52 protein-coding genes and 2 pseudogenes (1 of these 54 running past the window's edge) are annotated in these 57,671 nt (G+C 56.9%); 24 read left to right on the plus strand and 30 right to left on the minus strand.

Translation table 11 applies throughout. The features are described 5' to 3' along the window. From ACFO5Q_RS15765 to ACFO5Q_RS15775, 3 genes and pseudogenes are all read left to right on the plus strand, one after another. Positions 1–489 (plus strand): annotated as a pseudogene (locus ACFO5Q_RS15765) (hypothetical protein); the annotation flags it as partial. Beyond that, entirely contained in the window at positions 479–1,648 is a 1,170-nt protein-coding gene (locus ACFO5Q_RS15770) for a UvrD-helicase domain-containing protein (RefSeq protein WP_197420993.1), read from the plus strand. The pseudogene ACFO5Q_RS15765 and the gene ACFO5Q_RS15770, both read left to right, overlap by 11 nt. Before the next feature lie 38 nt (positions 1,649–1,686). Continuing rightward, positions 1,687–1,896: a hypothetical protein gene (locus ACFO5Q_RS15775; protein WP_197420995.1), complete on the plus strand. Its 210-nt coding sequence runs from the start codon at positions 1,687–1,689 to the stop codon at positions 1,894–1,896. A 185-nt stretch (positions 1,897–2,081) separates the two neighbouring features. Here the strand turns inward: ACFO5Q_RS15775 and ACFO5Q_RS15780 are convergent, their stop codons facing one another. The 4 genes and pseudogenes from ACFO5Q_RS15780 to ACFO5Q_RS15795 form a co-directional block, all read right to left on the minus strand. Then, positions 2,082–2,372: a DUF2312 domain-containing protein gene (locus ACFO5Q_RS15780; protein ID WP_068146155.1), complete on the minus strand. Its 291-nt coding sequence runs from the start codon at positions 2,370–2,372 to the stop codon at positions 2,082–2,084. A 181-nt stretch (positions 2,373–2,553) separates the two neighbouring features. Beyond that, positions 2,554–2,688: pseudogene (locus ACFO5Q_RS15785) on the minus strand (GapR family DNA-binding domain-containing protein); the annotation flags it as partial. A gap of 113 nt (positions 2,689–2,801) precedes the next feature. Then, entirely contained in the window at positions 2,802–3,119 is a 318-nt protein-coding gene (locus tag ACFO5Q_RS15790) for a DUF1244 domain-containing protein (protein WP_068146159.1), read from the minus strand. Positions 3,120–3,130: 11 nt separating this feature from the next. After that, a complete protein-coding gene (locus ACFO5Q_RS15795) occupies positions 3,131–3,901 on the minus strand; it encodes an N-formylglutamate amidohydrolase (RefSeq protein WP_197420996.1) in 771 nt (256 codons plus the stop codon). 184 nt (positions 3,902–4,085) lie between these two features. Here ACFO5Q_RS15795 and pyk point away from each other — a divergent pair, with 184 nt between their 5' ends. Next, the gene (pyk, locus tag ACFO5Q_RS15800; protein ID WP_068146162.1) at positions 4,086–5,537 is read left to right on the plus strand and encodes a pyruvate kinase; all 1,452 of its coding nucleotides are present in this window, start codon (positions 4,086–4,088) and stop codon (positions 5,535–5,537) included. A gap of 136 nt (positions 5,538–5,673) precedes the next feature. Here the strand turns inward: pyk and ACFO5Q_RS15805 are convergent, their stop codons facing one another. Both ACFO5Q_RS15805 and ykgO read right to left on the minus strand, forming a co-directional pair. Continuing rightward, positions 5,674–6,279, minus strand: coding sequence for an HAD family hydrolase (locus ACFO5Q_RS15805; protein WP_068146165.1), 606 nt, complete (start codon positions 6,277–6,279; stop codon positions 5,674–5,676). A gap of 96 nt (positions 6,280–6,375) precedes the next feature. Further along, the gene (gene ykgO, locus ACFO5Q_RS15810; RefSeq protein ID WP_020401326.1) at positions 6,376–6,501 is read right to left on the minus strand and encodes a type B 50S ribosomal protein L36; all 126 of its coding nucleotides are present in this window, start codon (positions 6,499–6,501) and stop codon (positions 6,376–6,378) included. A gap of 450 nt (positions 6,502–6,951) precedes the next feature. On the opposite strand from ykgO, the gene ACFO5Q_RS15815 reads away from it, so the two are divergent. Both ACFO5Q_RS15815 and ACFO5Q_RS15820 read left to right on the plus strand, forming a co-directional pair. Continuing rightward, positions 6,952–8,076, plus strand: coding sequence for a M14 family metallopeptidase (locus tag ACFO5Q_RS15815; RefSeq protein ID WP_068146170.1), 1,125 nt, complete (start codon positions 6,952–6,954; stop codon positions 8,074–8,076). 71 nt (positions 8,077–8,147) lie between these two features. Then, a complete protein-coding gene (locus ACFO5Q_RS15820; protein ID WP_068146173.1) occupies positions 8,148–8,642 on the plus strand; it encodes a cupin domain-containing protein in 495 nt (164 codons plus the stop codon). A gap of 63 nt (positions 8,643–8,705) precedes the next feature. On the opposite strand, the gene ACFO5Q_RS15825 is transcribed toward ACFO5Q_RS15820, so the two are convergent. The 4 genes from ACFO5Q_RS15825 to ACFO5Q_RS15840 form a co-directional block, all read right to left on the minus strand. Further along, entirely contained in the window at positions 8,706–10,301 is a 1,596-nt protein-coding gene (locus ACFO5Q_RS15825) for an Ig-like domain-containing protein (protein WP_068146176.1), read from the minus strand. Positions 10,302–10,572: 271 nt separating this feature from the next. After that, complete coding sequence (locus tag ACFO5Q_RS15830; protein WP_068146178.1) at positions 10,573–11,103, minus strand: adenine phosphoribosyltransferase; 531 nt, start codon at positions 11,101–11,103, stop codon at positions 10,573–10,575. 22 nt (positions 11,104–11,125) lie between these two features. Beyond that, positions 11,126–11,791 (minus strand): aquaporin, encoded by a 666-nt coding sequence (locus tag ACFO5Q_RS15835; protein ID WP_068146181.1) that lies wholly within the window; start codon positions 11,789–11,791, stop codon positions 11,126–11,128. 12 nt (positions 11,792–11,803) lie between these two features. Next, positions 11,804–12,292 (minus strand): arsenate reductase ArsC, encoded by a 489-nt coding sequence (locus ACFO5Q_RS15840; protein ID WP_068146183.1) that lies wholly within the window; start codon positions 12,290–12,292, stop codon positions 11,804–11,806. Between the two features lie 194 nt (positions 12,293–12,486). On the opposite strand from ACFO5Q_RS15840, the gene ACFO5Q_RS15845 reads away from it, so the two are divergent. Genes ACFO5Q_RS15845 through ACFO5Q_RS15855 form a run of 3 tightly spaced genes read left to right on the plus strand, consistent with a single transcriptional unit; the run spans position 12,487 to position 14,693 of the window. Continuing rightward, positions 12,487–13,110, plus strand: a complete 624-nt coding sequence (locus ACFO5Q_RS15845; protein WP_068146184.1) for a DedA family protein — start codon at positions 12,487–12,489, stop codon at positions 13,108–13,110. After that, positions 13,100–14,230, plus strand: a complete 1,131-nt coding sequence (locus ACFO5Q_RS15850) for an ATP-grasp domain-containing protein (RefSeq protein ID WP_068146187.1) — start codon at positions 13,100–13,102, stop codon at positions 14,228–14,230. Before ACFO5Q_RS15845 ends, ACFO5Q_RS15850 begins: the two co-directional genes overlap by 11 nt. 19 nt (positions 14,231–14,249) lie before the next feature. Further along, entirely contained in the window at positions 14,250–14,693 is a 444-nt protein-coding gene (locus tag ACFO5Q_RS15855) for a DoxX family protein (protein ID WP_068146189.1), read from the plus strand. A 79-nt stretch (positions 14,694–14,772) separates the two neighbouring features. Here the strand turns inward: ACFO5Q_RS15855 and ACFO5Q_RS15860 are convergent, their stop codons facing one another. From ACFO5Q_RS15860 to ACFO5Q_RS15895, 8 genes are all read right to left on the minus strand, one after another. Continuing rightward, the gene (locus ACFO5Q_RS15860) at positions 14,773–15,759 is read right to left on the minus strand and encodes a DUF2336 domain-containing protein (RefSeq protein WP_068146192.1); all 987 of its coding nucleotides are present in this window, start codon (positions 15,757–15,759) and stop codon (positions 14,773–14,775) included. A gap of 186 nt (positions 15,760–15,945) precedes the next feature. Further along, positions 15,946–16,962 carry a DUF2336 domain-containing protein gene (locus ACFO5Q_RS15865; RefSeq protein ID WP_068146194.1) on the minus strand — a complete coding sequence of 339 codons (1,017 nt, stop codon included), beginning with the start codon at positions 16,960–16,962 and terminating at the stop codon, positions 15,946–15,948. Between the two features lie 687 nt (positions 16,963–17,649). Next, positions 17,650–20,160, minus strand: coding sequence for an ABC transporter permease (locus tag ACFO5Q_RS15870; RefSeq protein WP_068146197.1), 2,511 nt, complete (start codon positions 20,158–20,160; stop codon positions 17,650–17,652). A gap of 57 nt (positions 20,161–20,217) precedes the next feature. Next, the gene (locus ACFO5Q_RS15875) at positions 20,218–22,650 is read right to left on the minus strand and encodes an ABC transporter permease (RefSeq protein WP_068146199.1); all 2,433 of its coding nucleotides are present in this window, start codon (positions 22,648–22,650) and stop codon (positions 20,218–20,220) included. A gap of 56 nt (positions 22,651–22,706) precedes the next feature. Further along, positions 22,707–25,130, minus strand: coding sequence for an FtsX-like permease family protein (locus tag ACFO5Q_RS15880; protein WP_068146202.1), 2,424 nt, complete (start codon positions 25,128–25,130; stop codon positions 22,707–22,709). Positions 25,131–25,236: 106 nt separating this feature from the next. After that, entirely contained in the window at positions 25,237–27,726 is a 2,490-nt protein-coding gene (locus tag ACFO5Q_RS15885) for an ABC transporter permease (protein ID WP_068146205.1), read from the minus strand. Positions 27,727–27,773: 47 nt separating this feature from the next. Continuing rightward, a complete protein-coding gene (locus ACFO5Q_RS15890) occupies positions 27,774–28,457 on the minus strand; it encodes an ABC transporter ATP-binding protein (RefSeq protein ID WP_068146209.1) in 684 nt (227 codons plus the stop codon). A gap of 116 nt (positions 28,458–28,573) precedes the next feature. Continuing rightward, positions 28,574–29,965: an efflux RND transporter periplasmic adaptor subunit gene (locus ACFO5Q_RS15895; protein ID WP_082719797.1), complete on the minus strand. Its 1,392-nt coding sequence runs from the start codon at positions 29,963–29,965 to the stop codon at positions 28,574–28,576. Between the two features lie 216 nt (positions 29,966–30,181). Between ACFO5Q_RS15895 and ACFO5Q_RS15900 the strand changes: the two genes are divergently transcribed. Together ACFO5Q_RS15900 and ACFO5Q_RS15905 are read left to right on the plus strand one after the other, a co-directional pair. After that, positions 30,182–31,603 carry a sigma-54-dependent transcriptional regulator gene (locus ACFO5Q_RS15900; protein ID WP_197420998.1) on the plus strand — a complete coding sequence of 474 codons (1,422 nt, stop codon included), beginning with the start codon at positions 30,182–30,184 and terminating at the stop codon, positions 31,601–31,603. Then, positions 31,593–32,945 carry a sensor histidine kinase gene (locus ACFO5Q_RS15905; protein WP_068146218.1) on the plus strand — a complete coding sequence of 451 codons (1,353 nt, stop codon included), beginning with the start codon at positions 31,593–31,595 and terminating at the stop codon, positions 32,943–32,945. Before ACFO5Q_RS15900 ends, ACFO5Q_RS15905 begins: the two co-directional genes overlap by 11 nt. Before the next feature lie 19 nt (positions 32,946–32,964). Here the strand turns inward: ACFO5Q_RS15905 and ACFO5Q_RS15910 are convergent, their stop codons facing one another. Together ACFO5Q_RS15910 and ACFO5Q_RS15915 are read right to left on the minus strand one after the other, a co-directional pair. Next, positions 32,965–33,888 carry an MBL fold metallo-hydrolase gene (locus tag ACFO5Q_RS15910; protein ID WP_068146221.1) on the minus strand — a complete coding sequence of 308 codons (924 nt, stop codon included), beginning with the start codon at positions 33,886–33,888 and terminating at the stop codon, positions 32,965–32,967. Positions 33,889–34,001: 113 nt separating this feature from the next. Further along, entirely contained in the window at positions 34,002–34,427 is a 426-nt protein-coding gene (locus ACFO5Q_RS15915) for an Lrp/AsnC family transcriptional regulator (protein ID WP_068146225.1), read from the minus strand. 187 nt (positions 34,428–34,614) lie between these two features. Here ACFO5Q_RS15915 and ACFO5Q_RS15920 point away from each other — a divergent pair, with 187 nt between their 5' ends. The 6 genes from ACFO5Q_RS15920 (at position 34,615) to ACFO5Q_RS15945 (ending at position 41,925) form a co-directional block, all read left to right on the plus strand. Continuing rightward, a complete protein-coding gene (locus ACFO5Q_RS15920; RefSeq protein ID WP_068146229.1) occupies positions 34,615–35,688 on the plus strand; it encodes a saccharopine dehydrogenase in 1,074 nt (357 codons plus the stop codon). 1 nt (position 35,689) lies between these two features. Continuing rightward, positions 35,690–36,856 (plus strand): saccharopine dehydrogenase family protein, encoded by a 1,167-nt coding sequence (locus ACFO5Q_RS15925; protein ID WP_082719798.1) that lies wholly within the window; start codon positions 35,690–35,692, stop codon positions 36,854–36,856. Positions 36,857–36,867: 11 nt separating this feature from the next. Continuing rightward, positions 36,868–38,529 carry a thiamine pyrophosphate-binding protein gene (locus tag ACFO5Q_RS15930; protein ID WP_380084414.1) on the plus strand — a complete coding sequence of 554 codons (1,662 nt, stop codon included), beginning with the start codon at positions 36,868–36,870 and terminating at the stop codon, positions 38,527–38,529. Between the two features lie 23 nt (positions 38,530–38,552). Beyond that, positions 38,553–40,064, plus strand: a complete 1,512-nt coding sequence (gene amaB / locus ACFO5Q_RS15935) for an L-piperidine-6-carboxylate dehydrogenase (protein WP_068146234.1) — start codon at positions 38,553–38,555, stop codon at positions 40,062–40,064. Between the two features lie 222 nt (positions 40,065–40,286). Beyond that, positions 40,287–40,571, plus strand: a complete 285-nt coding sequence (locus ACFO5Q_RS15940; protein ID WP_068146238.1) for a hypothetical protein — start codon at positions 40,287–40,289, stop codon at positions 40,569–40,571. Between the two features lie 88 nt (positions 40,572–40,659). Beyond that, the gene (locus tag ACFO5Q_RS15945; protein WP_082719799.1) at positions 40,660–41,925 is read left to right on the plus strand and encodes a cation:proton antiporter; all 1,266 of its coding nucleotides are present in this window, start codon (positions 40,660–40,662) and stop codon (positions 41,923–41,925) included. A gap of 51 nt (positions 41,926–41,976) precedes the next feature. On the opposite strand, the gene rpsU is transcribed toward ACFO5Q_RS15945, so the two are convergent. Continuing rightward, positions 41,977–42,195, minus strand: a complete 219-nt coding sequence (gene rpsU / locus ACFO5Q_RS15950) for a 30S ribosomal protein S21 (RefSeq protein ID WP_068146241.1) — start codon at positions 42,193–42,195, stop codon at positions 41,977–41,979. A 283-nt stretch (positions 42,196–42,478) separates the two neighbouring features. Between rpsU and ACFO5Q_RS15955 the strand changes: the two genes are divergently transcribed. The 6 genes from ACFO5Q_RS15955 to ACFO5Q_RS15980 all read left to right on the plus strand — a co-directional run bounded on the left by ACFO5Q_RS15955 (position 42,479) and on the right by ACFO5Q_RS15980 (position 46,109). Beyond that, positions 42,479–43,144 (plus strand): COQ9 family protein, encoded by a 666-nt coding sequence (locus tag ACFO5Q_RS15955; protein ID WP_068146245.1) that lies wholly within the window; start codon positions 42,479–42,481, stop codon positions 43,142–43,144. After that, on the plus strand, positions 43,144–44,088 hold the full coding sequence (locus ACFO5Q_RS15960; RefSeq protein ID WP_068146247.1) for a tyrosine recombinase XerC: 945 nt from the start codon (positions 43,144–43,146) through the stop codon (positions 44,086–44,088). The genes ACFO5Q_RS15955 and ACFO5Q_RS15960 overlap by 1 nt, the downstream gene beginning before the upstream one ends. Before the next feature lie 36 nt (positions 44,089–44,124). Next, complete coding sequence (locus ACFO5Q_RS15965) at positions 44,125–44,430, plus strand: hypothetical protein (protein ID WP_068146252.1); 306 nt, start codon at positions 44,125–44,127, stop codon at positions 44,428–44,430. Between the two features lie 65 nt (positions 44,431–44,495). After that, positions 44,496–45,077: a bifunctional transcriptional activator/DNA repair enzyme AdaA gene (locus ACFO5Q_RS15970; RefSeq protein WP_068146255.1), complete on the plus strand. Its 582-nt coding sequence runs from the start codon at positions 44,496–44,498 to the stop codon at positions 45,075–45,077. Continuing rightward, entirely contained in the window at positions 45,052–45,549 is a 498-nt protein-coding gene (locus tag ACFO5Q_RS15975) for a methylated-DNA--[protein]-cysteine S-methyltransferase (protein WP_068146260.1), read from the plus strand. Before ACFO5Q_RS15970 ends, ACFO5Q_RS15975 begins: the two co-directional genes overlap by 26 nt. 86 nt (positions 45,550–45,635) lie before the next feature. Further along, a complete protein-coding gene (locus ACFO5Q_RS15980; RefSeq protein WP_068146262.1) occupies positions 45,636–46,109 on the plus strand; it encodes a DUF1203 domain-containing protein in 474 nt (157 codons plus the stop codon). Here the strand turns inward: ACFO5Q_RS15980 and ACFO5Q_RS15985 are convergent. The 8 genes from ACFO5Q_RS15985 to mdh all read right to left on the minus strand — a co-directional run bounded on the left by ACFO5Q_RS15985 (position 46,106) and on the right by mdh (position 56,383). Beyond that, positions 46,106–46,663: a response regulator gene (locus tag ACFO5Q_RS15985; protein ID WP_068146265.1), complete on the minus strand. Its 558-nt coding sequence runs from the start codon at positions 46,661–46,663 to the stop codon at positions 46,106–46,108. The genes ACFO5Q_RS15980 and ACFO5Q_RS15985 overlap by 4 nt on opposite strands. Positions 46,664–46,890: 227 nt before the next feature. Then, positions 46,891–47,403 carry a response regulator gene (locus ACFO5Q_RS15990; protein WP_068146268.1) on the minus strand — a complete coding sequence of 171 codons (513 nt, stop codon included), beginning with the start codon at positions 47,401–47,403 and terminating at the stop codon, positions 46,891–46,893. A 212-nt stretch (positions 47,404–47,615) separates the two neighbouring features. Beyond that, positions 47,616–49,022 carry a dihydrolipoyl dehydrogenase gene (gene lpdA / locus ACFO5Q_RS15995; RefSeq protein ID WP_068146272.1) on the minus strand — a complete coding sequence of 469 codons (1,407 nt, stop codon included), beginning with the start codon at positions 49,020–49,022 and terminating at the stop codon, positions 47,616–47,618. A 74-nt stretch (positions 49,023–49,096) separates the two neighbouring features. Further along, positions 49,097–50,359 (minus strand): 2-oxoglutarate dehydrogenase complex dihydrolipoyllysine-residue succinyltransferase, encoded by a 1,263-nt coding sequence (gene odhB / locus ACFO5Q_RS16000; RefSeq protein ID WP_068146275.1) that lies wholly within the window; start codon positions 50,357–50,359, stop codon positions 49,097–49,099. Positions 50,360–50,380: 21 nt separating this feature from the next. Beyond that, positions 50,381–53,275, minus strand: a complete 2,895-nt coding sequence (locus tag ACFO5Q_RS16005; RefSeq protein ID WP_380084417.1) for a 2-oxoglutarate dehydrogenase E1 component — start codon at positions 53,273–53,275, stop codon at positions 50,381–50,383. A gap of 59 nt (positions 53,276–53,334) precedes the next feature. Continuing rightward, the gene (sucD, locus tag ACFO5Q_RS16010; protein WP_068146282.1) at positions 53,335–54,210 is read right to left on the minus strand and encodes a succinate--CoA ligase subunit alpha; all 876 of its coding nucleotides are present in this window, start codon (positions 54,208–54,210) and stop codon (positions 53,335–53,337) included. After that, the gene (gene sucC, locus ACFO5Q_RS16015; protein ID WP_068146286.1) at positions 54,210–55,379 is read right to left on the minus strand and encodes an ADP-forming succinate--CoA ligase subunit beta; all 1,170 of its coding nucleotides are present in this window, start codon (positions 55,377–55,379) and stop codon (positions 54,210–54,212) included. The genes sucD and sucC overlap by 1 nt, the downstream gene beginning before the upstream one ends. Positions 55,380–55,417: 38 nt before the next feature. Continuing rightward, on the minus strand, positions 55,418–56,383 hold the full coding sequence (gene mdh, locus ACFO5Q_RS16020; protein WP_068146288.1) for a malate dehydrogenase: 966 nt from the start codon (positions 56,381–56,383) through the stop codon (positions 55,418–55,420). A gap of 370 nt (positions 56,384–56,753) precedes the next feature. Here mdh and ACFO5Q_RS16025 point away from each other — a divergent pair, with 370 nt between their 5' ends. After that, on the plus strand, positions 56,754–57,467 hold the full coding sequence (locus tag ACFO5Q_RS16025) for a 2OG-Fe(II) oxygenase (RefSeq protein ID WP_068146291.1): 714 nt from the start codon (positions 56,754–56,756) through the stop codon (positions 57,465–57,467). A gap of 18 nt (positions 57,468–57,485) precedes the next feature. Here the strand turns inward: ACFO5Q_RS16025 and zapE are convergent, their stop codons facing one another. Beyond that, on the minus strand, positions 57,486–57,671 hold the 3' portion of the coding sequence (zapE, locus tag ACFO5Q_RS16030; RefSeq protein ID WP_197421000.1) for a cell division protein ZapE. It continues 1,011 nt past the right edge of the window; the window shows 186 of its 1,197 coding nt (coding positions 1,012–1,197); its start codon lies off the right edge, out of view — the gene reads right to left on this strand; it ends in the stop codon at positions 57,486–57,488.

Below are 57,671 nucleotides of genomic sequence, written 5' to 3' on the forward strand. Positions count from 1 at the left end.
GAAATTACTACGCCATGCTGGACGAACGCCCCATGGCCGCTTAACTTAAACCAACCTGCCTCCGACAATCCCGGGGCGGTTCACAACATTGCAAAGATCATTGGAACCCAAACGATCGTAATTAGAGACAATGATGGCGACTATCAAGCGAACGTAATAAACTGGTTCTCTGCCTATGAAGATGCAGCTCATCTGCAAGTTTCATCAGCTCAAGACGACACTTGGAATTCGCTTGAACCAGCTTTGATAGAAACAAATGGAGAGACCATACAAACTCTCGAACGTTTCGCTCAGGTGGCACTATCCGCACAAAAAAAAGCTGAATACGACGACCTAGATGATTTGGAGGGCAAAAAAGTCTTCCTGAAGGACCTTTTCAAGGACGACGGCGGCAAGAAAGTAGACTCTGCGATTAGGGTCTTCGATAGCGACCAAAACAGTATTACTTATCCCGACTATATTCGAAAGGCTCTCGAACTTGCCGAGTAGATTTGTTATAGCGAGCGCTGGCGCGGGCAAAACTACCACTCTGGTAGGGGATGCTTTGGAGGCTGCTGAAGCGAATAGAACTGTTTTGATCCTGACATACACTCGCAACAACCAAGTTGAAGTAATCAAGAAAATACGTGAAGTCAAAGGCCACATCCCCGATAAAATCCGAGTGAAAGGCTGGTTCTCTTTCCTTCTAGAGGAAATCATTCGTCCCTATCAGCGCTGCTTTTTTGATCAGCGAATTTCAAATGTGCAGTTTGATGTAAGCGATCCCCACAAACGAGATCGCTATTCCATACCAGGGCGAGCTGAGATCATCGGAGGGCGTGTTAATTCGCGCCACTATTTAGTTAATGGAAAAGCCCACACAACATACATATCCAAACTTGCTGTTAAAATCTGCCAGAAACGCAAACAAGGGCGAGGAAGAGCTGCTACATATGATCCAATCCAGAGATTATCAGCAATCTATGACCTAATTATTATTGATGAGGTCCAAGACTTGGTCGGGTGGGACTTCAGCCTAATTGAACTTATCTTATCCTCGTGTCCTGTAGAATTGCTCTGCGTGGGAGACTTCAGGCAAACCATCTACCAAACCTCGCATGCAACAAAAAACCCACGGGCCAGCTTGCAGAAAAAGCAGTGGTTCCTTGACAAAAACTTCGAGTGTATTGATGAAAATCACAGCTATCGCTGTATCCAAATGATATGCAATTTGGCCGATTTAGTTCATGCAAATGAAGCCTATAAGCCAACGGTATCTAGAGCAGCGCCCGTGCCGGACGGACTAGATGATCATGTTGGCGCTTTCTCTGTAAGAGAAGAAGATTTTCCGGCATACATGGATCGTTACAACCCAATTATTTTACGTTGGGACGTAAGGGCCCGGCCAGACTTATGCTCTGGTCACGTGTGCCAAAATTTTGGAGAATCAAAAGGCTCGACGTACGATCGTGTACTCATTTTGCCTACAACTTCCATTCGACAATTTCTACTCGGTAACTTTGGTCCAATCAGGAGTTCCGAAAAAGCACTCAATAAGCTCTATGTTGCAATTACTAGAGCTCGATATAGTGTTGCTTTTCTTACAAACGACGCCTCTAGGCTAGATAACCTCCCAATCTGGCATCCTGCTGAAAATGGAGATTTATGATGCAAGCGAGAATCGTCCTGGTAAACAGGCAGCGCGGTATGTATGCAGCAGAAATGACCGGCACTGAATACGTCATCTTTGAACTGATGGACAGTGAAGCACCGGAACTTGGCGATATAGTATCTCACCCTGATTTCTACTCCATGGGGAGTGAGACCTTTCACAACATCAGCCAAGGCTATCGCTTTGATGTGTACGTGCAAAATGTTTGCGGAGCGTCCCAAGTGAAACAGCAGTGCTTTTTATAGCTTGTCGGAATGTCCGCTTTGGGTCGAAAACAGAATTTCTTGTAGAAATCTCAATCCGACCCTATCTCGCCAAAACCTAACAGAGAAAAGCCCAGCCGTCATAAGCCAAAAAATAAGGACCGCCAACCGCGGCCCCGTTGAAAACTCACTACATGTCGTAACACATTTCCGCACGCTTTCTAGTTTCAAGCGTCTTCTTCAGCCATAACCTCTGCTGTAGACCTGACCTGCTCGCCACCTTCAATCGCATGGAGATAGACATCAAGTAGGGCTTCTTGTTCCTGCCGGTCCGCCTGATCCATCTTTCGAACTCGGATCACCTGCCTAAGAATCTTTACATCGAAGCCAACGGATTTTGCTGACGCATAAATTTCTTTGATATCTTCAGCAATGCCCTTCTTCTCTTCCTCCAACCGCTCAATACGCTCGACAAAAGAACGAAGCTGCTCACCTGCTACACCACCTGCTTGAACCATTATTACACACCTTCATATCGATTATTTTGTTGAACAGCATCAGCTGCTTTTACCTCCTCAACTTCACTCATTAAAATAAGTGAAGTTTCGCAGGCCACATTTTTTGACACAATGACTGACACAGTTGTGTCACCTTAAGTAATTGAAAAACCTCAAATGATACAATTTTAACTGTATATTAGAACCCAACGGCCTTTGCGCCCGCGTAGACTTCCTTGATGTCTTCCGCGATGCCTTTTTTCTCTTCTTCAAGGCGCTCAATACGCTCAATGAATGACCGCAGCTGTTCGCCTGCTACTCCGCCAGCCTGTACCATGTGGCTCAACTCCCTGATCTTTAATTTCGGCCCCCATGCGGACCTTGGATTCGGCGCGCACTTTAGCCTTGAGCGCTCTGCCGTTCAATCGTGATTCTGCCTGCGCGCGTGAATTATTCCTTGGCTTGCGCCAGCTTGTTCTTGGCGACGCTGATATCCATGCGGCGCATTTGCTCGTCTGTCGCCGGGGTCTGGAACTGTTCTTTATAGTCCGCGTACGGCATGCCGTAGATGCGCTCCTGCGCGTCTTCCATGGAAACCTCGACGCCCAGCTCGCCAGCTTCTTCCACGTACCATTTGTAAAAACAATTGCGGCAGAAGCCGCCATAGCCCATCAGGTCGATATTCTGCACATCCGTGCGGGCCTGAAGGTGCTTCAAGAGGCGGCGAAATACGGCTGCTTCAATCTCGGTTGTCTTCTCATCTGTCATGTCTTTTCTCCTTACGGATAATATTTTCGTTGTGTCAGGTCTTCACGGTCCATGCATTCATCGAGCAAATCCGCCATCAAGGCCGCCCATTCGTCCACCATCGACGCTTTGCCCAACAGGTCCTGCCGGATCTCAATGGTGGTCTGCGGCAGGCCGTGATCAGCGCCGTGGCGCTGCATGGTATAGTAAAGGTGGCGGCCCGTGTAGGGCTGGTTGTCGCCCACCACCAGGTCGGTCTCGCGCTCCATCAGGCCGATCAGGGCCTGCGCCAGCCGTGGGTCCTTGTTCCACAGGAAGCCCGCGTGCCAGGGGCGCTTTTCCCCGCCCATCTCCGGCGTAAAGCTGTGCATGCCCACCACCAGGGGCACGATGCCCTCATCAAGATGCGCTTCCACAAGATCAGAACAGGCCTCATGAAACGGCGTGTAATAATCCCGCTTGCGGGCTTCAATCGCGCTTGCTGGCAGGTCCTGGTTCGCGGGCACCATGATGCCGTCGCTCACGCGCGGCACCAGGGTGTCGCTGTCCGGCTCGCGGTTGCAGTCGATCAGAAGACGCGACACTGGCGCCAGAACGGCGGCCCCACCCATCAGCTCACACATCTTGCGCGTCACGGCTTCGGCCCCCAGATCATAGGCCACATGCTGGGTAAAGATATCATCCGAAAGACCAAGGTTATCAAAGCCTTCGGGCACAAAATTGCTGGCGTGATCGCACAGGATAATCAGCCCCGTCCGGGCCTCCGGGTTCAGGATTTCTGGCTGGACAGGGGAAGTCGTCATGAGATACACCAACTTTCGCATATGAATTTTCGGGGACAGCCCGACAAAAGGCTGGACCTTGACCTTGCGATCAAGCAGCATGTGCGCCGAAAAGTAACGATCTGAACATACAAGTCAACAAACACCGAGCATGGGCAAGCACCGCCCCAAGCTTCACGCCCGATGCTCACGCCCGGGAGGCAAAATGAGTTCCGAACAGATTTCCATCCGCCGACGACGCAAAACCCGCATTGTCGCCACCTTGGGGCCCGCCAGCAGCAGCCATGAACGCATCAAGCAATTGTTCCTGGCAGGCGTTGACGTATTCCGCCTGAACATGAGCCACGGCGAACACAAAGACAAGGAAGCGCTGGTACACACCATTCGCGCCGTTGAGCGTGAACTGAACCACCCCATCGCTATCCTCGCTGACCTGCAAGGCCCAAAGCTGCGCATCGGTATGTTCGAAGACGGCAAGATCACACTGAAGGAAGGCCAGCCCTTCAAGTTGGACCTGTTGGATCAGCCCGGCACCAGCGAGCGGGTTTACCTGCCGCACAAAGAAATTTTCGCAGCCCTCAAGGTTGGCACCAATATCCTGCTGGACGACGGCAAGATCCGCCTTGAAGTGGAAGCCGTGGAAGAAAACCGCGCCCGCACCCGCGTGATCGTGGGTGGCGTGCTGTCTGACCGCAAGGGTGTGAACGTGCCAAACGCTGTGCTGCCGCTGGCGGCACTGACGGAAAAAGACCGCCGCGACCTCACCTTCGCACTGCAGTGCGGCGTGGACTGGGTCGCGCTTTCCTTCGTGCAGCGCGCCGCAGATGTGGCCGAAGCCAAAAAGCTTGTAGGCCGGAAAGCGGCCGTGATGGCCAAGATCGAAAAACCCGCCGCCGTTGAAGCACTGGATGAGATTATCGAGCTGGCGGACGGCGTGATGGTGGCACGCGGCGATCTGGGCGTTGAGGAACCGGTGGAAAATGTGCCGGGCATCCAGAAGCAGATCGTGCGTAAAGCGCGCCAGGCGGGCAAGCCCGTTGTGGTGGCAACACAGATGCTGGAAAGCATGATCAAGTCACCCGTGCCGACGCGCGCGGAAGTGTCCGACGTGGCGACCGCTGTACTGGACGGCGCAGACGCCGTGATGCTGTCCGCCGAATCCGCCGTGGGCGATTTCCCCATTGAAGCTGTGCAGGTGATGGACCGCGTGGCGTCGCGGGTGGAGCACGAACCAGCCTACAGCATGCACGGCGCGGATGAGCGCTCCGGCGCGAACGCCACCACGGAAGACGCCATCACGGCGGCCGCCCGGCAGGTAGCGCGCACGGTAAACGCTAAAGCCATCGTGACCTTCACATCATCAGGCGCCACGGCGCTTCGGGCCGCACGGGAACGCCCGGACGCACCGATCCTGACCCTCACGCCAAAGCTGGCGGTTGCCCGCCGCCTCGCCATCGTGTGGGGCCTGCATACGGTAAAAACCAAGGATGTGGGCGCGTTCGAGGAAATGGTCGGCAAGGCCAAGCGCATGGCTTTGCGCGCAGGGCTTGTGACACCGGGCGACCGCATCGTGGTGACCGCAGGCGTGCCCTTTGGCACACCGGGGGCCACCAACGTGCTGCATATCGCCTGGATCAGCGGCAACGAGCTGGGCTAAGTAAAAATCGTCACTCGCCGACTGGATCGGCGAGTCTAGCCTTCACTTCATGATTGGATTCGCCGTTCAAGCCGGCGAATGACGACCAATGAGCACAAAAGACAAGAAGCCGGGGCATGTTCCCGGCTTTTTTTATTTAGAGGTAGCCTCTCGCCTTCAGGTCGGCCTCAAGCACATCCGGCGCGGTGAAATGGTGGCCCAGCATGCCCAAGTCTTCGGCGGCGCGGACATTGTCTATCCGGTCATCGATATAGACCGTGGCATCGGGCTTTAGGCCATAGCGGCTGATCGCCACCTCAAAAATGCGCGGGTCAGGCTTCACCAGGTTCTCTTCTCCTGACACCACCACCCCCTTGAACAGCTTCGTGAAGTCATTCTGCGCACAGAATGGCGGCCATTTCTCGTGCGAGAAGTTCGTCAGGCCATAGCAAGCTATGCCAGCAGCCGCCAGCCGCTCCAGGATATCAACAGTGCCATGGATCAGGTCACCGATCGTCTCATCCCAGCGCTCGTCGAACGCGCGGATCAGGTCTGCATGCTCGGGGTGTTTTTCGCTAAGGATTCGCACACCTTCCGCGAATGGACGGCCGCGATCATGCTCTGTGTGCCACTCCAGCGTCACCACATCCCGCAAAAACGCATCAAGCGCATCCGATTCGGGGATCAGCTTCTGGTACAAGAGACGCGGGTCCCAGTGGACAAACACATTGCCAATATCAAACAGAACGGCTTTAGAAGACACGGATATAACCCCCAAATGAGAAAGCCGCGCGACTCAGGGAGCGCACGGCTAAATCAATCGAACTGGATCAAACCAGACCGGGCTTAAGCGAGACGCTTAGCCCTGGCGTGCTTTAAAGCGACGCTGGGTCTTGTTGATCACGTAGATACGGCCTTTGCGGCGAATCACGCGGCAATCGCGGTGACGGCTTTTCAAAGACTTCAAGCTATTACGAATTTTCATCGTTCGTCTCACTACAAACCGGCTAAAACCCTTTTCCCTGCCCGGCCAGCCGGCGCTTGGCACACAGGGCGGGAACGACGAATCCGTCATTCCGCTGATCCATTGGCGGCGGAACATAATGATGAGCCCCCCACCTGTCAATAGCTTAGACTCGGGAAATGCAGGCTTTTTGCGCATTCCGCCAGATAAACCGGCACAAAAAATAGAGGCGCCCCCCATGCCCGGTGGGACGCCTCCAAATTTTCCCTAATAGATATCAGGGATAGTCCGCTCACGCCTGTGCGTCAGTAAAGGGATAATACCAAAACGGGATCATCTTGTCATTGAAATTAAAAGGCAGCAGCCCTGCCCTTCCTGCCACACCGCAGGAATCGCCATTGACCGCCCCCCATTCACCCTGTAGGCAATCCACTGAAGGGCATTCCAAAGAAGAATAAGGGAGCATCCCCCATGTTGATTTCCAGCCAGTTTGATAGCGGCAATATCGAGGTCGTCAAAGCCGATGATGCCTCGGACATCCGCCTCAACATCCGCAAGGACAACCAGTCTGATTTTTACCAGTGGTTCCACTTCCGCGTATCCGGCGTGGAAGATACACCCTGCAAATTCACCATCGAGAACGCTGGCGGCGCGGCTTATGTCGATGGCTGGAAGGACTATAAAGTCTGTGCATCCTATGACCGCGAAAGCTGGTTCCGCATCGATACCATGTTTGATGGCGAAACGCTGACGTGGGCCTTCACGCCAGACCAGGACTTCGTCTATTTCGCCTATTTCGCGCCCTACTCCATGGAGCGCCACGCAGACCTGATCTCGGAAGCCGCCCAGTCACCGCTGGTGCGCACCAGCGTGCTCGGCCACACGCTTGACGGCCAGGACATGGACCTGATCGAGCTTGGCTACGGCCCAGAAGGCCGCAAGAAGATTTGGCTGCAGGCCCGCCAGCACCCGGGCGAAAGCATGGCCGAATGGTGGATGGAAGGTGCGCTTGATTATTTGCTGGATATGGACAACCCGGTTGCCCGGAAGCTGCTGGACAAGGCGCATTTCTATATCGTGCCGAACATGAACCCGGATGGGTCTGTACGTGGGCACCTGCGCACCAATGCCGCCGGCGCCAACCTGAACCGCGAATGGAACATCGCCACAATGGACAGGAGCCCCGAAGTTTACCTGGTGCGCGAGAAGATGGCTGAGGTCGGCTGTGACTTCCATATGGACGTGCACGGTGACGAAGGCCTGCCTTACAATTTCATCGCCGGATTTGAAGGCATTCCAAGCCTGAAGAAAAAGCAAACGGAACTGATTGAGAAATATCAGAATATCCTTGAGAAGCTGTCGCCGGACTTCCAGCAGGAACACGGCTATGACGAGGATGAGCCAGGCAAGGCCGACCTGTCCATGTGCACCAACTATGTGGCGGAAACCCATGGCTGCCTGGCCATGACGCTTGAGATGCCGTTCAAGGACAATGCAGATATGCCAGACCCTGACTATGGCTGGTCGCCGGAGCGCTGCCGCCACCTGGCGCGCGCCTGCATGGACACGCTGCACCGCATGATCGACGATTTGTAATCGCAGCTCAGTTACCTACATTATGAAGGGCGGGGATCATCCCGCCCTTTTTCTTTCCGGGGGACGAGATCATGACCAAGAAAATTGATGTAGCCAAGCTGCCGGAACTGATTGGTACGCTCTATCCGCCGCCATATGACGGACCTGTGCGGGCACGGGCAAAGAAGAAGCTGGGCGACGCCGCAGGTCTGACGCAATTTGGCGTGAACTTGATGCGACTTGCGCCTGGCGTCTGGTCAGCCCAGCGCCACTGGCACAGCCGCGAAGATGAGTTCATCTATGTACTTGAAGGCGAAGTGACGCTGATTACAGATGCGGGTGAGGAGCTTTTATGCGCTGGCGACGCCGCTGGTTTCAAGGCGGGTGACCGCGACGGCCACCATCTGGTGAACAAGTCAGATAGCGATGCGCTGGTCCTTGAAGTGGGCACACGCACGAACGATGATATCTGCCACTATCCAGAAGCGGACCTTGTGGCCATCAGCAAGGGCGAAAGCTTCAGCTACACCCGCAAGGACGGCACGGAATATACGAACATCCGTCGCCGCACACCTGAGGACGATTAAACCACATACCGATAAAAAAAGGCCCCACCGTGCGGCAGGGCCTTTCCCGGGAAAGCCGACTGTTTATTCGAACAGGTCGGTTGAATATTGGTAAGTCTCGTCCGCCTTGGCACCCAGGATCGCCAGTGTCAGGCCGTCCGGTACGTCGCCGCCCTGGGCGTAGTCGATATCCTCATCGCCATCGAGCAGGAACAGCTGGCCCTCGCCCGGCCCGAGGTCGCGGTTATGGTTGTTACCGGCCTTGATGGACACGGCCAGAAGCTCATAGTCGTCATAGCCGTAGTTTTCCATGAAGCTTCCAAGGTCGACATTGTCGAGATCGGTTTCACCCGACCAGCCGTCGATCTTCACTTTGAGGACGTCGCCGGTGCCATCATCCAGATAGAGCACCACGTTGGAGATATCATGGTCAGCCGTGCCTTTCTTGTTAGAGAAGGTTCCGAAGTGATCAGCGTCATCTTCCGGGCCTGTGTCACCACCACCGATGCCTTCGATGGTCAGCGTAACGGTTGCCGTATCAAACCCGCCATGGCCGTCAGACACCTGATAGGTGAAGCTGTCGGACGCGGTTTCGCCGTCATTCAGGCTATCGAACGCGCCGTTCGGGTCGTAGCTGTAGGTACCGTCCGCATTCAGCGTCAGGAGCGCGCCGGAGTCCAAGAGGACTTGCTGGCCCACCGCTGCGCTGTCGCCGTTCACCGCAGACACTGTAAGCACGTCTGAGAGGTCAGGGTCGCTGTCGTTCGCGAGCACATTGCCGCTGGTGACGGTGGCTTCGTCGGTCGCGCCCGCATCATCCAGCGCATCAGGGGTGTCGTTCACGCCCGTGACGGTCACGGTCAGCGTTGCACTGTCTGACCCACCATTGCCGTCACTCACGCCATAGGTCACATCAGCCGTGAAGGTCTCACCTTCGGCCATCCAGTCGGCATCAGTGGCGTCTACGCTATAGCTGCCGTCCGCGTTTACGGTCACGGTTACGCCCGGCGCAAGCTCAATCGGCGTGCCCACGGTGCCAGCGTCGCCGTTCACGTCAGTAACCGTCAGGCCATCAGGAATGCCGTTGCCGTCAGCGTCGCCCGCGTCCTTGTCCACGTCGTTGGCGAACACATTGCCGGAAGCGGTTTCGTCCTCAAGCACGTCAGCCGCGTCATCGATGGCGTCAACCGGATACGGCGCGTCGCCATAGAGCTTGTCAGAGTCCTCGCGGCCACCGTCAGCGGAAGAAACAGACGTCTGGCGCACGGCCATATGCTCAAGCGCGATGTCGTCTATGGTCAACGGCCGGTCTGCCGACAGCACGAAGCTCACGGTCTGATAATCGTCTGTGCTCATGCCCGGCGTGCCGAACTCCACACCCACTTCATAGGGGCTGTCCGGAACGCCGCTTGTGGTCACACCGCCGCCCAGGTTCGACACACTGCCGTTCTGAACGATCTGCGTGATCTCGCTTCCTGCGAAATTGAGGCTGCCAAGCAAGCTGTCGTCAGCCACATCGAAAAACAGACCTCGGATGTCGGCAATCTGGCCGTCTGTGTCCTGATCGTTCGACAAGGTGAACAGCAGTGTGCCATCGCCCTGCTCGACAATTGTGATGGTGATCGGCGCCATGCCGTCATCACCGGTTTGGGTATCAAGAATAAAAGTCAGTGTACGCATTGTGCATCTCCAAATGATCCTGCGTGCCATCCAGAGGTGCCTGTTTCTGCAGTCGTTGTTGGTGCCTGGTCACGATGCGGGAAAAGTTCCGATGGCTTTCACACCACCATCCGCATCAAGCGTGCCAATAGATAAAATTTTATCTATCTGACTGATTCCGTAACGGAAAGGGCCCAGCACATGGCCGGGCCTGAAATGGGTTCAAACCAAATTCATCTTTTTTTGCGACAAACAAATCGCAAATTGCGCCACCATGTTGTTGCTTTTTGCGTCACTCGCCTTCGAAGGACACCAGGCTGACGACCTTGTCACACCGGGATCTGAGCTTTTCAGCACCGCCCAGGGCCGGCAGGTCAACCACAAACCCGGCACCCACCACATCGCCACCCAGATGGTCGATCAGGTTCATGGCGGCATCTGCTGTGCCGCCTGTGGCGATCAGGTCATCTATCAGCAACACCCTGTCACCCGCGCCGAAAGCGTCCAGGTGCATCTCAAGCGTGGCTTCGCCATACTCAAGCTGATAGCTTTCCTCAATCGTCTGGTGCGGTAGCTTGCCGGCCTTGCGGATCGGCACGAAGCCGGCACCCAGCCTGCATGCAAGCGCACCACCAAGCACGAAACCGCGTGCTTCAACACCCGCCACAACCTGCACCCGGTCATTCCTGAAATGGCCGAACAATAGGTCAATTGTGTGCTTGAGCGCTGCTGGATTACCAAAGAGTGTGGTGATATCCCGAAACATGATCCCTTCGGATGGGAAATCCGGAATGGTCCGGATATAGGACTTCAAGTCCTTCATAGGAGCCTCGTATCAAAGTGGATTAGGCGCCCACTTTATTCGGTTCCAGCACCTTGAACAAGAAAAGAGCGATGAAGGCACCAACAATCTGCGCCGCGATGAAACCGAGCACGTCTGTGGGCGCTATGCCGGAAAACGTGTTGGTGAAAGACCGTGCGATTGTCACGGCCGGGTTCGCAAAACTGGTGGATGCAGTAAACCAGTAGCCAGCGGTGATATAAAGGCCAACGGCATAAGGCACGATTTCAGGCCGGTAGCGCACCGTGCCCAGGATAGCCGCCAGAAGGCCAAAGGTTGCCACGCCTTCGCTGATCCACTGCCCGGCGCCAGTGCGTGTGTTAAGCGACGTCTGCACAAGCGCCTGGTCGAACATGGCATGTGCCAGCATCACGCCAGCCACCCCGGCCACCATCTGCGTTGCGATATAGGCGGCGGCCTCTGCCCGCCCCAATTGCCCCTTGGCGAAGAAAACCAGCGTGACAGCAGGGTTGAAGTGCGCGCCGGAAAACGGCCCGAAGACCATGATCAGAACCACGAGCATGGCGCCTGTGGCCGCCGTGTTGCCCCAAAGCGCAACAGCCGTATTGCCCGCCGCCAGCGTCTCGCCCATGATGCCTGAGCCGACAACAGTTGCGAGCAGCATCACCGTGCCGACAAATTCGGCCACCAGTTTCTGTGTCATGGTCATAAATGAAGTTCCCTAGGCTGCACGCTCGGCAATCGCCCGCAGCGCAGCTTTCAGAGCGCCCGCGTCCATATTTTCGACATCCAGGGCCACCAGCTGTTCGATAAAGGGATCGATCATGTCATAGACGTCTGAGAAGGCCTGAAGCTTTTCATCGTCCGTGCCTTCCACATAGGCGGGATCAGGGAATCCCCAATGCACCTGCACGGGCGCGCCCGGCCAGATGGGGCAGGTTTCCCCCGCCGCGCTGTCGCACACAGTGATCACGATATCCATCTTGGGCGCGTCCGTGCCCGCGAATTCGTCCCAGCTTTTGGAGCGGAAACCACTGGTGTCATACCCTTTGGCCGACAACAGCTTGATGGCAAACGGGTTTACCTTGCCTGTTGGCTTGCTGCCTGCGCTGAAAGCCTGGAAACGCCCCTTCCCGCGCCTGCCTATGATTGCTTCACTCAGCACAGACCGCGCGGAATTGCCGGTACACAGAACCAGAACATTCACCATCACCAAACCCTCAAGCCATTTAACGATTGCGTCATGGGCGCGTGTAAGGGCTTCCCGCCCGCACGCAACGCGCCTATTTTCGGCTGATACACTATGCTGGATGGCATTTTGATGACAATGATGAAATACGCGCCATCGCAATCCGGCTTGACAGCCTGCACCCATCGACTGACTAATCCAAGTAAGGGGAAACCATGACAATCACGCCTGACACACTTTTGGCCTTGGCGGAGGAGCTGGCAAACCAGCCCCTGTTGCTCGCCTGTGTGCTGGCGCTCGCCACCCTTGTCACCGAAGACGGCACGTTGATTGCCGGCAGCCTGATGGTTGGCGCAGGCATGGCCACCGCCCCGTTTGTCATTGCCGCTGTTGCCTTCGGCATTGCTGCAGGCGACGTGGGGCTATACGGCATCGGTGCTGCGGCACAAAAAAGCCGGTGGCTCAGGAAACGGCTGCCGCTCAGGAAAGCGCGAGAATTCAGACGATGGCTGGAGGGCCGGAGCACGCCCGTGCTGTTCGCCTCCCGCTTCCTGCCAGGCACCCGGCTGCCCACATACCTGACCTTCGGCTTCCTGCGCATGCCGCTTTTGCATTTCACGCTGGTGATGTCTGTCGCCGCCATGGTTTGGGTGACACTGATGGTCTTCTTTGTCAGCGAGGTTCAAAAAGCAGTCGCTCATCTGGGTGGCTGGGCAGGCATTACTGCCGGCATCCTGGTGGCTGTGGGTCTGATCATGCTGTCCCACCGCCTGGTACGAAAGAGCCGCTATGGCGACCGCCTGGAAGGGCCACAATCCGGAGCAGAGAATGCAAACTGAACACAGAGCCCCGCAAATCGGCAAACCACACGCAGGCATGCCGCCGCTAGACCCCAGCGCAGCCCGGACAAGCTGGTTCGAATTTGCGCCCGCGCACTTGTTTTATACCCCCATCGCGCTTTATTGCGGGTGGCTGTCGCTGAGGCACATGGGGCTGACCCTGCCAACCGGCAGCAACCCGGCGCTGCCCTATTCGGGCCTGGTTGGCGAAAGCAAGTTTGAGGTTCTGAACCACGCGTGGGACACCGCGCAGGACTGGATATCACCTTATGTGCGCGTCCTTCGGTGGGGCGGCGAAAATGCCGTTGCCCGCACGCTGGAAGAGGCTGAAGCGGCTTTAAGTGACGCGAGCATCACCTACCCTTTCGTCGCCAAACCGGATATCGGCATGCGCGGCGCAGGCGTGCAGCTGGTGCATTCGCCCCATGAGCTAAAGGCCTACATTGAATGTTTCCCCGCGGGCGCCAACCTGTTGTTACAGGCGCTGGTGGATATGGAAGGCGAAGCAGGCGTCTTTTATGTGCGCCATCCGGACGAGGACAAGGGCCGGATCATCAGCCTGACACTGAAGTATTTCCCACGGGTAACAGGGGACGGACAGTCAACCCTTAGGCAGCTTATCCTGGCGGACGCGCGGGCCGGCAAACTGGCGCACCTTTATCTGGATCGTCACCGCAGCCGCCTGAATGACGTCATCCCGGAAGGCGAAAGCATCCGCCTGGCATTTGCCGGCAACCACTGCCGCGGCACCATCTTCCGGAACGGTAATGACGAGATTACAAAAGCCATGACTGACCGATTCGATGCCATCGCCCGCTCCATGGATGGATTCTTTGTCGGGCGGTTTGACGTCCGCTTCGCAGACTTTGAGGCTTTTCAGGCAGGCGAAGGGTTTCGCATCATCGAGATCAACGGCGCGGGTGGGGAGGCCACCCATATCTGGGATTCGCGCACCACGCTTCGGCAAGCCTACGCCACGCTGATGCAGCAGTTCGGGCACCTTTATGCCATTGGCGCCAAAAACCGGCGCAACGGCCACAAGCCCACGCGCCTCAAGGATATCATCCGTGCCTGGTGGCGCGAGAAGCGCCTGACAAAACACTATCCCATCACGCATTAGGGACAATTGGGAGGGACCAATGGACTTTATCAAGAAGCATATTGAATGGATTCCGGTGATCGCCATCGTCGTGATCCTGGGGGGCAGCCTGCCGTTCAAGTTCGGGGGATCGGCTGAAACGGCCCATATCTTCGATGTGGTCGGTCAGTTCCTGGGGCTGGAGTTCTTTAGAACCACGGGCGGCTATATCATTGGCGCAGTCGAGCTCGTTGCCTGCATCCTCTTGCTGCTGCCCAAGGCGCGCGCCTTTGGTGCGCTGCTGACCGCCGGCACAATGGCTGGTGCCATTATCTTCCACCTTTTCAGCCCACTGGGCGTGACTGTTAAATGGATGGAAAATGGCGAGATGCAGGAAGATGGCAGCCTCTTTTATATGGCATGCGTTGCCTTCATCTGTTCGCTTATCATCATGTGGCGGCGGAAAGATCAGCTTCTGGCGCTTATTGGCCAGAAGAACACCTAAGCGCACAAAAACAAGGGAGGCAGGACACACCCATGTCCATACCTCCCTCGCGCCGCACCACGGCTTTAACCGGGTTAGATTAGTGAATGGCCGCCCTGGCTTCGCCACTACGGACGAACTTCAGGTCGTTCCGCTTCAGGTATCTGAAGATGCGCTGTGCCGCTTCCTGGCTGAACCCAGCAGCATGCACCAACTCAAGCATGCGCCTCAGGTCACCAGATTCAAACGTGCGGCGCACGTCGCCCAGGGTCACACCGGCTTCAACGGCAAGGGCACTGCCCAGAAACTGGAAACTGCCCAGCTCCGCCATCTTCATTACCAGCGCCTCATCCAGCCGCCCTTCAGCGCGCAGGTCAATAACATACCCATGCACTTGGGCGGGGCCCGCCTTGGAAATCTTTTTCCACAGCACCTGCTCCTGGCTTTGCTGCGTTAAGGCTGCGGCTTCCATGGCGGAAACCGCGTAATTATTCATCAACAGCTTGCGGCATTCGTCGGACACCATATCGACAATGCGCTCAACAACCGAAAGCGGCAGATCGCTCCTGCGGCCAAGCGCGTCGATGACATTCTGGTAATCGGAAAACCGATCAACCGTCTTGTTGCAGCTGCGCTCCGAAAAGCGGATGGCCACATTCTTGACCGCAACTGTGGCAGGGCGCACAGGCGCAGAACTGACGAGCGCGAAAGTCGCATGCTCACCCAGGTCCTCGCGCTTGGCGATGCGCATCAGGGCGTGTTCTTCAAGATGCGGGATCAGGCTGGCCCACTGGGCATCCGTGAATGCTGTGGTTACCTCAACAAACGGGCCTGAAACGCTTTCGACATCTGTGGCAATTCGGGCCGCCAGATCATACGGCAGGCGACTGCAGTACCGGAGCTCGAAAGCCAGCGTCTCGCGCACTTCCAGGCAGATATCCTGCGCAAGCGCACGAGCAACATTTTCAACCGTCGCCAACTCGTCGTCAGGGCGGTTGTCGGAATTAAGGAATCGGGACGCGCGCTTGGCGAGAACCACCTTTGCGCCAGGGTCGGCTTTTGCCAGATTTTCAGGGTCCAAACTCATGAATTGGCTCCATCTGGGAATCGCTGCTTCTCAGCCATTCCAGTTCGGCACCCGGAAATATTCTGCCTGATGCCTGTAAACAATATATTAACGTCGGCCATATTTAGCTCGACGCACTCTCAACTAACAGTCCCCTGACGTTGGCCCGACTACCTGTGGTGGGGCCGCCCTGCAGGGGGTTCAGGGTTATGCCGCCGCACCGCCGGCCTTTTCAGCCAGTGGAACGACATTATCTTCTTCTTGTATTGTCTCGGCCACCTGGCTGTTAAAGCGCTTCGCCAATTTCAGGAAGCGCGGCGCCATGGTTTTGCTGACATTCGCCATTTGCATCAACCGCACGAATGCGGCCGGATCCTCAAGCGTCAGGATTTCACGGATACGCCCAACCGGCAGCCCGGCTTCAAGCGCCAGCGCGCTTTCCATGAAGGCCGACGAACCGCGATCAGCGATTTCCACCACCAGAAGGTGGGTAAGCCTGCGATCATTCCTGAGATCTGTAACAAAAGCATGGATCTGCGGGGCGCTTGCGTTCTTGAGCTGCTCCCACAGGGCATCGATCTTGTTGTCTTCCGCAATCTGGCCGGCCACATCAGAATCGATGGCATACTGGGACACCAGCGTGTCGCGGCAGTGCGTGGACACCTTGTTGACAATGCGCTCCACAACGCTGAGCGGCAGATCGTGGCGGGCGCTCAGGTGGTCCATCATGCGAACATTCTCGCCAAAACGGTCCACAACCTTGTCCGTCGCCTTTTCCGGCAGTTCGGTGCGGTCGTTGCGCACCAGCGTGGTCACGCTGCGTTCTTTGCCGTAGGTTGCCACAGCCGTGGATACCGTCTCTGGCAGGTCTGACCGGCGAGCAAGCGTAATCAGCGCATGTTCTTCAAGCGCCGGGATCAGCCGCATCCATTCCTTGTCAGTAAATACGTTGGTTTCGCCCAAAAACGGGCCGGATACCATTTCCACATCGCGGGCAATCTTGTCCGCCAGATCGTGTGCCAAGACCTTGCACTTCCTGAGCTCGAACGCCAACACTTCCCGAACCTGCGGGGAAACGTCCTGCGCCAGCACGCGCGCTACATTTTCAACAGTCGCGCGCTCTTCCTCCGCCTGCTCCTTGACCAGAAACTGGCCAACGCGCTTGGCGAGAACGATTTTCTCGAGCTGCACTGCATCTACTAATGTCACGGCATTAAAGTCCATTTCTTGGCTCCAATCCTGCCTGATCCTTAAACCGGGCCTGATTAAAACCGGTATCAACACACGCCTGATGCCTGTGACAATGACACTAGGGCGTGAGAATTTCGTCAACGATTGGGGAAATGTTAGCTAAAATTGTATTTGTTTTTCAGGGCCTTGGTTCAGGCGCCATAGACTGGCGCACTCCTTCTGTCGCCTGCCTTCTTCTGCCCGCCAGATGAGGGCGAGCAATCTGGCAGGGATGCGGACGGCCCACTGTTTCAGTGGCTGCAACAGCCATTGAGATACGCCAATCAAATACTTACAAGCTATTGAAATAAATCAATTATTCTGAGCACAGCCAAGCTGCGCAACCATGAAAAATCCTGCCCTTCAATGCCGCCATAGCGCTTTGCAAGCCTTGCTGCCTGGCCGTATAGATAGCTTGATCCCGGCAGACACTACCATGGCGGGCAGCACCTGTTTTGTAATGGAACAGCGCCTTCTCCAGCCCAGTTCGGGTTTTCCGCGAACCTGCCTGAACCCTCTTGAGCACTGCCTCCCGGCAACTATTGCCGCAATAGTTGTCGGCCTCGCGAATATGCGATTCGCACGCAAAAAAGAGGGGGAGCCGAATAGGACTCCCCCAAGTATTGCGAACGAAAGCCCGGGACCATAGTGCCTTGGGCATTCGTGACGCGAGAGATTGGTTTATTCGTACCGAAGGGCGTGGATGGGGTTGGCCTGCGCCACATGGGCCGCACGGCCCGCTACCGTAATCCAGGCGATCAGGAGCGCCACCGCCCCGGCCACAAGCGCCATGACAATGATGAAGCCACTATCCAATCGGTACTGGAACCCTTCCAGCCAGCCTGACATCAGATACCAGCCAACTGGCCAGGCAATGACGTTTGCAATCAGCACAGGCCGCGAGAACTGCCACACCAGAAGCCTGACAATATCCATCACGCGGGCGCCCAGCACCTTGCGGATGCCGATTTCCTTGGTGCGCTGTTCGGCTGAGAAAGCCGCAAGACCATAAAGCCCAAGGCAGGCGACAATGATGGCAAGGCCCGAGAAAGCGGCAAACAGCTTCGCTTGCGCGTCTTCGCTGGCATACTGGGCGTCCAGCATGTCTGAAACAAAGGAATGAGCGATAGGTGACAGAGGCATATGCTGGCGCCAGACACCTTCGACATTTTGAACAACATCAGCGACATTGGCGCCCTCAAAACTCACCGTCGCCACCCGGAAGGCATTTGGCATCACCCAGTAAACCGAAGGACGTACGCCAAACTTGAGCGACCGGAAATAGACGTCCGGCACCACGCCGACAATTGTCAGGTCATATTGCCCGGCCCGGAACACATCGGCCCGCAATGTCTTTCCGATAGCAGCCTGCGGCGACGCGATCCCCATTGCGCGAACGGCCGATTCATTAAGAACGACACTTGCATTTCCGATGCGGCCTTCCTCTTCAGGGATCGGCGTGATGACGTCACTGCCAAAGGATTGGTCGAATGTGCGGCCAGCGATCGGCTCAATGCCGTAAGCTTCAAGAAAGCCGAAGCCGAAGGAATGATAGTTCAGCACCACGCTGTCTTCGCTGGTGGACCCCTCTGTCCGGTCCAACAGCGTGAAGCCGGTGTTGTTTTCATTGTCCTGGCTGGGCACCTCGGATGACAGGACAACACTGGTCACGTTCGGCAAGCCCGCAAGCGCCTGCCGGATTGCCTCAGCCTGCCCGCTGTTTGATGCAGTGCCAAAGCTTGTCACAGCCAGCTTCCCGTCGGCCTGGTACCCGACATCCATTGATTTCGCGTACATGGTCTGCCCGTATATGACAGCCGTGCACATCACCAGACCGATTGATATAGCGAACTGGAACACAACCAGCGCCGACCGGAAAGTGGATGCCCCACCGACGTCAGACGACTTGTTCGCCTTCAGGATACGGGCGGGCAGGAAACGCGACAGGAAGGCTGCCGGATAACTGCCGGACAAAAGCCCCACAATAACGGCAACCCCCGCCAGCGACACCAGAAGCGGCAGATCCTCCAGAACGTCAAATGTCAGGCTCTTGTCGATCGCTTCATTATAAAGCGGCAGCGCCAGTTCAACGCCAACGAACGCGAACAACAGCCCCAGGGCCGCAATTGCCACAGCTTCACCAAGGAACTGCAGCGCGACCTGACGCCTTGTGGCCCCCATGACTTTCCTGAGCGCCACTTCACGCGCCCGCTTGGACGCCTTGGCCGTAGACAGGTTCATGAAGTTGATTGAAGCAATCAGCAAGATCAGAAGCGCCACGCCCGAGAAGGTATAGACCATATTGATATCGCCCATGGGCGACAGGTCCCCCATATTGCCGGCGTCCTTCCGGGCATGCAGGTGCAGGTCCAGAAGCGGCATCACATTGGGCTTGATAAAGTCACTGGGCTTGCCGGGAATACCCGTTTGTTCAGTGAAGGGACTCTCGGTATCGATCCAGGTTATATAGCGTTCCTTCAGGTCCGCCGCCGTCTTGCCGTCCCGCAATTTGAAATAGGTGTATGTGTTTACACTGGTCCAGGTGTTCAGAATATTTGGCGCGAAATCGAACATGGCTGGGTCCATGTGCAAGAGCAGATCAATATTCATGTGAGAGCTTTGGGGCAGGTTCTTGATAACGCCACTTACCTTGAGCTCAAGCTGGTTGTTCTGCAGGCAGCAGGCCACCAGGGTTTCGCCAACCACATCGGTTCGGCCAAAATATTTGATCGCCATGTCTTCTGAGATCACCAGGCTCATCGGATTGGCAAAGCTTGTCTGCGCGTCGCCGTGCGCGAACGGCAGATCGAACACCTTGAAAAAGGAACCATCCGCAAAGGTCACAACTTCATTGAACGCGGTATCATCCTTGATGATCGCCGTGCCGTTCACCAGAACGCGAACGCCTTCCTCAACCTCCGCACTGGCGTAGGTCTTGAGCATCTCCATCATGCGGCCTGCTGAACGCACCGTCAGGAACGGTGGCCGATCCGGCGCATAATAAGCCGAATGGATGCGTACCACCTTGTCGGCTTCCGGCACCCACTTGTCGAAGGTCAGCTCATCCCGCACGTAAAGAAGAATGAGGATACAGCTCATCATACCGATGGCGAGACCAAACACGTTGATGGCCGAAAACAGCCGGTTCTTCATGATATGCCGCCAGGCAGTCAGCAGATAATTCCTGAACATGATCGTATCCTCGCTTTCTTATGGTCCTGCCCAGGCGTCCGGGCAGAACTGTCTATTTTATTCGTGCCTAAGGGCCGAAATCGGGTTACGCCGGGCCACTGCCAGCGCGTGACTGGCCACTGTCAGCCATCCGATCATCAGCGCGCCCACCCCCATCACTGCAAACGGCAGGAAGCCCAGCTCCACCCGGTAGGCGAAACCATTAAGCCAGTCGCTCAGGAAATAGAAGGCCACGGGCCAGGCAATCAGGTTGGCCACCAGGATGGGTTTGGAAAACTGCCACAGCATCAGGGCGACAATGTCCCTGAGGCGCGCGCCCAGCACCTTGCGGATACCGATCTCCTTTGTGCGGCGCTCTGCAGTGAAAGACGCCAGGCCATATAGACCCATGCAGGAAATCGCCACAGCCAGCAGTGTGAAGGCCGTCAGGATGTCGCCCAACTGGTCATCGGTCTGATACTGGTTTTCCACCAGCTCGCTCATGGTGCGGTAAAGCAGCATGTCGTCGGGGTAAGTGGCGCGCCAGGCGTCCTCGATGGCGGCGATAGCTGCGTCCCGGTTGCGGGCGTCAATCCGTACGCTCATGTCCGAGTTACGGACAAAATCGATATAGTAGATGCCTGGACGGATCACATCGCGCGCGCTGTCGAAATGGAAGTCGGCCACAACACCGACAATGGTGGCATCCACCCTGAGCGTGCTCGAGAGGTCAGCAGGCATCTGCTGGCCGATTGCTGCCTCTGGCGTTTCAAAACCCAGAAGCTTCGCACCCATTTCGTTGATCACGATATTGGCAGCAGGCGCATATTCAGGGTTTTCGCCCCGGTCGCGCAGGACGTCTGCGCCTGTATCGGTCAGGTACCGACCGGCAACCAGCGGAATTTCATAGGCCTTGAAGAAATCAGGCCCAGTGGGCAGGCCGTCCAGCATAACAGGCTCGCCACCATCAACTGGGCGGATATGCAGGCGATCTTCGCTGCCTTCGGTCGGCACATCGGATGACCGGCCGACGGCCTTGATGAACGGGCTTTCAAGCAGGCGCTGCTTGATCTCGTTCGACCGGCTGTTGTTGGTGCCCGAAAGGACGATCAGGTCGTCTGCCTTGAACCCAAGGTCCAGCTGGCGGGCATAGTCTGTCTGCTTGTTGACAAAGAAGGCAATGATCATCAACGCCACCGAAATCGCGAACTGAGCCACCACAAGGCCCTGCCGCAGCCGTGACGTGCCATTGTCCGAGGCCGTGTTGCTATAAAGCACATCATGCGGCTTCAGCATGGCGAAATAGGTTGCCTGGAAACTGCCAGCACTTACCCCGACGCCAATACCCAACAGAAGGAGAGCGCCCAAAAGCGCCGGTTCGCCGAAAAGGTCCATCTCAATGATCGAAGACAGGAACTCGTTATAGTACGGCAGGGCAAATTCCACCATCGTCAGCGCCAGCAGAAGGGATATGAAGGCCAGCAGCACAGATTCCCCAAGGAACTGCTGGATCACTTGGGCACGGCTGGCACCAAGCACCTTGCGCACAGCCACTTCCCGCGCCCGGTGGGCCGTGCGCGCCATCGACAGATTAAGGAAGTTCACAAGCGCAATCATCAGGATCAGGAGCGCGACACCGACAAAGCCGTAAAGCACGTCAGGATCTGCGTTTGCGTCATTGCCATAAAGGTGAATGTCGCCCATGGGTACCAGGCTCAGTTTCATCGACCAGTTGCGTCCATTTTCCTGGCCCTGCTGACCCTTCGGCAGGTGGCGGTCAACAATGGCGGGAAGCTCTGCCCGGATCAGGTCGATGTTCGTGTCGGGCGCGAACCGCACATAGGTTTCACGAAGGGCGAAGCGCCAGTCTTCAGTGAACCAGCGGGCGCCGACAAAATATTCGCGATTGAACGGCACGACGAAATCATGCTGGATCACGGAGCGCCCTTCAGGGTTTGCGACCACGGCACTAACGATGAAATCGTGATACTCGTCCCCAAGGCGGACCGAAATCGCCTTGCCGAGAGCTGGCGCGAGGCCGAAATATTTCTCTGCCGTACGCTGGCTGATCACCACGTTCGACAGCGTGCCGAACACGGTGTCGGCGCTGCCCTCAATGAACGTCACGTCGAAAAAGTCGAAAAAGTTGGCATCAGCGAAATACACCTGCTGGGCCATCAGTTGGTCGCCCATGCGAACGGTCAGCCCGGCATCCATGAAGCGGGTGATATCTTCCACCTCGCGGAAGGTATCGAAAAAAATATCCTTCAGCGGATCAACGGCATTGGGGCTTGGCCTGTCAGGCTGGCCCTCACGGAGGTAGGTATTTTCAAGGCGGTAGACATCGTCAGCCCGGCTCCAGTGGCCATCCCAGCTGAATTCGTCCCGAACGAACAGGATGATCAATATGAACGCGGCAAGGCCGATAGCCAGGCCAACGATATTGATGCTTGAGAACAGCTTGTGCCGCATCAGGCTTCTGGACGCTGTCTTGAGATAGTTGAAAAACATGAAAGTCTCCGCTGTCGTTCAGTGTCGGGCGTCTTTGTGCGCCCATTAAGCTTTCTCTATTCGTACCGCAGGGCCTTGATCGGGCTGCCGCGCGCCACTCGAAGCGTATGGCCGATGATGGTTGCCCAGGCCACGCCCAGGACCAACAGGCCCGCTGCCAGGAATGGCCACGGTGTCAGGCCGATGCGATCGATGAAACTTTCAAGCCAGCGGCTGAGCCCCCACCAGGCCAGCGGCCAGGCAATCACATTGGCCAGGAGCACCGGCAGGGAGAACTGCCACAACAGAAGCTTCACGATGTTACGGCTTTTCGCCCCCAGCACCTTGCGGATGCCAATTTCCTTGGCGCGGCGTTCCGTTGCCAACCCGGCCAGGCCATAAAGGCCCATCACGGCAATCACAGTCATGACGCTTGCGCTGAACAGAAGCAGCCAGCCCTGGCGGCGCTCTGTGTCATAATATTTGGCGAAGGCATCGTCCACGAACTGGCGGCGGACCGGCAGGTCTGGAAAAAACTCGCGCCAGGCCTGATCAACCTTGTCCAGCGTGCTTGCCATATCCGCACGGCTGACGCGCAGCACAATGTGACGATATTCATGCGGACCAATCCAATAGTATGTCGGGCTTGCTTCCGCCTTGGCCGAGCGGGTGCGCAGGTTTGGCACCACACCAATGATTTCAGAGCGGAAGTCGCCCCAGGTGGTCACTTCCTGGCCAATCGCTTCCTCAGCCGTTGCGAATTCAAGTTCCTTGAGCGCCAGATCATTGATAATGATGGCGCCGGAAGCGCCCCTGTCGGGCGCCGTAATCGCATCCGCCGGACGGTTCTTGTCAAACAGGCGACCGGCGATCGGCTCAACGCCCAGCATCGGCAGCAAGTCCTCCGACACCGCGAAACGGCGCACCACGACCATCTTCCCGTCGCTGCGGGTCAGGCCGTTCTGGTTATTATAGTCATGCCCCGGCATGCCGTGGGACGCAGCCACAGCCTCGACACCGGGAATGCGGGCGAGTGCGTCACGGAAAGCCTGCTGGCGCTCCAGCACCACAGGGCGTTCGATGCCGCTGATTTCCACAAGCTGGGCACTATCGAACCCGGAATCCCGGTGCGCGGCATATCTGGCCTGCAGGAACACAACAAGGCAGGTTGCCAAAAGCGCAATGGTGGCCGCGAACTGGAGAACGATAAGGATATTGCGGAACCGGTTACCAAGCTGCGGCTTGATGCCGTTCAGATAGTCAACTGGCCGGAAGCGCATGGCCACCAGCGCTGGGTAAAGACCACTCAGCACGCCCACAAACAAGGCCCCCAGAACCAGCGCCGCCATGATGCCCGGGCTATAGATCAGGCTGCTGTTCAGTGGCCTGTTCATCAGCTCGCTGAATGTGGGCAGCAGGACTTCCGCAAAAACCACCCCGATCAGCATGGAAAGCAGGGTCAGCGAGATGGATTCCACCAGCACCTGGAGCATCAGATGATGCCCTTCGGCACCAAGCGCTTTCCTGACGGCCACTTCGCGCACACGCTTGAGCGCCAGCATGGCCCCGAGGTTGGACACATTGATCGCCGCAATCACCAGGATCAGGAAGGCCACTACACCCGCTGAAATCAGCGTTGCCATGCTGCCGCGACCCGGGTCAAAATCTGCCCCCTTAAGGTGTGCTTCCACCGCAGGCTCAGCATAGAAGACATACGTTGGCGTCAGCCCCTTGTCGATCTGCTCCTGAAAACGGCGGGATGGCCCGATTCGGCGCGCCAGCGCGTTCATCGACGCCGCCAGCTGGTCAAGCGTGACACCTTCCTTCAGCCGCGCGTATGTTGGCCCCCAAAAGGACCCCCATTCGGTTTGCAGCCAGGGCATATGGGAAAGCATGGGGCTGCCCATAGGCGCAAGGGCCTTGACCTGGATGTCAGAGGCGGCTGGCCAATCCGGCATCACGCCGGTGATTTTCATATTGTGCTGGCCGTCCACCTTGACCACGCGGCCCAAAATATCGGTGGTACCGAAAATTCTTTCCGCATCACTCTTGCTGAGGATAAGGGATTCCGGGTCACTGAGCGCCGTCGCCGGATCACCCGCCAAAAGCTTGATGCCCATCAGCTCAAACACGCCCGGATCGCTGGCTGTAATCTGTTGCTCGAACGCTCGGCCATCCACGGCAATCGCGACATCATTATGGAGAAAGCGGGTAAACAGTTCGATTTCATCCAGCTGTTCACCGAACAGCGGCGCTGTAACCGGCGGCACCACTTCTGACTGGCCGTTTGGTTCGCCCGCGTCGTTAAAGAAGTTGGTCCCCAGCCGAACGACCCTGTCGTTTTCAGGAATCCAGCGGTCGTAGGACAGCTCGAAATTCACATAAAGAAGGATCAGCATGCAGGCCGCAAGGCCGACGGCGAGACCGAAGATATTGATCAGCGTGTACTGCTTGTGTCTAAGCAGATTCCTGATCGCAGTTGTCATGTAATTCTTGAACATGTTTTCCTCGAAGCTGTCGTTAAAGCCGTCTCTCGCGGTCTTTATTCTTTTTTTGGAGTGGCGGGCCCACCCACGCAGGCCCGCAACCGTCTTTTGGCCAGGCGCCTTATTCGTACCGCAGCGCCTTGATCGGGTTCGACCTTGCAACTTTGGCGGCGTTACCGCCCACTGTGACCCAGGCGATCATCAGAGCCACGAAGCCCGCGAACAGGCAAAGCGGTGCCAACACCCAGGTATCAAGCCGGTATGGGAAATTCTCCAGCCACGACATCATGCCCCAGGCGGCCAGAGGCCAGGCAATCAGATTGGCGATGAGAACAGGCTTGGAGAACTGCCAGATCAGCAGGCGAATGATGTCCATCACGCTGGCACCCAAAACCTTACGGATGCCGATTTCCTTCGTGCGGCGCTCAGCCGTAAAGGACGCCAGGCCGTAAAGACCAAGGCACGCAACAATCACGGCCAGGGCAGAAAAGATCCCGAGCAGGATTGACTGGTTGGTCTCCTCGGTGAACTCACGGGCCATGCGCTCGTCCACATACTGATAGTCAAACGGCACAGTCGTCACCATCGACTTCCAGACACCTTCGATCCGGTTTGCCAGATCCGCACCATTGCCTTCGAAACGGATCGTCAGGCTGCGGTAGTTGTCTGGCTCCAGGAAATACATTTCCGGGCGCATCACGCTTCTGAGCGACTGGAAGTGCGTATCTGGAATAACACCAACAATCTCAAGATGGGCCAGGGCCCCATCGCCGATACCAACCTGAATAACCTGGCCAACAGATTGCTCTGCATCACCAAAACCGAACCGGCGCAACGCGCCTTCATTGACAACAATGGCACCGTTCTGGATTTCGCCTTCTGTGGCATTCTCCGAACTTGGCATAACGTCTGTCGCAAAATCACGGCTGTAGTTCCGGCCCGCAACAAGCGGAATCTGGTAAGTTTCCAGGAATTCATAATCGATGCTTTGGGTACCAATCAGGATGGAACCAGCATCGCTGCCCGGAATTTCAACAGACCGGTTGCTTTCGTTCCCGCTGGCTGGCGCGTCTGAGGAATAGGCCGCAGAGACAACACCCGGCAGGCGCAACACTTCTTCCTTGAAGGCCTGTTGCTTGTCGGAAAAGCCCGCACGTCCAACATTGTTGATCACCATCAGGTTATCTTTGTTGAATCCCGGGTCCATGTTGGTGGCATAGAATTTCTGGCCATAAACAACACTGGTCGCCACGATCAGCGCGATGGAGATGGTGAACTGCAGCACCACCAGCACATTGCGGAGCGTCGCCGAACCACTGGTTTCCGCTGACTTGTTCGCCTTCAACACGCGGGACGGAAGGAAGCCGGAGAGGATCAGTGCCGGATAGACACCGCCCAACACGCCAACCGTCATCACCAGGCCAATCAGGATCGCAAGCGTTACGCCGTCAGTGTAATCAAACACCAGTTCCTTGTTCAGGAATTCGCCAAAGGACGGCAGGAACAGTTCAACCAGAACAATGCCCAGCGTCAGGCCAATAAGCGCCAGAAGCACAGATTCGCCCAGGAACTGCATAATCAGTTGCCCACGGCGTGCGCCCATCACCTTACGGATCGCTACTTCGCGAGCCCGCTGTGTGGACTTGGCCGTCGCCAGGTTCATGAAGTTGATGCACGCAATCAGCAGGATCAGCCCCGCGATTGCCGAGAATGTAAGAACATTCGCCATGCTGCCGGTTGGCTTCATCTCGCCGCCATTAGGGCTGCGTGGATCAAGTTGAATTTCCGGCATTGCCTGCGTTGAATAGGTGATAAAATCAGACGCGTCGACATCCCTGCCACCAGTGAACTGGCCAGGAATGCTGATATTGGCATTGGTGAAATCCGCCAACCGATCGTTGATGACATCGATTGAAGCGCCATCCTTCAGCTGGAAATAGACATAGTTGTTCACACTGAACCAGTCTGCGAATTCCCATCCCTGATTGACGAAATCCTTCTCGTCGATCATGGCCATCGCCTGGAAGTCCAGAACCGTGTTGTGCGGCAGGTCTTCAAAGACGGCTGCAACACGGTAGTCCCGTTCAACCTGGTAGTTATTGATGGTAACCACCTTGCCAATCGGGTCTGCATCACCGAAATGCTTCTTTGCGAAGCTTTGGTTGACCGCAAGGCTGGCATTATCATTCATGGCTGCCCGCAGGTCACCTGAGACCACCTTGAAATCGAACATGTCGACCGTTTCAGGGTCTGTCCACATGATGCCTTCCGAGAACACTGCATCGCCGTAACGCAAAACCGGCCACATGTTATTGAACCGCGTAACGCGCTCGATTTCCTCAGGGAAGAAATTCTTGAGCGCATGCTTGGTTGGCCCCTGCGCCACTACGGTAATAAAAGGCTCGCGGCCCGGAATGCTGAATGTCGTGTGGAGGCGATACAGTTCATCTGCATTCGCCCATTGCTTGTCATAGGAAAGTTCGTCACGCACGAAAAGCATGATCAACACACAGGCTGCCAGGCCAACCGCAAGGCCGACAATATTGATGGCGCTATAAAGCTTGTGCTTGATCAGGTTCCTGAGCGCGACACTTATATAATTCTGGAACATTTTCGTTCTCCCGCTGTCGTGTCTTTATTCTTTTTGTTTTTGGGCTGTTATTCAGCCGCGCGCAGATTTTCGGTTACCACATGGCCGTCAAACAGGTTGATGGTGCGGCGGGCATAGTCGGCATGGGCCGGGCTGTGCGTCACCATCACGATCGTGGTGCCTTCTTCATTGAGCTGCTGCAGCATTTCCATGACTTCCTGGCCGTGGGCACTGTCGAGGTTACCGGTCGGCTCATCCGCGAGGATCATGGCCTGGTCGCCCACAACCGCACGGGCCACTGCCACACGCTGTTGCTGACCACCGGAAAGCTGGCTTGGCATATGCTTGGCGCGGTGTGCGATGCCCACCTTGTCCATCACATGTGCCACGCGCTCGCGGCGTTCAGATGCCGGAATGTTATGATAGGGCAGCGCCAGCTCGATATTCTCTTCAACCGTCAGTTCGTCGATCAGGTTGAACGACTGGAAGATGAAGCCGATGTTCTGCTTGCGGATGTTCGAAAGCTTGGCTTCGTTATAGCCGGCCACATTTTCTTCCATGAAAATATAGTCGCCCGAAGATGGGCTATCGAGCATGCCGATAATGTTCAAAAGTGTGGATTTACCGCAACCGGACGGGCCCATGATGGCCACGAACTCGCCTGCTGCGATCTCCACATTGACGCTATTGAGCGCCACGGTTTCTACCTCGTCTGTACGGTAAACCTTTGAAAGATTATGAAGCTTGAGCATTCTTGATCCTTTCCTCATTTGCTTCTGCCCTGCCTGTTTTCAGGCTTATGGGTGGGCGTTTCCTCAACTGTCGTAACTCGGACCTGGTTTTCGTTTTGGCTTATTCGCCTTCTGGCTTATTCGCCAGACAGCTTCAGGCGGTCCATGTCCACAAAGCTGGTATAGGGTGAAGTGACAACCCGCTCGCCAACCTCAAGGCCTTCAAGCACCTCGATAAAGCGGCTGTTGCGGCGACCAAGGCGCACGGTGCGCTTGATGGCCTGGCTGCCGTCCGGGCTTACAACAAACACCCAGTTGCCGCCCGTGTCCTGGAAGAAGGCACCGTTCGGGATCAGCACTGCGTCTGTCGCGTCGCCAAGGGTCAGTTTGGTCTGAAGCGTCTGGCCGCGGCGGATGCCGTCAGGCTGGCCGTCGCCTTCAAACACGAAATCCACCTCGAACTGGCCGTTCTGGACCTGTGGATAGATTTTCGCGATCTGCATTTTATAGGCTTCACTGCCGCGCTCATAAGTCGCTTCCTGGCCCAGGTCCACGCGGCCCAGGTAAAATTCGTCGATGTTTGCAGTCAGCTTGTAGCGGTCCGGGTCATCAATCTGACCCAGGCGGCCACCGCGGTTGATGCTCTGGCCGATCTCCACATTAAACCCGGAAAGCTTGCCGTCCACCGGCGCACGTACGTTCAGCGCATCCAGGTTCTTGCGCGCAAGCTTCAGGTTCTTCTCAAGCTGCTCGCCGCTCTCTTTCAGGAAAGCCAGCTGGGTTTCCTGCATTTCTGCGTCTGTCTTCTGGCTTTCCAGCGTGATCTCAAGACGGTTCCGATAGTATTCCAGCTCGTCTTCCGTCTGGTCCAACTGCGCCTGGGAAATGGCGTTTGTCTTGATCAGTTCGCGCTCGCGCACCACCTGGCGCTCCAGGCGTTTGATCTGATAGTTCATTTCCACGATGTTACGCTTATGATCCAGCCGGTTCTGCTCCAGCTGCAGCTCAATGGTGCGCATGTTATTCAGCTGCTCGGTCACCAGCGCTTCGTTCCGGGTCACATCCAGCTGCAGGCCGGTGTTCGAAAGTTCAACGATCATGTCGCCGGCCTTGAGCATGGCGCCGTCTTCCACCAGAACGCGCTCAACCCGGCCGCCTTCGATAGCGTCCAGGAACACGGTCTTCAGCGGCGTCACGCGGCCGCGCACAGGAATGAAATCCTCGAACGTGCCGGTGGAAACGGTCGAAACCACAATCCGGTCCTCGTTCACCCGGAAGCTGCGGCCGCCGGATGCATCCATCACGATCGTGGCCAGAAAACCGATCACCACCACCGCGGCCGCGGCGATGCCAACCTTTTTCCAGGGTGTTTTCTTCTTTTCTACGCGGCGATCCATACCGGAACCGGATACGGCGCCTGATGCGCCCCTTGATCCAGCTGCTGTTCTCGGTCCGGATGTTGTCCCCCCTTGCATGGAGATGGTCTTAGCGGCTTCTTTTTTTTGTTCCATGTCTGTCACTGTACCCATTTTCTTATTCCATCTACCGTCGGCTGTCGTGCCCGGTTCGAAGGCCTCGCGCCTTTCTGGCATGACTTATGCGCAAGCATTGTGCCAGACGCGGAAAGCCGCAGGTTTCCGCCAAGGCAGATTGAAGATGTTCGAAATCGAACACTTTTGCCTGTACGAAATCGAACACTCTGTGTACGGTTTCGAACAAAGCCAGAGAATATGGGGCGAGGTTATATGAGCGAAAAACAAGGTAAAATCCTGATTGTCGATGACGACGAGGATATATTGGTTGCGGGCAAGCTTCTGCTGAAACGCCACTATGGAACGGTGGAAACCTGCAACAACCCGGAACGCATCCCAGGCCTGCTGGCGAACGACAGTTTCGATGCCATCCTTTTGGATATGAATTTCGGCCCCGGTGAATCCTCGGGCGCGCAGGGCTTTGTCTGGCTCAAGAAAATCCTTGAGATCGATCCCCAGGCTGTGGTGGTGATGATCACGGCTCACGGCGGTGTTGGCGTGGCCGTGGAAGCCATGAAACAGGGCGCCACCGATTTCATCGCCAAACCGTGGCAGAATGAAAAGATGGTCGCGACCTTGTCTGCCAGCGTGAAGCTCAGGCAAAGCCGGTCGGAGGCTGACGCACTCAAGAAAACCAACCGCACGCTTGCGAAGGCCGCAAGTGAGCCCAAGCAACCGATCCTTGGCGACAGCAAGCCCATGCGCGATGTGCTTTCCATGATCGAACGCGCAGCGCCAACGGATGCCAATGTGTTGATTTTGGGCGAAAACGGCACGGGCAAGGAACTGGTCGCGCGCGAGCTGCACAGGCAATCAAACCGCGCGGATCAGGTATTCATGTCCGTTGACCTGGGGGCCGTTACAGAAACGCTTTTTGAAAGCGAGCTGTTCGGCCACAAGAAAGGCGCCTTCACTGATGCCCGCGAGGACCGCATTGGGCGGTTGCAGGCGGCAGACGGCGGCACCCTGTTTCTGGATGAAATCGGCAACCTGCCTCTGCACCTGCAGGCCAAGCTGCTGACCGTTCTCGAACAGCGTCATGTCACGCCTGTGGGCTCAGACAAGCGCATCCCCATCAATGTCCGGGTAATAGCCGCAACCAACGTGGCGCCCGCAAGACTGCGCGATGAAGATGTGTTCCGGCAGGACCTTCTGTTCCGCCTGAACACAGTGGAAATCCACCTGCCTGCCCTTCGCGAACGGCCTGAGGACATCCCCGAAATCGCACAGCATTATGCCGCCCTTTACTGCCGCAAATATGGCCGGCCGGAAAAAGCCTTTTCCGACGACGCCATGGCTGCCATCACGGCCTATGGATGGCCCGGCAATGTGCGGGCGCTAAGGCACGCGATCGAACGTGCTGTGATCCTGAGCGAAACAGACACCTTCACCGGCAGCGATTTTCAGTTCGAAGCCCAGCCCAACCAGCCCGGTGCGGTCGCCGAACGCAGTACTGCACCAGCGCCCGAAACCACTGAAACGGGCGCGACGGACGACCTGAATCTAGAGCGGTTGGAACGCGGCGCTATCGAGCAGGCACTGAAGAAACATCGCTACAACATCAGCCACGCAGCCAAGGACCTGGGCCTGACTCGCGCGGCACTATACAGAAGGATGGAAAAGCATGGGCTTTAAGAAATTCAGCCTGCTGCTGGCGGGCCGCCTGATCCTGATCATGTTGATGCTGATCCTGCTGACCTACCTGATCACCACGCCCGGCTTTCATGCAGCCACCCTGCTGGCGGCGCTGGTCATCAGCTTCCTGACATATGAAGTGCTTCGTTTCGTCTCCAAAACAAACGCAGAAATCAGCCGCTTTCTGGAAGCAGCACGCTATGCTGACTTTAGCCAGCGTTTCAATTTGCATGGCCTCGGCGCGGGCTTTGGCGAACTGGGCGACACCTTCACTGACATTTTAGGCCGCTTCCAGGCGGTTCGCGCCGGCCAGGAAGAGGAGCTCAGACACCTGAAGGCGCTGGTGGAGCATGTGCCGGTGCCGTTGCTGTCGCTCCACGGCGATGGGCTGGTGACCATCTGGAACAATGCCGCAAGGCGCCTCTTCGGCAGCACCCACGTCAATAAATTGGCTGATCTCAGGCAATTCGGCGTTGAATTTGAAAAAGAGATCGTGGAATTGGCCGCCGGTCAGCGACGGCTGACCGCCTTCCGCGTGGACGGCACCGAGCAGAAGCTCGCCGTCGCCGCCACCCAGATCATTATCGGCGGGCGCGCCGAAAAACTTGTCAGCCTGCAGGATATCCAGAGCGAACTTGATCTGGCCCAGTTGCAGGCCTGGCAGGACCTGGTGCGCGTGTTGACGCATGAAATCATGAATTCCATCACCCCGGTTGCGAGTCTCGCGAAAACAGCCGTGGACCTTGTGGAAGACGCGGCAGGCAAGGTGACCGATAACCCGGATGTGGTGGATGAACTCGGCGATGTGCGCGACGCGGTCAATACGGTCGCCCGCCGGTCAGACGCATTGATGCAGTTTGTCTCCTCCTACCGGCGGCTCACGCGCCTGCCGCCACCAGAGAAAACGCTGATCCGTATTGATGCGCTCTTTAAGGATGTCTGCAGCCTTTCAACCCAATCATGGGAAGAAAAGGGCATCACGGTTGTGACCGAAATTGAACCGTCGCAGCTGGACGTCACGGCGGACCGCGACATGATCGAACAGATACTCATAAACATGCTGCAGAATGCTGAGCAGGCATTGGCCGGCGTGGAGGGCGCGACGGTCTGGATGGCTGCAAGGCTGAACCGGCGGGGGCATGTGGTGATTGAGCTAAGCGATAATGGCCCAGGCGTGCCCGCGGAGATCGCCAAGAAGATCTTCGTGCCCTTCTTTACCACAAAGCGGGAAGGCAGCGGCGTGGGGCTTGCACTGACGCGGCAGGTGATGATCGCACACGGTGGGTCCGTAAGCCTGGACGAACGCGAAGGCGGCGGTGCCCGTTTCACGCTGACGTTCTGATGATGGTAGGGGCGTTTGGTCAGACGGTGTGAACAACCTGTTCCTGCATGCCTTCACGCGCTTCGGACAGCAGCTTTTCTCCGTCCGCCTCCATCAACTCAAGGTGCGCGCGCACGCAACCTTCGGCCGCCTCAAGAAGACGCGGGGTGAGGCCTTCATAAATCTCTTCCACAATTGCGGCAGGTGACCGGATGCCCCGGCTCAGGCACGCTGCAATCTGCCTATGGCGTTCCTGCCGGTGTTCGCGGATTTCGCGGATGCGTGCGACTGCACCCTCTACCACGGGGCCGTGGCTGGGCAGCATAAGCCGCGCGCCACCGGCCTCCAGCTTGTCCAGGCTTTCCATATATTCCGAGAGGTTCCCAAGGGGCGGCACCACAACAGTTGTGGACCAGCCCATCACATGATCGCCCGAAAACAGCATGCCCTTGTGCGGCAGCGCATAGCACAGATGATTGGGGAAATGCCCGGGCGTATGGATGGCCATGATCTGCCAGTCGTCGTCCCCCACCACACCGCCGCACGCGAGCGCCACGTCGGGTTTGAAATCCGCATCCACATCTTCATCGGTGAAAGCCAGAACGTCACTCGAAAGCGCGCCAAAACCATAGGTCTTGGCGCCAGTGATGCGCGCCAGATGATGCGCCGCCGGGCTGTGGTCCTGATGGGTGTGGGTGACAAAAATTCCGCCAACCTCACGCTCGCCGATCACTTTCAGCACCGCGCGGACATGGGCCACGTCATCAGGGCCGGGGTCAATGATCCAGACTCGCTCCTCGCCCACGATATAGGTGTTTGTGCCGGGCCCTGTATAGTCCTTCGGGTTGTCCGCCAGCACCATCTGAACGCCCGGTGCCACAGGGTGCGGTGTGCCATATGCCGCCTGTTCACGAAGCTTGAGCGCCACTTGCGGGCTTGGCGTGAAGGTGCTTTTTCCTGTCATGGGTACCAGCGTATTCCGTTAGTGATTCCTGTGTCTACCTGTTTCCCTAACACTGCAGCGGAGCCTTCGCCATTCACTGCTCTTCACGCTTGGGTGAGGCGCCTGTGTAATGATCAGCTTTCCTTTTTTGCCGACAGGACAAGGGATGTGTTGGTCTTGTTCACACCGTTGATCGCCAGGATGAAATCCAGCGTCTGGTCAATCTCTTCCATCGTCGGGGCCTTGACGATGGCGATCAGGTCATAAGCGCCAGAGACCACATAGAGCGTTTTGATCTGCGGCCGTGTTTTCATCAGCCCAATGGCCTGCTGGGCGTACTTTTGGTCGATCGATAGGAGCACGTGGGCGGAGATCAGCTTACCTTCATAATCCGGGTGGGTCTTCACCGTGAAGCCAGCAATGATCTTGCGGTCGATCAGCTTGTTGATGCGGTCCTGCACCGTCGAGCGCGACAGCCCCAGCTTACGCGCCAGCGACGAGGTTCCCTCCCGGCTGTTAGCTGTCAGAAGCTTCAAGAGTTTCTCGTCTGTCGCATCCATGTTCACTGTATCCTTTCAGCCAAATCTACCTCGCAGCGCAGAAATCAGCCCATAATCATTTTAACGGAAAAAATTGATATTTTCCGTTAATTTGACGGAATGTATATACCATATCGCTATTTCAGGCCATCACTTTCACGCATAAACTTGCCAAAAGGGACACCATAATCAGTAAATGAGTGGCGGAATGGGAAAACAGATTTTGTGGCTTCGCGAAGAAGCCCGCACCACCGAGCGGCGCACGCCGCTACTCCCGAAGGGAGCAAAGGAGCTGATCGAGGCAGGCTTTGAGGTTGTCGTCGAGAAATCCGAAAAACGCATCATCAGTAACGCTGCATATGAAGCTGCGGGCTGCACGATGGCAGAGCCCGGCGCGTGGGAAAACGCCCCGAAGGACGCCGTGATCCTGGGCCTCAAGGAGCTGCCGAAGGCGCCTGAGATGCTCAAGCATACGCATATTTATTTCGCCCATGCCTACAAGGAGCAAAACGGCTGGCAGGCACTGCTGACGCGTTTCCTGAATGGCCACGGGTCTCTTCTTGATATCGAATATATGACCAAAAACGACGGCAAGCGCGTTGTCGCGTTTGGCTATTGGGCCGGCTATATGGGGGCCGCTCTCGCGCTTCTGGAATGGCATGACAAGCAGGCCGGGCGGGCATCCTATATTGCCAAGGGCCTTTCCCCGTTTGAAAGCGCCGAAGCCCTTGACGCCCTGATCCGCCAAAGCGCGTCTGGCGGTAAGACACCAACGGCGCTTGTGATCGGCGCGGGCGGCCGCAGCGGCAGGGGCGCGGCTGAAATTCTGGAGCGCCACGGCGTGAAGGTTACCAAATGGGGCCGCAAGGAGACGGCGAACCTCGACCGCCAGGCGATACTGGATCATGACATCCTGATCAACTGCGCCTTTGTTGCGCACCAGATTCCGCCGTTCCTGACCAAGGAACACTTGAAGGGTGATCACCGCCTGAGCGTGATCTCCGACGTGTCCTGCGACCCGTTCAGCGATTTCAACCCGCTGCCGCTTTATGGCGAGCCCACCAGCTGGGCCGCGCCTGCCGTAAAGGTTGATGGGCTGGATCTGATCGCCATTGACAACCTGCCGTCCCTCTTGCCAACAGAGGCAAGCATGGAGTTCGCGGGGCTTTTGCTGCCCTACCTGAAGGCGCTGCCCGAGCGGACCACAAACGACATATGGCGGAACTGCGACGCGGCCTTCCAGAGCGCCTGCGACGCAATGGTTAAGAAGAAAGCTTCATAACGTGACAACACAGAAACATATTCACTGGATCGGCGCAGGCCTCGCATCCGGGCCTGGCCTTATTGCCCTCGCCTCTGAAACCCAAGACATCACCCTTTGGGACATGTCGGACGACCGCGCGAAAATGCTGCAGGCCCAGATGCCGGAAGGCAAAAGCCTGAAGTTCAGCGCACTTAACCTGGGTGACCGCGGGTCGGTTGAAAACTTCAAGAACCATGTGAACGAAGGCGACGTGATCGTTTCCATGCTGCCGGCCACACTGCATATCGCCATGGCGGATATCGCGCTGGAGTGCGGCGCCCATGTGGTGACCTCAAGCTATGTTGACGAAGCCATGCGCGCGCTGGATGGTGCAGCGAAAGAACACGGCCTGTCGTTCGTGAATGAGGTGGGCCTGGACCCGGGCATCGACCATCTGTTCGCCCATATTTTGGTAACCGCCGCGCGCGACGCTGGCGTATTGGGCAAGGGCCACAAGGTGGATTTCGTGTCCCACTGCGGCGGCATCCCGGCAGCCAAGACCGATTTCACTTACAAATTTTCCTGGACGCCCTTTGGTGTGCTGAAGGCGCTGACAAACCCGGCGCGCTGCATTGAAAACGGTGAGGAAAAGCTGGTGGAAAAGGTATGGCACGATGTGTCAGACCTTGAAATCCACGGTGAGACGTTCGAGGTATACCCCAACCGGAACAGCCTGCCCTATGTTGAGGAATACGGCCTTGAGGGTGAAGAAAAGCTGAACACCTTCGTGCGCGGCACTTTGCGCCAGGGTGGTTGGAAAAAAGCGTGGAAAGACATTTTCACCAAGGTGGAGACGCTGGACGCTGACGGTCTCAAGGTGCTGTCGGAAGAACTGTGGCGCGACCACAGCTACGATGAAGGCGAAGAAGACCGCGTGGTGATGTATGTGGCGCTAACCGTGCGGGGCGATAACGATGAGGTGATCTGGCACGCGTCGCTTGCCCTTGACGAAGTGGGCAGCGGCTGGCAGACCGCCATGGCACGCACCGTGTCGCTGACCGTGGCTCAGGCCATCAAAGCGGTTCGCCGGGGCGTCTTTACGCCTGGTGTGCACGCGGCATTGACGGATGCTGAAGAAGCCAGGGTATGGCTGCGTGGACTTATGGACCAGGGTGTGACCCTGCGGGCAGAGAATATCGAGATCTAGGAATGACGGCTATGCCAAACAAACAGATCACTGGTGGCCAGGCGCTGATCGACGCATTGATCGCAAACGGCGCGGATACCGCCTTTGGCGTGCCGGGCGAAAGCTATCTGGCGGCGCTTGACGCCTTCCACGGCACTGAAGACAAGCTGAAGTTCATCACCTGCCGCCATGAAGCTGGGGCTGCCAACATGGCGGAAGCTTACGGCAAGATGACAGGCAAGCCAGGCATTTGCTTTGTGACCCGCGGCCCCGGGGCGACCCACGCCACCATCGGCCTGCATACCGCTTTCCAGGACAGCACCCCGATGATCATGTTCATCGGCCAGGTAGCGGCCGACCAGGTAGAGCGCGAAGCCTTCCAGGAAATCGACTATCGCCGCTTCCTTAGCGAAGTCACCAAATGGACGGCAGAAATCAACGACGCGTCACGCATGGCCGAATATGTGGGCCGCGCTTTCCGTGTCGCCACATCCGGTCGCCCAGGCCCTGTGGCGCTGGCGCTTCCCGAAGACATGCTGCGTGAACTGTGTGACGCACAGGAATGCCTGCCCTACAAGCCCGCGCTGGCGCACCCTGGGGGCGCCGACATGGCTGAGCTTAAGCGCCTTCTGGAAGGGGCTGAGCGCCCATTTGTCATGCTGGGCGGCAGCGGCTGGGACAACCAGTCCGTAGCAGACATCCAGACCTTTGCGGAAAAGAACAATCTGGGTATCAGCGTGTCTTTCCGTTGTCAGGACCGCTTCAACAACAACCACCCGAACTATATCGGCGACATGGGCATCGGCGCGAACCCGAAGCTGGTGGGGCGCATGCAGGACGCAGATGTGATCCTGGTGCTGGGCCCACGGCTTGGCGAGATGACGACCGGCGGCTATGAGCGCCTGAGCGTGCCAGTACCAAGCCAGACCCTGATCCATATGCATCAGGGGGCCGAGGAACTGGGCCGCGTGTACCAGCCGGATCTGGCAATCAACGCCACACCGCAGACCATCGCGCCACTACTCAAGGACATGGTGCTGGAAGGCCGCGACAAGTGGGCGAGCCAGACGGCAGAAGCCCGCGCGGACTTTGAGGCCTGGACCACCCCGAATGAGAATCCGGGCAACGTGCAGGTCGCGAAGCTTTACGAGCATATGCGCGAGGTGCTGCCTGAGGATTCCATCTTCTGTAACGGCGCCGGCAACTATGCCGCCTGGCTGCACAGGTTTTACCGTTACCGTGCGTTCCCGACCCAGCTTGCGCCCACATCAGGCGCGATGGGATACGGTGTGCCGGCCGCAATCGCCGCCAAGATCGTTCACCCTGAAAAGACCGTCATCGCCTGCGCGGGCGACGGTTGCTTCATGATGAGCGCCATGGAACTGGCGACTGCCGCGCGCTACGGCGCCAATGTTATCTTCCTCGTGTTCAACAACAGCATGTTCGGCACCATCCGCATGCATCAGGAACGCGATTATCCATACCGGGTTTCAGGCACCGAGCTGACAAACCCGGACTTTGTGGCGATGGCCGAAAGCTTCGGCCTTCATGCGTCCCGCGTGGACAGCACAGACGCCTTCGCCCCAGCGCTGGAAGCCGCCCGCAAATCGGGCAAACCGGCGCTGATTGAAATCACCATTGACCAGGAAGCCATCGGCCCAACGGCCACGCTTTCGGGTCTTCGACGCAAATAGTTCTATACCCAAGGAGAGTATCGATGCAGGCACGTGTTGCTGACATCCTGAAGGATCTGGATATCAATCCAGCAGAGTTTGAAAACGGCGATCTCGACGTTTTCTCCCCAATCGACGGTGGCCTGATGGGCCGCGTCACCATGGACACCAAAGATACGGTTGATGCCAAAATCGCAGCGGCAACCGAAGCTTTTAAGAAGTGGCGCGCCGTTCCGGCCCCGCGCCGCGGTGAGCTGGTTCGCCTGCTGGGCGAAGAGCTGCGCAAATATAAAGACGCCCTTGGCGCGCTTGTATCTGCTGAATGCGGCAAGATCTTCGAGGAAGGCAAAGGCGAAGTTCAGGAAATGATCGACATCTGCGATTTCGCGGTTGGCATTTCCCGCCAGGTGCACGGCCTGACTATCGCATCTGAGCGCCCAGGCCACCACATGCGTGAATACTGGCAGCCACTTGGCCCTGTTGGAATCATTTCCGCCTTCAACTTCCCGGTTGCTGTTTGGTCCTGGAACACAGCCCTTGCCATCGCATGCGGCGACCCATGCATCTGGAAGCCATCCGAAAAGACCCCGATGACCGCGCTGGCGTGCCAGAAAATCTTCGAACGCGCTGTTGAGAAATTCGGCGACGACGCGCCAGAAGGCCTGTCTTCCGTGATCGTTGGCATGAAAGACATTGGCGAGCAGCTTGTGGACGACACCCGCGTGCCGCTGATTTCCGCAACAGGTTCCACCCGTATGGGGCGCGAAGTTGGCCCACGGGTTGCCGAGCGCTTCGGCAAGACTATCCTGGAACTGGGCGGCAACAACGCCATCATCGTTACGCCTTCTGCTGATCTGGACATGGCGATCCCGGGCATCGTTTTCGGCTCTGTCGGCACTGCCGGCCAGCGCTGCACCTCCACGCGCCGCCTGATCGTGCACGAAGACGTGTATGACAACCTGGTGCCACGCCTGAAGAAAGCCTATGAAGGCATCCGCATCGGTGACCCACTGAAGCCAGGCACGCTGGTTGGTCCGCTGATCGACAAGGCCTCTTTCGACGCCATGGAACGCGCCCTTGAAGCGGCCCGCGGTGAAGGCGGCCAGGTATTCGGTGGCGGCCGTGCGCTCGCAGACGAATATGGTGACGCATACTATGTGAACCCAGCCATCGTTGAAATGCCTGAGCAATCCGCAAGCATGTGCGAAGAAACCTTCGCGCCGATCCTTTACATCGTGAAGTACAAGAACTTCGACGACGCCATGGCCATGCACAACGGCGTGCCACAAGGCCTGTCCGGCGCCATCTTCACCACCGACGTGCGTGAAGCGGAAACTTTCATCTCGCACAGCGGTTCCGACACCGGCATCGCTAACGTCAACATCGGCACCTCTGGCGCTGAAATCGGCGGCGCGTTCGGCGGTGAAAAAGAAACCGGTGGCGGACGTGAGAGCGGCTCAGACGCATGGCGCGCTTACATGCGCCGCCAGACGTCCACAGTGAACTACAGCCGCGAGCTGCCATTGGCACAAGGCATTAAGTTCGACCTGGACTAAAGAATAACCAACGATAAAACGCACAGAGACTTTTTAGGGCGGCCCCGGTTCTGGTGGGGTCGCCCTTCTTTTATGCGCGCCAAAGGCGTGGGCAATTTTAAATAAATGCGGCGCAGTTCGTAACCGGGCATCAAGGTCTGGCAGCTATAGTGAGCGGTATCAGGCTTGTTCTGAGTACCATCAGGCACCTGCAACCAACATCCCAGTTATGAGAGGCCTGGCGTGGCGAGTGAATATGACGTTGATGCCGTCGGGAAACGCGACGGTGCAAATCCTTACGAAGCAATAACGCACCTTTATGTGCGCAGCTACGGCGATACCCTGTTGCCCATCCCGATCGCGGATGCCATTGACGGCATTCAGTGCGGGCGGTTTGTCTATTATGTCAAAAGTGGCGACAAACGGGAAAAGCTTCGCATTGCCCGCAGCCCATATAACAAATTCTATCTGACAACCCAGCGCGACATCCACGAACCACGGACACTGCTGAATTTGCCCGCACCCTGACGCGCCAGTTTGCCTTTGGTCAATATCCTGCGCCCCCTATTCTGCTAGAGTGCCCATATAAGCGATCACTCCAGGGAGGGGCGCACTTATGGATCCACTCGTTTATCTTGCGATCATGTGGGGCGGCGTATTCTTTGCGGTTTATGCGGCCAGAAAAACCAAGCTCACGCCTGTCCTGTTTTTCCTGTTCGTTGGTGCGCTGCTGGTTAACACCGGCTTTCTGCCCAAGGAAATCCCGCCCTTCATTCGCGGCTTCGCCGAGATGGGCATCATTGTCATCATGTTTGCCATCGGCTTTGAGGAAAAGACCGATAACTTCCTTGGCAGCATGAAGCGCAGTTGGGGTATCGCCCTGTTTGGGGCAATCGGGCCCTTTATTGTTGCCTACGCAGTCGCCGACTATTTCTGGCAGGACTATCACATATCGCTGATGTGCGGCCTGGCCATGACCGCAACCGCTGTGTCGCTGACGATGGTATCGCTCAAGAGCGAAGGCCTTCACACATCCCGCGCCGCGACCGGCATCATGACGTCAGCCGTGCTGGATGACATCGCCTCGCTTGCGCTTGTTGCCATCATGGTGCCTGTCGCCACGGGTGATGCCCCCGCGAACCTTCATGAAATTGCGATCGTGCTGGGGAAAGCGGTGCTGTTTTTTGTCGGGGTGCTTATCCTGGGGGCGTGGATATTCCCCCATCCGCTTTCGGGCCTTGCTGGGCGCATGCCGCTTCTGAGGCACTTTGGCCTCAGGCACCTCCTGGTGGTCCTCAGGGAACATCTGACGCTCGTGATGCTTACGCTGGCGCTGGTTGTCGGGATCATTGCCCATGAACTGGGCTTTCATCCCGCTGTTGGCGCCTATATGGCAGGCCTTGTCCTGAGGGAGGAATATTTCCTGCTGGACCCAGACGGCGGCAACCGGTTTGACCGCACCAAGGAAACGGTGGACGATATCGCCTTTTCCTGGATCGGCCCAATCTTTTTCGTCAGCCTTGGAACCCAGATCATTTTCGATTTTGACATGGTCTTTTCGCTGATCCCTGAAATCCTGGCCATGACCATTGGGCTTTTTGTTATCCAGATCGCCTCAGCCGGGCTTGCCGCGCGCTATACCGGCAGCTTCAGCTGGGTGGAAAGCGTGATGATCGGCTTTGGCATGCTGGGGCGCGCCGAACTGGCGTTTGTGGTGATGGACATCGCCTATATCCAGCACAGCATCCTGACAACAGAAGCCTTCTTCACCCTGATGGCGACCGCCTTCCTGCTGAACATCACCGTGCCGGTATCGATTGCGCTCTGGAAGCCTTATTTCACCGGCGAAAAGGTTTGGGGAGGCAAAAGAAAAACCTCTTAAAGCATGGCTCTAAGAGGTTTGATCTTTGTGGGTCTGAAAACCCCGCTAAGCTTAGCGGTGCTTCATTACCAGACCGTCACGCTCAAGGCGCTTGCGCTCAAGTTTACGAGCACGGCGAACGGCAGCAGCCTGTTCACGAGCCTTCTTCTCAGATGGCTTTTCGTAGAACCGACGCATTTTCATTTCGCGGTAGACACCTTCGCGCTGAAGTTTTTTCTTCAGAGCACGCAGAGCCTGGTCCACATTATTATCCCGAACGGTAACCTCCATGGGTTACACCTTCCTTTCTATAGCCATAATTTACGGTGTGGGACATCGGGGTCACACCGCAGGGCGCGCGTGATATAGCAAAACCCTGGGTTCCACACAAGTTATTTCCACAACAGAAGCCTTTGCGGGCGCTGGCTTAGAGCCCGTCAAAAGGTCAGTACATGACCGGACTATAGCAAACTTGGGCGCCAAAGGCAAAATTGCGGCACTATGTCCCTCGCCTGCCCGGGCTTTCCATGTTAGAAAACCCCAGGCACAAATGAAGTGATGCACGAGACAGACCATGGCTGAGAAACCAAAAGATGACCGTACCCCTGAGGAGCTTCGCCTTCCCCTGATGGAAGCGATGACGGACCATGTAGCGTTTGATGGCTGGACCGAAAAGGCACTCGCCAACGCTGCTGAGGATGTGGGCGTAAGCCGGGAAATGGCGGAGCTTGCCTTCCCGCGCGGCGCCATTGAGGCGCTTGAACTGCATCTTGAAGACGCTGACCGTGTTCTGGCCGCTGCCCTGGCCGAGCGTGACCTGGCCTCCATGAAAATCCGTGACCGCATCACTGTTGCCGTCCGCACCCGGCTGGAGCTCAATATGAGCGAGCGGGAAGTTATCAAACGCGGGCTCGCGACCCTCGCGCTGCCGCAGCATATGGCACTGGCCTCCAAGGCGCTGTGGCGCACCTGCGACGTGATGTGGCGTGCGGCGGGCGACACCAGCACAGACCACAACTGGTACACCAAGCGCGCAACGCTCGCGGCGGTCTATAGTTCCGTGCTGCTTTACTGGCTCAATGACGAATCGGAAGACTGCGCAGACACCTGGGCTTTTCTTGATCGTCGCATTGAGAATGTCATGGCCATTGAAAAAGCCAAATTCCAGATGCGCAAAGCGTGTGAAAACGCACCAACCCTCAGCAGCTTTCTGGGGCGCCTGCGCTATCCGGGGGCCTGATGGCGGGCTCAAGTACAGCGGAGCTATCTGGCCTGACGGACGAGGCCGCCGTGCTGGTGAACCGCTGGCTTGAATATCTCACTTCTGAAAAACGCGTCTCAAAACATACGCTGACGGCCTACGGCAGCGACTTTGGCGACTTCATCAGCTTCCTGGTGGATTATAAAGGCGGCACTGTCGGCCTGCGCACGCTGGCAGGCCTTGAAGTACGGGACTTCCGCGCCTTCCTGGCGTCGCTCAGGGGTGATAACCTTTCTGCCCGGTCGGTTGCACGCTCACTATCCTCCGTTCGCAACTTCTACCGGTTTCTTGCCCGAACGGAAGGCATTGAAAATGACGCCATCAAGGCGGTACAGGGCCCTAAACTGCCGCACAGGGTACCGCGCCCACTGACGGAAGAAGCAGCAAAATCGGTGATGGAAACAGTGGGCGAGTTCGAGGACGAACCCTGGATCGCGGCCCGCAACATGGCTGTGGTCACCCTTCTGTATGGCTGTGGCCTCAGGATCACGGAAGCGCTTTCACTGAACGGCGCGGATATCCCCACGGGCGACACCATGCGGGTGATGGGCAAACGCAACAAGGAACGCATTGTGCCCGTTTTGCCCGCCGTGCGCGAAGCCATTCGCGCCTATAAGGCAGAATGCCCCTTCCCGATCACAAACGACGGGCCGCTTTTTGTAGGCAAGCGCGGCAAGCGGCTGAACCCGCGCACCATCCAGGCCGCGATGCAGAAGGTGCGGATTGCGCTGGGCCTGCCTGAAAGCGCCACGCCACATGCGCTTCGGCACAGCTTCGCCACCCATCTTCTGTCGCGCGGCGGTGACCTGCGCACAATCCAGGAACTACTGGGCCACGCAGACCTGAAGGCAACGCAAGTTTACACGGAAGTGGATAGCGCGCGCCTCAAGGATGTGTATGATAAGGCCTTCCGCCGCCGCTAATGCGGCCAGTTGCTTCAAGAATGACCCTGAGGACTTATGCAGGATAAAGATATCGATCGTTTTCGCGGCTGGGCACTGATGGCCCTATATGTCTCCATGTCGGTTCTGGGTGTCATGCTTGTCGTTGTTGCCTTGCGCTTCTGGCCTGCGCTTGAAGACAAGGAAAACCTTGTCTTTGTCCTTTCCGCCTGCGGCGCAGCCACTGCCGTCCTGAGCGCCCGTACAGCACTGCAGTTCTTCCGCACCTTGCGCCAGGGCGGGCGCCCGAAGATGGCATTATTGCCATTCATCCTTATGGGCCTGACCCTCTTTGCCACCAGCAACCTGATGGCAGAGTTTTAAACCCACTTTATCTCCAGGTCCGAAAATGGCGAGCCATAGGTGCCGGCTTCCGCTAGACTGTCCCCATGACAGAACAGGACCGACATATTCTTTACGATGTGCTCTTGAACCGGGATGCCCGGTTTGATGGCAAGCTGTTTTTCGGCGTCACATCAACCGGCATCTATTGCAGGCCCATCTGCCCTGCACCAAAACCGAAGCCGGAAAATGTCCTGTATTTTACCGACAGCGAAACTGCCGCCATGGCCGGCTTCCGCCCTTGCAAGCGCTGCCGCCCGGAGGCCCGCCCCGGCAGCCCGGCGTGGCAGGGCACCAAAGCCACCATCAGCCGCGCGCTGAGGCTGCTGGCGCAGGGCGAAGGCCCCGATAGCCTGGCGGATTTGGCAGACCGGCTTGGTGTTACCGACCGCCACCTGAGGCGGCTGTTCAATCAGCATCTGGGCAAAAGCCCGATGGAAGTGAAACAGGAAAACCGGCTGGGCCTTGCGGTCACCCTGCTGAAGGAACCCGAAGCCAGCATCCCGGATGTGGCCTATGCGTCAGGCTTTGGCAGCCTGAGGCGCTTCAATGATGCCTTCAAAGGTACATACGGCGTAACTCCCACAGAATGGAGAGATAAGAATGCTAACGACAGCAACCCTGAATAGCCCCCTTGGTGCCATCACGCTGGTGCTGAAGGGCGACACCATCATGATCTGCGAATTTGCCGACCGCGAAGCCCGCGTGACGCGACAACTGGAAACGTACTTTCCTGGCGAGACACCTGTGGAAGCGAAAGTGCCAAACGCCATCACACAGGCCTTTGACGCCTATTTCGGCGGCGACCGCGATGCGCTCAACCGCCTCAAGAGTAAACCGCTTGGCACACCCTATGAGCAGCGCGTGTGGGAGGCCCTCAGGGATATTCCGGCGGGTAACACCACAAGTTACGGCGCCATGGCGAAAGAGCTTGGCTCCAGCCCCCGTGCAGTCGGCCGGGCCAACGGGCGTAACCCAGTGGCGCTCATCCATCCCTGCCACAGGGTGATTGGCGCGGACGGCTCGCTCACCGGCTATGCGGGCGGGCTTGAGCGCAAGGAATGGCTCCTCAAGCACGAAGGGGCGCTACTGGCCCTCTGACGACATCCTGAAGACTTGCCAAGCGGAACAATGCACCTGCGGGGTGCAAACCCTTGTGCTCACCCAAATCAAAGTGGAGAAATAAAATGACAATGCTGAAAATCATCGCCATGCCAACCGTTGATGCCCGAGCCTATCAGCGCGGAGCGCTAGACGCCAACGGACGTATGCCTGAGAGAGACATCTCCACCGGCCCTGGCAACCCATGCCGCCACTGCCTTGAGACAATTGAAGCGGGTGCCGAAAAGCTGGTGCTGGCCTACCGCCCGTTCGAAGAGCTTCAGCCCTATGCCGAGCTGGGTCCCATCTTCCTGCATGGTCGCGACTGCGGTCGCTATGATGAATACGCTGGCTTCCCCAAAATGTTCCAGCGCTGGAACACGGTGCTGGTGCGCGGCTACGGGTCGAACAACCGCATTCAGTATCAGGCTGCGCGCCATATCCCTGTGGATGAACTTGAAGCACAGTGCGCGGAGATGCTGACGGACCCAAACGTGGCCTATCTGCACGTACGGACGTCACAATATAATTGCTACCAGTGCCGCGTTGAACGCGCCTAGGCTACCTTATGCGCGTAGGCTCGCTGGCCTTGACCTTTAGGCAGCTGGTGGGCCTTGTGCATGGTCTTGCGGCGTTCCTTGCCATGATAGACCTGCATCGCCTCGCGGCGGCGACACGGACCAATATAGGTAGTGGCCCGCACGAACGGTTTGGGATGTGCCCCAAGATGCTGCAGCCTGGCGTCCATCTGCTTGGCCGTCAGTGGCAACCCCAGAATTTCATTCACGCCCGCGTCCCGTGCGGCAAAGACCTTGTCTTTGCTGGGCGACGGCATGATCATCACAATCGGCGCCTCTGATACCTGTCCGTCACACATGCGGATGAATTTGGCGAAATCCGACCCGCCGTGATCACCAAAATCGAAATCCAGGAAAAAGTGCGTAAACTGGAAAGCCTGCATCCGGTGCAAAGCCTCTTTCAGGCTGTCCACAAGCTGCACCTGACCAACCCCACTATCCTTAAGATAGTGCCTGATCGTCTCACCCAATTGTTTGTTAGACAGGGCCACGAGCACCTTCATGGCCCGGTAATCAATACCGGAAACACCCCTCAAGACAGTTTCTCCCCAACATGCGCCCCCCGGCGCGTACCTAAAGGGCCTGCCTCCCCATGGCAAAGCCCTACCCCAACTAAAGTCATAGGAAAATATTTTAAAACAGTCAAAAAAATGAAACAAAATATTGGCCTAGAAAACGCATAGGTTTTCTTTCCGTTATTTTGAATAGAAAATTAACTTTTATTCTGGCGATTACTCAACATTCGTAGAATATTTGGCCAACATTAGACGTGTTCGGCCCTACCCCGACTCTGTCGCCGTTCCGCCCCATGATAAATCTGGACCACCTCACGCCTGCGGCATGGGCCGATATAGGTTTGGGCCCGAATGAAAGGCTTTGGATTCCCGATCATATGATTGAGGCGCGTCGTCAGCAATTTGGCGGTGAGCGGCAGGCCCAGGATCTCATGGCAGCCGCCATCACGCGCAGCCATCACCTTTTCCTTGTCCGGTGACGGGATAACCATCACAGCGAAGGCTTCAGCAAGCTGGCCGTCACACAGGCGCAGGAATTTCACGAAATCGACACCGCCAAAATCCGGCAGATCGTAATCGACAAAGAAAAGATTGAAGCGATTGTTCTGCATGCGGGCGACAGCATCTCTTGCCGACGTCACCATCATGCAGGAGCCAATACCCTCTTCTCGCAGGAAGTGCCACACCGTGCGCCCAAGCTGGCTGTTGGACATGGCGATAAGCGCGTTAAGCTTGCTGTAATCAATCTTTTTAGTCTGCATGACCTGGACCCCCAAGTTCAGTTGATCATGCCTGAAGTCAAAACGCCTGATGACTTTAATTTTACTTAAATTGTTTGAAGTGAATCAAATAGCGCGCAAAAGGCTACCTCGTCAAATTTTGGTTAAAATTTTAATAATTATAATAATCATGTAGTAACAACAAAAAAGCCCGGCAAAAGCCGGGCTCTTCCATCGCTTGAAAGCGATATATCTTACATATGGATCGGGCGCCCATGAACCGCCAGCGCGGCTTCTTTCATGGCTTCCGTCTCCGTTGGGTGCGCGTGGCACGTCAGCGCGATATCCTCAGCTGATGCCCCAAATTCCATCGCGGTTGCCGCTTGTGCGATCATATTGCCTGCGTCAGCGCCAATGATATGCACGCCCAGCACCCGGTCCGTTTCCTTGTCAGCCAGGATTTTCACAAAGCCTTCCGTTTGCAGGTTGGCTTTCGCGCGGCTGTTTGCCGTGAAGGGGAACTTGCCGGCATTGTAGGCCACGCCCGCTTCCTTCAGCTCTTCCTCGGTTTTGCCCACTGCGGCAACTTCAGGGAAGGTATAGACCACGCCCGGAATCACATCATGGTTCACATAGCCGTTCAGGCCCGCGATGTTTTCAGCAACGGCAACGCCTTCGTCTTCCGCCTTGTGCGCCAGCATCGGGCCTTCGATCACATCGCCGATCGCCCAGATGCCCGGTACGTTGGTGGAGAAATCATGGCCTGTTTTGATGCGCGAGCGATCATCCATCTCAACGCCGATGGCCTCAAGGCCCAGGCCGCTGGTGTATGGCCGGCGGCCAACGGAAACCAGCACCACATCGGCTTCGATCGTTTTGGCATCACCACCCTTGACGGGCTCGAAGGTTACCGTAACGCCCTTCTTGGTTTTCTCAACCGAAGTCACCTTGGACGACAGGTTCAGGGTCATGCCCTGCTTCTTCAAGCTGCGGCCGAAGGTCTTGCGAACTTCCATATCCATGCCCGGCAGCACCTGATCCATGAACTCGACAACCGTTACGTCAGAGCCGAAGCGTTTCCACACAGAGCCAAGCTCAAGCCCAATCACACCGCCGCCGATCACCACCAGATGCTTCGGCACTTTCGGCAGGCTGAGCGCACCCGTGGAGGACACAATCTTGTCTTCGTCGATTTCAATACCCGGCAGGCTGGCAACATCAGAACCCGTCGCGATGACGAAATTCTTTGCCTTAACTTCGCGCTTGCCGCCGTCATTAAGGTCAACCGTCAGCGTATCCTTGGATTTGAAGTGGCCAGTACCCTTGATCCATTCAACCTTGTTCTTCTTGAACAGGAACTCAATGCCGCCCGTAAGGCCTTCAACGATTTTGTCCTTGGACTCCATCACCTTCTTGATGTCGAAATCCAGGCCCTTCACGGAAAGACCAAAGGCTTCAAAGTCGTGGCCTGCTTCATGATACAGGTGCGAGCTATGGAGCAGCGCCTTGGAAGGCATGCAGCCCACATTCAGGCAGGTGCCGCCCAGCGTTTCGCGCTTTTCCACGCAAGCTGTCTTGAGCCCAAGCTGTGCCGCACGGATCGCGGCAACATAACCGCCGGGGCCAGCACCAATGATTACAACGTCAAATGCGTCAGACATTTTATGTCCCTCTTGTCAAAAAGATGGGTGGGACCATCACCCCACCCATGTAACTCGTCACAAACCCGTCAGGCCTACATGTCCAGCAGGAGGCGGGTTGGATCTTCAAGCGCTTCCTTCACACGCACCAGGAAGGTTACAGCCTCGCGACCGTCAATGATGCGGTGGTCATAGGACAGCGCCAGATACATCATCGGGCGGATCACCACTTGGCCGTTCTCAACAACCGGGCGCTCTTGAATCTTGTGCATGCCCAGAATACCGGACTGCGGCGCGTTCAGGATCGGGCTGGACATCAGCGAGCCAAAGATACCACCGTTGGAAATAGTGAAGGTACCGCCCTGCATGTCGTCGATCGTGAGCTTGCCGTCGCGCGCCTTCTTGCCGAAGTTTGCGATCGCCAGCTCGGTGTCCGCAAAGGACATGTCCTGCGCGTCCTTCAGAACCGGCACAACAAGACCGTTCGGCGAGCTTACAGCCACGCCCACATTGGCAAAATTATGATAGACGATTTCATCGCCGTCGATCTGTGCGTTCACAGCCGGAATTTCCTTGAGCGCAAGGCAGCAGGCCTTGGTAAAGAAGCTCATGAAACCAAGCTTGATATTGTGCTTGCGGGCGAACAGGTCTTTGTATTTGTTGCGTGCCGCCATCACTGCAGACATGTCCACTTCGTTATAAGTGGTCAGCATCGCAGCGGTATTCTGGGCGTCCTTGAGACGCTCGGCGATCTTCTTCCGAAGACGCGTCATCTTCACGCGTTCTTCCCGGGGACCAGCAGGCGCCGCAGCCGCAGAAGCAGGCTGAACGTCAAGCGTGCGAGCCGTACCGGCTTCGATCGCGCTCATCACATCGCCCTTCGTCAGGCGGCCGTCCTTGCCCGTGCCCTCGATCGAGGATGGGTCCAGGTTATAGTCCTGCACGATGCGGCGCACAGCTGGCGACATCGGCATCAGATCCTTCGCCGGGGCGCTGGATGCTGGCGCTGCGGCCGGGGCAGGTGCCGGAGCAGCTTCCGCCTTCTTCTCAGCCGGGGCCGGAGCGGCTTCAGCTTTCGCGGCAGGCTTGCTCTCTGCCGAACCGCCTGTTGCCTTGCCTTCCGTGTCCACTTTCGCGATCAGGGCGCCGATTTCCACGTCCTGGCCTTCTTCGGCCACGATTTCAACCAGCACGCCAGCCACAGGGCTAGGCACTTCCATCGCCACCTTGTCGGTTTCAACTTCCACAATTGGCTCATCCGCCGCGACAGCGTCGCCGACTTTCTTCAGCCAGGTACCGATCGTGCCTTCCGCGACCGATTCACCCATTTGTGGGATAACAATATCTTCGATTGCCATGTTTCGGGGCTCCTACCCTGATTAAACCGTGAGTGCCTGATCGATGAGCGCTTCCTGCTCGGCCGCATGCTTGGATGCAAGGCCAGTTGCGGTTGCAGCGCTCGCCGTGCGACCGGCATAAACCGGGCGCGTCACGGGCAGTTTGATTTCAGTGAACAATTCCTCGAGAAGCTCGTGGATATAGGACCAGCTACCCATATTGCGGGGCTCTTCCTGACACCAGACGATGCTTTCGACATTCTTGAAGCGTTTCATTTCCTTGGCGATTGCCTTGGCCGGGAATGGATACAGCTGCTCGACGCGCATCAGGTAGGTGTCGTCCTGCTCGCGCTTGTCACGCTCGTCCAGCAGGTCATAGTAAACCTTGCCCGAACACAGCACGACCCGCTTGATCTTGTCGTCCGACTTCAGCTTGATTGAACCGCTGTTCGCATCTTGCGCATCATCCCACAGAACACGGTGGAACTGTGACCCTGGGCCAAAGTCTTCCAACTTTGACACACAGCGTTTGTGCCGCAGAAGCGACTTCGGCGTCATCATCACCAAAGGCTTGCGGAACGGACGGTGCATCTGACGGCGCAGAATGTGGAAGTAGTTCGCCGGCGTCGTACAGTTGGCAACTTGCCAGTTGTCTTCAGCAGACAGCTGCAGATAACGCTCCAGCCGTGCGGAAGAGTGCTCAGGCCCCTGGCCTTCATAGCCGTGCGGCAGCAGAAGCACGAGGCCGGACATCCGAAGCCACTTGGCTTCCGCCGAACAGATAAACTGGTCGATAATGATCTGGGCGCCGTTCGCAAAGTCACCGAACTGGCCTTCCCAAAGGGTCAGGCTGTTTGGCTCTGCCATCGAATATCCATATTCGAAGCCCATCACGCCGAACTCGGACAGGTGACTGTCCAGCACGGTGAAGTTGGCGTCCGGGTTGATATCCTGAAGCGGGATGTAACGGTCTTCGGTTTTCTGGTCCACGAACACAGCATGACGCTGGCTGAAGGTGCCGCGACCGCAGTCCTGGCCGGAAAGGCGCACACCGTAGCCTTCGCGCAGGAGCGTGCCGAACGCCAGCGCCTCTGCCGTCGCCCAGTCAAAGCCCTGACCGTCTTCAAACATCTTGTGCTTGGCATCAAGCACTCGCTTGAGGGTGCGGTGAATGTTGAACTTCTCAGGATAGCTGGTGATCTGCTCGCCCACTTCGCGCAGCATGATCTCAGACACACCGGTTTCAGCACGGCGTTTCTCATGGTCCTTGTCGGCAAGGCCAAGGCCTTCCCATTTACCTTCGAACCAGTCGGCCTTGTTAACGCGGTATTCCTTGGCAGCTTCGAATTCATCCTCAAGATAGCTGATGAATTCATTTTCCATCTGCTCGAATTTCTCAGCCGTGATCACGCCCTCAGCAACAAGACGGTCAGCATAAATCTTCACCACACTTGGGTGGTTTTTGATCGCCGCATACATCAGAGGCTGCGTAAAGGCCGGTTCATCCGATTCGTTGTGACCAAAGCGGCGGTAGCAGATCATGTCGATCACCACGTCGCGCTTGAAAGTCTGGCGGAATTCGGTTGCGATCTTGGCGGCGTAGGTTACCGCTTCGGGGTCGTCACCATTCACGTGGAAGATCGGGGCCTGCACCATCTTGGCCACGTCCGATGGATATGGGCTCGAGCGCGCAAACTGCGGGCTGGTGGTAAAACCGATCTGGTTGTTCACAATGAAGTGGACTGTGCCGCCCGTGTTGTAGCCGCGAAGGCCGGACATGCCGAAGCATTCCGCCACGATACCTTGGCCTGCAAAGGCCGCGTCACCATGCAGCAGCAGCGACAGCGTGGTCTCACGCTTGGTATCTTTCTTCTGCTCCTGCTTGGCACGGGTTTTACCAATCACAACAGGGTTCACAGCTTCAAGGTGCGATGGGTTCGCGTTCAGCGACAGGTGAACCTTGTTGCCGTCGAATTCACGGTCGGCGCTGGTGCCCAGGTGATATTTCACGTCACCGGAACCCTGCACGTCATCAGGCTTGAAGGACCCGCCATGGAATTCGTTGAAAATGGCGCGGTAAGGCTTCGCCATCACGTTCGCAAGCACGTTCAGGCGGCCGCGGTGCGGCATGCCGATCACGATTTCATCAAGACCAAACTGGCCACCGGTTTTCATCACGGCTTCAAGGGCGGGCACCATGGCCTCACCACCATCAAGGCCGAAGCGCTTGGTACCGGTATATTTCTTGCCCAGGAAGCGTTCGAACTGAACCGCTTCGATAAGCTTGTTCAGGATCGCGATCTTGCCGCGGTCGGTGAACTGGATTTCCTTGTCACGACCCTCAATCTGGCGCTGGATCCAGGCCTTCTCTTCTGGGTCGTTGATATGCATGAACTCGACACCCAGGTTCGAACAGTAAGTCCGCTTCAGGATTTCAAGGATTTCACGCACCGTTGCAGTGTTCAGCCCCAGAACGCCGTCCATGAAGATCGGCCGGTCCATGTCGGAAGGGCCGAAACCATAGGTTTCCGGCTGCAGTTCAGGGTGAACTTTCCGCTCTTCGAGCCCGAGCGGGTCCAGATTGGCCATCAGATGGCCGCGCACCCGGTAGGTGCGCACCATCATCAGCGCGCGGATACTGTCAATCGTCGCGGCCCGGATGTCTTCCTGGCTAAGCTTGGCACCTGCAGGCGCCGGCTTGCTGGCGTCCTCGATGAACATGTCGGAGCCATCAAGGCCTGTCGTCAGGTCGTCGTCAGGGCGAAGCGGCCAGTCGGCCCGCGCCCAGCTTGGGCCGGATTTGCCGACACCGGCTTCCAATGCGTCGAAATATTGTTGCCAGCCTTCGTCAACGGAAGATGGGTCAGCCGTATATTGCTCGTAGAGAGATTCCACGAACTGTGGGCTGACACCTTCCAAGGCGGCGATGCGATCCATATCTGCACCCATGGGCAATTTGGCGCGGCACTTTGAGGCCGCGCCCCCTTCTTTAACGGTTAACCGTTGATTGCTTTCAGAAGCGTTGTACCAAGCGCAGCCGGGCTGTCGGAAACAACGATACCAGCCGACTTCATGGCTTCGATCTTGTCTTCAGCACCGCCCTGACCACCGGAAACGATAGCGCCAGCGTGGCCCATCGTGCGACCCGGAGGCGCCGTACGGCCAGCGATAAAGCCTGCAACAGGCTTCTTCACCTTGCTTTGCTTCAGGAACTCAGCCGCTTCTTCTTCAGCCGACCCACCGATTTCACCGATCATGATGATCGAGTGCGTGTCTTCGTCACCCAGGAACATGTCCAGGCAATCGATGAAGTTGGTGCCGTTAACCGGGTCACCACCAATACCGATACAGGTGGACTGGCCAAGGCCTGCAGCCGTTGTTTGCGCAACCGCTTCATACGTCAGCGTACCAGAGCGGGATACGATGCCCACGTTACCTGGCTTGTGAATGTGACCAGGCATAATGCCGATCTTGCACTGGCCCGGCGTGATCACGCCTGGGCAGTTCGGGCCAACGAGGCGGGTTTTGGAATTACGGAGCGCGCGCTTGACGCGAACCATATCCAGAACCGGAATACCCTCAGTGATACAGATAACCAGTTCGATTTCAGCGTCGATGGCTTCAAGGATCGAATCGGCCGCGAATGGAGGCGGCACGTAAATTACAGAAGCGTTGGCATCTGTTGCTTCACGTGCATCACCAACTGTGTTGAACACTGGCAGGTCCAGGTGCTTCATGCCACCTTTGCCCGGCGTTACACCGCCAACCATGTTGGTGCCGTATGCAATAGCCTGCTCGGAGTGGAACGTGCCCTGGGCACCAGTGAAGCCCTGACAGATTACTTTAGTGTCTTTACCTACGAGTACAGACATTACGCGGCCTCCTTCACAGCTTTTACAATCTTCTCGGCTGCGTCATTCAAATCGTCGGCAGAAATAATCGGCAGGCCACTATCAGCCATGATCTGCTTGCCAAGTTCTACGTTGGTGCCTTCCAGACGGACCACAAGCGGAACGCTGAGCGCCACTTCGCGGGCTGCCGCCACAACACCTTCCGCGATCACATCACAGCGCATGATGCCGCCGAAGATGTTGACCAAGATGCCTTCCACATTGTCGTCAGACAGGATGATCTTGAAGGCTTCGGTTACACGCTCTTTGGTCGCGCCACCACCAACGTCCAGGAAGTTGGCAGGCTCGCCGCCCTTCAGCTTGATGATGTCCATGGTGGCCATTGCAAGGCCAGCACCGTTCACCATGCAGCCGATGGAACCATCGAGGCTGATGTAGTTGAGGTCGTATTTGGAGGCTTCGATCTCTTTTGGATCTTCTTCCGATTCGTCCCGAAGTTCGCGCACGTCCGCGTGGCGGAACAGGGCGTTACCGTCGAAGGACATCTTGGCGTCGAGGACGATCATCTTGTCGTCTTCGGTCAGAACCAGTGGGTTCACCTCGAGAAGCGATGCGTCGAGGTCGGTATAGGCAGCGTAAAGCGAGCTTACAACCTTCATGCATTCTTTCGCAGCTGCGCCTTCAAGGTTCAGGCCAAAGGCCACCTTGCGGCAGTGGAAAGGCTGCAGGCCGGTTGCCGGATCAATCGTGATGGTCACGATCTTCTCTGGCGTGCTTTCGGCCACTTCCTCAATATCCATGCCGCCTTCGGTCGATGCCATGATGGCAAGCTTGCCGGAAGCCCGGTCAAGGAGCATGGACAGGTAGAATTCGCTTTTGATGGCGCAACCGTCTTCAACATAAACGCGCTTCACCTCTTTGCCCTCTGGGCCGGTCTGGTGCGTCACGAGCGTTTTGCCGATCAGGTCTTTTGCAACGGCTTCAACATCGTCGAGCGATTTGACAACCTTCACGCCGCCCGCTTTACCGCGGCCACCAGCGTGAATTTGCGCTTTCACAACCCAAACCGGGCCGCCAAGCTTCTTCGCTGCGTCGACAGCTTCCGCCGCCGTATAGGCTACACCGCCTTCAAGGACGGGAGCGCCGTATTTTTTCAGCAGGCCTTTCGCCTGATATTCATGGATATTCATCTGTCCAAGAGCTCCTTGGGGGCTTCTAGAGTTTCAGCTTATGAGCCGAGCGATGGGTCGATATTGATGCAAGCTTCCATCAGACCCTTCACTGCATCTACGGAATGATCGAAGCCGGACTTCTCTTCGCCCTGCAGTTCGATCTCCACTACTTTTTCCACGCCATTCTCGCCGATCAGCACCGGTACGCCAACATACATGCCGTCAAGACCATATTCGCCAGACAGGTATGCAGCAACCGGCAGCAGGCGGCGCTTGTCTTTTAGGTAGCTTTCCGCCATCTCGATCGCGCTTGTCGCAGGCGCGTAGAAAGCAGAACCGGTTTTCAGAAGACCAACGATCTCCGCGCCGCCGTCACGGGTGCGCTGAACGATCTGGTCGATTTTCTCCTGAGTGGACCAACCCATTTTGATCAGGTCCGGAACCGGAATACCGGCAACTGCGGAATAACGCGTCAGCGGCACCATGGTGTCACCGTGGCCGCCCAGCACAAACGCTGTTACGTCTTGTACGGAAACATTGAATTCTTCCGCCAGGAAGGTGCGGAAACGGCTGCTGTCAAGCACGCCAGCCATGCCGCAAACCATGTTGGTTGGCAGACCAGAGAATTTCTGCAGCGCCCAAACCATGGCGTCCAGCGGGTTGGTGATACAAATAACAAAGGCATCTGGCGCATATTTGCCGATGCCTTCACCAACTGATTTCATAACCTTGAGGTTGATGCCGAGAAGGTCATCTCGGCTCATGCCAGGCTTACGCGGGACGCCGGCTGTCACAATAACGACATCTGCGCCTGCGATATCTGCATAATCGTTCGCGCCCTTAAGGGAGGCATTATAACCTTCAACCGGTGCGCTTTGGGCGAGGTCGAGGGCTTTACCCTGCGGCAGGCCTTCTGCGATATCGAAAAGAACCACATCGCCCATTTCCTTGAGCGCTGCGAGGTGTGCAAGGGTACCACCGATCTGGCCGCTGCCGATCAATGCAATTTTTTTACGTGCCATGAGAATGCTCCAGCCAATTTTTTTGGGGGCCACTTAAAGAGTAACCGCTTACTGAAAAACAAAGAATATTCTGGGAGGTAACTAGCGCGTTTACCCTGCTCAGACAAGCCATTTACGGTATACCTTCCACACTATATCTTTATGAATCGTTACATTATTGGGTTTTTGGTCCTGTTGGTGTTCCTTTTTCATAGAGCAGCCATGCGTTCTGGTCATAGCTACTACCCTATTTTTACACATCTTTAATATTCTTGCGCATATCCGCCGCCCGAGTCTCTGTTTGTGACGAATGAGCGCACCATATTGCCAATAGAAATTTCTCCCGCTATGGGAGGGGTGGGGATGAATTCAAAACTGGAACATAAAGACCATGGTTGATGTGAGAATCGACGCGCGCCACGACCCGGCAGCTCTCGGTGAAATCCTTCAAAAGGAAGGCCGCCTGCAGGTGCCCAACTTCTTCCCAGCCGACGTGGCGGAAAAGCTCTATGGCCTGCTGCGCGCGAACCCCACCTGGTTTACCGCCTATAATGAAGGCGAAAACTTTTATGAAGTGCCGCAGGCCGAGGTCGCCGGCCTGAGCCCGGCACAACAGCAACAATTCTGGCGCGTGATACAGAAAGGCGCACGCGAGGGGTTCCAGTATTTCTTTCAGCAATATTATATTTCGGAAGCGGTGCAACAGGGCCGCGAAACTGGCCATCCCCTGCATTTCATGCATGACTTTGTCAATTCTGAGCCAGTTCTTGAGTTCATGCGCACGCTGACGGGCGAGCCCAAAGTGCGTTATATCGACAGCTTCGCCAGCCAGTATGTGGCGGGCAACTTCCTGACCCGTCATGACGACACCCACGCCACTGACGACAGGGTCGCGGCCTATGTGATTTCCATGACCAAGGATTGGAAGGCCGACTGGGGCGGCAACCTGGTGTTCTATGACGAGGACGAAAACATCACTGGCGGCTTCAAACCCACCTTCAACAGCCTGAATATCTTCCTGGTGCCACAGCCCCATGCGGTAACAGTCGTATCGCCGTTTGCGGGCGACCGCCGCACCAGCTTCCTCGGGTGGGTGAAGCGGTAGAAGGCGCAGACTTTATTACTATTCCACTTTTCCGTGGCCGCGATGCAAATAGTCTTCTGACTGCATTTCCATCAGGCGCGAGACCGTGCGCTCGAATTCAAAGTGCCCGTCCCCGGCTTCATAAAGGTCCGCGGGCGGCACGGCGGCGGAGCACAGGAATTTCACGCCGTGCTCGTAAAGTGCGTCGATGAAGGTGACGAACCG

It is taken from the genome of Kordiimonas lipolytica (assembly GCF_042651265.1).
In the GTDB taxonomy this organism is placed as follows: domain Bacteria; phylum Pseudomonadota; class Alphaproteobacteria; order Sphingomonadales; family Kordiimonadaceae; genus Kordiimonas; species Kordiimonas lipolytica.

Coding starts and splice junctions, on each gene's coding strand:
- ACFO5Q_RS15965 (WP_068146252.1), top strand. CDS start 44,125: ATGCAGGATAAAGATATCGATCGTTTTCGCGGCTGGGCACTGATGGCC.
- ACFO5Q_RS15860 (WP_068146192.1), bottom strand. CDS start 15,759: ATGAGTTTGGACCCTGAAAATCTGGCAAAAGCCGACCCTGGCGCAAAG.
- ACFO5Q_RS15790 (WP_068146159.1), bottom strand. CDS start 3,119: ATGACAGATGAGAAGACAACCGAGATTGAAGCAGCCGTATTTCGCCGC.
- ACFO5Q_RS15905 (WP_068146218.1), top strand. CDS start 31,593: ATGGGCTTTAAGAAATTCAGCCTGCTGCTGGCGGGCCGCCTGATCCTG.
- ACFO5Q_RS15850 (WP_068146187.1), top strand. CDS start 13,100: ATGCAAACTGAACACAGAGCCCCGCAAATCGGCAAACCACACGCAGGC.
- ACFO5Q_RS15870 (WP_068146197.1), bottom strand. CDS start 20,160: ATGTTCAGGAATTATCTGCTGACTGCCTGGCGGCATATCATGAAGAAC.
- ACFO5Q_RS15815 (WP_068146170.1), top strand. CDS start 6,952: ATGTTGATTTCCAGCCAGTTTGATAGCGGCAATATCGAGGTCGTCAAA.
- ACFO5Q_RS15900 (WP_197420998.1), top strand. CDS start 30,182: ATGAGCGAAAAACAAGGTAAAATCCTGATTGTCGATGACGACGAGGAT.
- ACFO5Q_RS15975 (WP_068146260.1), top strand. CDS start 45,052: ATGCTAACGACAGCAACCCTGAATAGCCCCCTTGGTGCCATCACGCTG.
- ykgO (WP_020401326.1), bottom strand. CDS start 6,501: ATGAAAATTCGTAATAGCTTGAAGTCTTTGAAAAGCCGTCACCGCGAT.
- ACFO5Q_RS15880 (WP_068146202.1), bottom strand. CDS start 25,130: ATGTTCAAGAATTACATGACAACTGCGATCAGGAATCTGCTTAGACAC.
- sucC (WP_068146286.1), bottom strand. CDS start 55,379: ATGAATATCCATGAATATCAGGCGAAAGGCCTGCTGAAAAAATACGGC.
- ACFO5Q_RS16005 (WP_380084417.1), bottom strand. CDS start 53,275: ATGGATCGCATCGCCGCCTTGGAAGGTGTCAGCCCACAGTTCGTGGAA.
- ACFO5Q_RS15855 (WP_068146189.1), top strand. CDS start 14,250: ATGGACTTTATCAAGAAGCATATTGAATGGATTCCGGTGATCGCCATC.
- ACFO5Q_RS15775 (WP_197420995.1), top strand. CDS start 1,687: ATGTATGCAGCAGAAATGACCGGCACTGAATACGTCATCTTTGAACTG.
- ACFO5Q_RS16025 (WP_068146291.1), top strand. CDS start 56,754: ATGGTTGATGTGAGAATCGACGCGCGCCACGACCCGGCAGCTCTCGGT.
- ACFO5Q_RS15840 (WP_068146183.1), bottom strand. CDS start 12,292: ATGGTGAATGTTCTGGTTCTGTGTACCGGCAATTCCGCGCGGTCTGTG.
- ACFO5Q_RS15835 (WP_068146181.1), bottom strand. CDS start 11,791: ATGACCATGACACAGAAACTGGTGGCCGAATTTGTCGGCACGGTGATG.
- ACFO5Q_RS15980 (WP_068146262.1), top strand. CDS start 45,636: ATGACAATGCTGAAAATCATCGCCATGCCAACCGTTGATGCCCGAGCC.
- ACFO5Q_RS15960 (WP_068146247.1), top strand. CDS start 43,144: ATGGCGGGCTCAAGTACAGCGGAGCTATCTGGCCTGACGGACGAGGCC.
- ACFO5Q_RS15945 (WP_082719799.1), top strand. CDS start 40,660: ATGGATCCACTCGTTTATCTTGCGATCATGTGGGGCGGCGTATTCTTT.
- ACFO5Q_RS15970 (WP_068146255.1), top strand. CDS start 44,496: ATGACAGAACAGGACCGACATATTCTTTACGATGTGCTCTTGAACCGG.
- ACFO5Q_RS15915 (WP_068146225.1), bottom strand. CDS start 34,427: ATGGATGCGACAGACGAGAAACTCTTGAAGCTTCTGACAGCTAACAGC.
- ACFO5Q_RS15890 (WP_068146209.1), bottom strand. CDS start 28,457: ATGCTCAAGCTTCATAATCTTTCAAAGGTTTACCGTACAGACGAGGTA.
- ACFO5Q_RS15910 (WP_068146221.1), bottom strand. CDS start 33,888: ATGACAGGAAAAAGCACCTTCACGCCAAGCCCGCAAGTGGCGCTCAAG.
- lpdA (WP_068146272.1), bottom strand. CDS start 49,022: ATGTCTGACGCATTTGACGTTGTAATCATTGGTGCTGGCCCCGGCGGT.
- ACFO5Q_RS15825 (WP_068146176.1), bottom strand. CDS start 10,301: ATGCGTACACTGACTTTTATTCTTGATACCCAAACCGGTGATGACGGC.
- mdh (WP_068146288.1), bottom strand. CDS start 56,383: ATGGCACGTAAAAAAATTGCATTGATCGGCAGCGGCCAGATCGGTGGT.
- ACFO5Q_RS15875 (WP_068146199.1), bottom strand. CDS start 22,650: ATGTTTTTCAACTATCTCAAGACAGCGTCCAGAAGCCTGATGCGGCAC.
- ACFO5Q_RS15865 (WP_068146194.1), bottom strand. CDS start 16,962: ATGGACTTTAATGCCGTGACATTAGTAGATGCAGTGCAGCTCGAGAAA.
- ACFO5Q_RS15820 (WP_068146173.1), top strand. CDS start 8,148: ATGACCAAGAAAATTGATGTAGCCAAGCTGCCGGAACTGATTGGTACG.
- ACFO5Q_RS15920 (WP_068146229.1), top strand. CDS start 34,615: ATGGGAAAACAGATTTTGTGGCTTCGCGAAGAAGCCCGCACCACCGAG.
- ACFO5Q_RS15955 (WP_068146245.1), top strand. CDS start 42,479: ATGGCTGAGAAACCAAAAGATGACCGTACCCCTGAGGAGCTTCGCCTT.
- sucD (WP_068146282.1), bottom strand. CDS start 54,210: ATGTCTGTACTCGTAGGTAAAGACACTAAAGTAATCTGTCAGGGCTTC.
- rpsU (WP_068146241.1), bottom strand. CDS start 42,195: ATGGAGGTTACCGTTCGGGATAATAATGTGGACCAGGCTCTGCGTGCT.
- ACFO5Q_RS15990 (WP_068146268.1), bottom strand. CDS start 47,403: ATGCAGACTAAAAAGATTGATTACAGCAAGCTTAACGCGCTTATCGCC.
- pyk (WP_068146162.1), top strand. CDS start 4,086: ATGAGTTCCGAACAGATTTCCATCCGCCGACGACGCAAAACCCGCATT.
- ACFO5Q_RS15830 (WP_068146178.1), bottom strand. CDS start 11,103: ATGAAGGACTTGAAGTCCTATATCCGGACCATTCCGGATTTCCCATCC.
- ACFO5Q_RS15895 (WP_082719797.1), bottom strand. CDS start 29,965: ATGGGTACAGTGACAGACATGGAACAAAAAAAAGAAGCCGCTAAGACC.
- ACFO5Q_RS15845 (WP_068146184.1), top strand. CDS start 12,487: ATGACAATCACGCCTGACACACTTTTGGCCTTGGCGGAGGAGCTGGCA.
- ACFO5Q_RS15885 (WP_068146205.1), bottom strand. CDS start 27,726: ATGTTCCAGAATTATATAAGTGTCGCGCTCAGGAACCTGATCAAGCAC.
- ACFO5Q_RS15930 (WP_380084414.1), top strand. CDS start 36,868: ATGCCAAACAAACAGATCACTGGTGGCCAGGCGCTGATCGACGCATTG.
- amaB (WP_068146234.1), top strand. CDS start 38,553: ATGCAGGCACGTGTTGCTGACATCCTGAAGGATCTGGATATCAATCCA.
- odhB (WP_068146275.1), bottom strand. CDS start 50,359: ATGGCAATCGAAGATATTGTTATCCCACAAATGGGTGAATCGGTCGCG.
- ACFO5Q_RS15780 (WP_068146155.1), bottom strand. CDS start 2,372: ATGGTTCAAGCAGGTGGTGTAGCAGGTGAGCAGCTTCGTTCTTTTGTC.
- ACFO5Q_RS15795 (WP_197420996.1), bottom strand. CDS start 3,901: ATGACGACTTCCCCTGTCCAGCCAGAAATCCTGAACCCGGAGGCCCGG.